We start from the raw sequence: 54,923 nt of genomic DNA, 5'->3' as shown, positions 1-54,923 counted from the left end.
TGGCTGACTACCTGCAGGGCCTGATCCAGCGACTTGGCAAGCAGCCCGGCGCCCTTGCGATCCCGCTGCAGCAGGTAGTAGGCCATGCGCAAGGCAGACTTGGGACCGACGCCAGGTAGGCAGCGCAAGGCTTCGACTAGTTGTTCCAGCGCGGGCGGGTTACGCATGATGGGGCAAGTTCAGGTGCAAATCAGAATGGCAGCTTCATTCCGGGAGGGATGGGCAGGCCGGCGGTAAGGCTGCTCATGCGTTCCTGGGAAGTGGTTTCCGCCTTGCGTGCGGCATCATTGAACGCGGTTGCGATCAGGTCTTCCAGCAGTTCCTTGTCATCGCTGAGCACGCTGTCGTCAATGCTGACGCGGCGCACTTCATGGCGGCAGGTCATGGTGATCTTGACCAGGCCCGAGGCTGCCTGGCCTTCCACTTCAACCTTGCCCAGTTCTTCCTGGGCGCGTTTCATGTTCTCTTGCATTTGCTGGGCCTGCTTCATGAGGTTGCCCAAGCCGCCTTTCATCATGTGTCTATCCTCCGGATTTATTGAAGTGGTTTGATGCTGGATGGAATGATCTGGGCGCCGAAATCCTTGATCAGCGCCTGCACAAAGCCATCGTTGTGAATCGCGTCTTCCGCGTGAGCCTGCAAGGCTGCTTTTTCCTGGCTCATCAACTGGGCCGGCGTGTTGCCGCTGCCGCCCAGGGCGAAGGTCATCTTGATCTTGCGGCCAAAGTGCTGTTCGACCGCGCTTTGCAGTTTTTCCTCATAGCCCATGCCCAGCAGGTGCTTTTGCGTTGGCGGCACTGAGAAGGCGATATGTTCTTCATCGAAACTTGCCAGCTCGCAGTTTTGTGCAAGCGCTCTGGCCAGGCCGAGCTTCAAGCGGTCAACCAATGCGCGCCAATCGCCGTCAAAGCTGCGGCTGACAGCCGAAACAGGTGCTTCTTCGATATCGGGCGCGGTTGCGGGTACGGTGGCCGGAGCCGGCTGTGGGGCTGGCCTTACTGCTGCCGGTTCAGGCGTTGCCTCCGAGCTGGCTGCGATGGTGCTCGGCGCGGCTATCTTGGTGGCTGGCTGGCTGACGACAAGGGCGGCGCTGGCGCGGGGTGCCACGTTCTCGGCGGGCGCAGATGGTGCTACAGCGGCCGGTTTAGCCTTTGCCGGGGATTTCTGTTCTCCCGGGTTGAAGGCCAACATGCGCAGCAAGGCCATGGTGAACCCGGCAAACTCGTCAGGCGCCAGGCCGAGGTCGCGCCGTGCGAGGAGCGCGATCTGGTAATAGAGCTGGATTTCTTCGGCGCTCATGCGCGCAGCGATATCAAGCATGGCCTGTCGTTCGGGATGGTCATGCGCAATACTGTCCGGTACGGCCTGCGCAATGGCAATTTCATGCAGCAGGTTGGCAAGGTCGTTCAGCGCGGCGTCAAAGGAAATCGCGCGTTGCTCCATGGCGCGGGCCTGGCTCAGCAGGGCATTGCCGTCCTGGGCCAACAGGGCATTGAGCAGGTCGAACAGGTAAGCCTGGTCAATCGCGCCCAGCATGGCACGAACCTCTTTTTCATTGACGCTGTCGCCGCCATAGGCAATCGCCTGGTCCAGCAGGGATAACGCGTCGCGCATGCTGCCATTGGCGGAGCGGCCGATCAGTTGCAGCGCGACAGGTTCGAAGGCGATATTCTCTTGGCCCAGCACATGCTGGAGATGTTCGGCAATGCCGCTGCTCGACATCTGGCGCAGGTTGAATTGCAGGCAGCGCGACAGGATGGTGACCGGCACTTTTTGCGGGTCGGTGGTGGCCAGGATGAACTTGACGTGGGCCGGCGGCTCTTCCAGCGTTTTCAGCATGGCGTTGAACGCATGCCCGGTGAGCTGGTGCACTTCGTCAAGCATGTACACTTTGTAGCGGCCCTGCGTCGGAGCGTAAATGGCTTTCTCCAGCAGCGAGGTCATGTCTTCCACCCCGCGGTTGGAGGCGGCATCCATCTCGACGTAATCGAGGAAGCTGCCTTTGTCGATCGCGACACAGGCGGCACATTGGCCGCAAGGGGTGGCGCTGATGCCGAGTTCGCAATTCAGGGATTTTGCCAGGATGCGCGAGAGGGTGGTCTTGCCGACGCCGCGGGTGCCGGTGAACAGGTAGGCATGGTGCAAACGCTGCTGCTGCAAAGCATTGGTGAGCGCACGTACCACATGCTCCTGGCCTACCAGCGCATCAAAGGATTTCGGACGCCATTTGCGGGCAAGAACCTGATAGCTCATCGGCGTATAAACTCGTTGGGTGTCATGCGTTACAGGTGCCTGCCGCTCGGTTGAATGCGCTACCTTGTTGCAGCCAGGCTTGTCTGGTTCTCTAAGAGGCGAGCCCAACCCCCGGCACTTGCTTCAATAGTTGTGGCTGCTTCCTTCCGGACCTGACCAGGTTGGCTACTTTGCAATGCGGGGAGGCCCGCCAGGTGCCATTCTAACCCAAACCCGCGGCAATCAGCCAGTGCTTTGATTGGCGTTGGCGGGGATAGATTAACTGCCGGCCTTGCGATATATTGCTCAAATCAATTGAATTACAACAAAAAAGAGAACGCAATCATGCATCAGGCTGACCGTTATTTCATGCGGCTTATCCAGCCTTTCCTGGGGAACAAGCCTTCTGAAATAGCCAAGACGGTCGTGCTTGGCGTCGTGATCCTATCCATCCTGGTGCTGGCGGAAAGCCTGGCTTGCGTATTCTGGATATTCACCCTTTCCAGCCTGGGGGAGGGGTATGCGGTGATGGCAGCTGTGCCGTACATCTACATCATCATTTCATACAGCAGCTTGCTGGTGTTTTACCATTTCAAGCGCTTCGACGCCTTTACGTTTACCCAGTTGGTCATGCTGCTGGTGATGCCGTTCTTCATGCAATGGATCATTGGCGGGTTTCAGGCTTCCAGCGGCGTCGCTTTCTGGGCAATCCTGTCGCCGGTGGGGGCCTTGATGATTCTTGGTACGAAGCAGTCCACGCCATGGTTCGTGTTGTTCGGGCTGCTCGCGATACTGTCATGGCACTTGAACCCCTTGTTTTCCGTTCATGCCTTGCCTATCCCCAGCGATATCCGGGACGCGTTCTTTGCGATCAATATGGCGGGAGTGTCGGCCATTCTCTATATCGTCATGCGCTATTTCCAATCGCAAAAAGCCAAGGTGCTGGAGGCATTGGCGGTTGAAAAGTCGCGTTCTGAGCAATTGTTGCGGAGCATATTGCCGGAATCGGTAGCGCAACGCCTGCATGAGTCGCAAGGAGCGCGAATTGCGGATAGCCATGATGAAGTGACTATCCTGTTCGCGGATATCGTGGACTTCACCCAGATTTCCGCCGATATGACGCCTACTGAAGTGGTGGATATGCTCAACCATGTTTTTTCCCGCTTCGACCAGCTCGCAGCCCAGTATGGCGTCGAGAAAATCAAGACCATCGGCGATGCCTACATGGTGATAGCGGGGGCACCCAACGCCCGTGCCGACCATGCCAGCGTCATCGCTGATATGGCCTTGGCAATGCCGGCCTTGCTTCAAGAGGTTTCGGCGGAAATCGGCCGGCCGTTGGCGATGCGCATTGGGATCAACAGCGGCGCAGTCGTGGCCGGCATTATCGGCAACACCCGGTTTAGCTACGATTTGTGGGGGGATGCGGTCAATATCGCCAGCCGCATGGAACATACCGGCTTGCCCAATGAAATCCAGATATCCGCTGCTACTTATGAGTTGCTGAAGCAGGATTACCTCCTTGAGCCCCGCCACGGGGTCGATGTCAAAGGCAAGGGTAGGGTCAGCACTTATTTGCTTAAAGGCAGGCTGGAAAAAATTCGGGTTTAGATTCAGCCAAGTAGCCTGTAAATCAGCAAATTTTGTAAATATATGAAATTTGCAATTTGCATATTTCCTTAAATTTTTTACTTTTCCTTCCGTTATTTCAATCATCAGTGCCGTCAGCTGGGCTTCATGCCAAGCGCCGCATTGGATTCATTGACGAAGGAATAATATGAAACAGTTTCTTAGGGATATTACAGTTCACCGCATGGTGATTATTGTGCTGATCTTCATCAGCATCTTGATCCTGACGCTTTCTGCCATCGGGCTACAGGGACTCAATAATGCCGGGAAAGAACTTGAGGCCAGCCATGCTATGCTGCAGTAAACCCGCGCCTTGTCCCAGGTAAATGAACAATTGCTCAGGGCCAGGCTAAGGCTGGTCAGGCAGGGTGACTACCTTGAGGCGGGAGACCAGAACGCAAGCCAGGCGGAATCCCAGGCTGCACGGGCTGCGATCGAGCAGGCCGACGCCAGTTTCAATACTTTCCTGCAGAACACGTCATTGGCAAACCCTGCCCTGCTTCAGCAGCTCAAGGACCACTACACCGCATTCGCGCACGAAGGGGTCAATAGCCTGGTACAGCTGCTTGAGCAAGGCGATGTCGCTCAGTACAAGCAGCACAATATCAAGGTCGTCGTCAGCGCCAGCCGTGATTTCGGCAATACGATCCAGGAAGTGAACGAGTTGCTGGATCAACAGCAGTTGTCCGTACTGGACAATGCGCATAAAAACCGCAAGCTGGTTATTGTCTCGGTAGCGGCCGTTCTGCTGGTCTGCCTGATGCTGTTGATATTGGCGGATCGCTATATTGTCCATTTCGTACGTACTCCCCTGGACCAGGTGAAAGAGTATTTCCAGAAAATTGCCGATGGAGACTTGACCTTCCATATCGAGCCATTCGGCAAGAACTGCCCAGGGCAGATCTATCCTTACCTGATTGATATGAAGAACAGCCTTGCCCAGATGGTGCGCCAAGTGCGGGAGGGCGTTGAGCAGATCAACGGTGGCACGAGCGAGATCGCATTAGGCAACAACGACCTTTCCCACCGTACCGAGGAGCAGGCCAGCTCGATCGAAGAAACAGCGGGCAGTATGGAGGAGCTGGCGGAAACCGTCGCGCACAACGCGGACAACGCCAGGACCGCCACCGGCATGGTGCATAATGCCGCCACTGTTGCAAGGCAGGGCGAGACTGCCATGGACGAGGTCGTGCAGATCATGCAGGAAATCAGCAGCAAGTCCGGGCAGATCGAGGAGATTACCGGCCTGATCGACGGCATTGCATTCCAGACCAATATTCTTGCCTTGAATGCTGCCGTGGAAGCAGCTCGCGCTGGCGAACAGGGTAAGGGATTCGCCGTGGTGGCCAGCGAAGTGCGCTCCCTGGCGCAGCGTAGTGCCAGCGCCGCCAAGGAAATCAAGACATTGATCGCGTCTTCTGGCGAGGTGGTGGAGACAGGCACCCGCAAAGTGACTGCGGCCGGCAATACTATCCACGATGTCGCGAACTCGGTCAACCAGATAGCGACCTTGATCGAGGAGATTGCCGCCGCTTCCAGCGAACAGGCAAACGGAATTGCACAGGTGAAGCTCGCCATCACGCAGATGGACGATGCAACGCAGCAGAATTCCGCACTGGTCGAGCAATCAGCGGCTACTGCGAGCGCCTTGGATGACCAGGCGGGCCGCTTGAAGAAAGCGGTAGAGATATTCAAGATAGCTTGAGGACTGAGGATAAGGGTAAAGCACGGCTAAGATCAAACTGTTGCATTATCCGCACATCTCCATCCATCTGCTGATATTGGAGCAAAATTGCTGTATTGGTGCTGGATATTCAGCACTTCACCCTAAAGTGAATAGAGGTTTTTATTGTTCCCAATTGATTTATAATCACATTTTGCCCTGGCACTTTTATTGCTGAATTTATTCAATGCATGCCTTGGCATGAGTTGAATTAATTAATGGAAGTAGGAGTTGGTATGGCAAAAATAGTAGGCATCTCAGGCAGTTTGTCGCAACCGTCCAGGACAAGGGCGCTTGTGGAAGAGATTGCTGCCAGCGCATCGCATCAATTGCACGCGCCTGCTGAGGTGATCGATATTGCTGAATTTGCAGCAGTCTTGGGTAGCACGGTGTCTTATGGGAATTTCCCTCCCGAATTGACCGAAATATACAAGAAAGTACAAGAGGCGGATTTGCTCGTGATTGCGAGCCCCGTATATAAAGCCTCCTATACCGGCTTGTTGAAGCATTTTTTTGATTTGCTCGACCCCAAGGCCTTGGTCGGCAAGGTCGCCATCCTCGCGGCAACCGGCGGCAGCGACCAGCATGCCATGGTGGTGGACTACCAACTGCGAACCCTGGCGAGCTTTTTCAATGTGTATACCACGCCCACGGCCATCTATGCCAAGGATACCGAGTTCGCCCATTACCAGCTGACTAGCGATGCCATCCGCCAGCGTATAGCGGTGGCTGTGGAGCAGGCAGCATTCCTGCTGAAGCAGGAAGCGCCGCAGACCTTGGTAGCCTAAGGGCCATTGGCCGGGATAAATAAAAGGGAGTCCTCTGGCTCCCTTTTTTCGTGCCTGAGCATGCTGCATTGGAGCGATTGGCTAAAGGATGACTTCATTTTCTCCGCTTTCTGCCGATATGGATGAATACCATCTCAGAACCAGTATAGGAGAGCACCATGGTTGCATCCAGCAATGGCGTTATCACTGGCACGACGGCTCCCGCCGCCTCTGCGCCTGCCAACGAAGCATTGAACGAGGCTAGGAAAGCTGCCGAGGCCAGGCCCGAGTCCCAGAAAGCGGTGCTGAACGGACAAATCCTGCAAGCCTCCTTGCAGGTTTCGATCCAATCGGGCAATGATGGCTTGGCCTTGCTGTATCGTTCGGCCGTAGAGCAACTCAATGCCGTGCTGGAGCCCGAGTTGGGCGCGAATGCAATCGAAGGCGCGATGGGGCAGGACAATAGCCCTGAAGCCACGGCTGGACGCATTTTGTCGATGTCCACGGGTTTTTTTGTTTCACGATGACTCCAGTACCGCAATTCGCTGGACTACGCCACGGTTTGATACAGCAGGTTTTTCAATCACTTAGGCGAGTTCAACATATGCCGGTGCTTTCCGAAACTTGACCCGGCTTCCCCTCGCGTGGCTCCCATGCGGCTCTTGGAAACCGGGCTTTCCGAGGAGTCATCATGGCGAAAATCAAGCTCACCAAGTCCGCAGTCGATGCGGCGCAACCCCAGGCCAAGGCCATCGAACTGCGGGATACCGTGGTGCCCGGCTTCCTGTGCAAGATCACCCCAGCGGGCCGCAAGGTGTTCATGCTCCAGTACCGCACGAACGCGGGCGAGCGCCGCAAGCCCGCCTTGGGCCAGTACGGGGAACTGACCGTCGATCAGGCGCGCACAATGGCACAGGAGTGGCTGGCCGAGGTGCGCAAAGGTGGAGATCCCAGCGCGGCCAAGAACGCCGCCCGCAAGGCGCCGACCATGAAGGAGTTCTGCCACACCTTCATGGAGGACTACTCCAAGCAGCGCAACAAGCCCAGCACGCAGCGCGGCTATCAGGGCGTGATTGACCGTTGCATCATCCCGATCATGGGCCGGATGAAGGTGCAGGATGTGAAGCGCCCCGACGTGGCGGCACTGATGAAGAAGCTGGCCTACAAGCAGGCCGAGGCCAACCGCACCTTCGGCGTATTGCGCAAGATGTTCAACCTGGCCGAAGTGTGGGGGCTACGCCCTGATGGAACGAATCCATGCCGCCATGTCCCGATGTACCCGCCCGGCAAGGAAACCCGGCTCATCGTGGATGATGAACTGGTGCGGATATTCCGCCAGTTGGAAACACTGGAAGCCGAAGGACTGGAGAACTACGTCATCCCGCTGGCGATCCGCCTGCAATTCGAGTTTGCCGCCCGCCGCTCCGAAATCTGCCCGTTGGAATGGGACTGGGTTGATCTGGAAAAGCGCCGCGTCGTCTGGCCTGACAGCAAGACCGGCGGCATCTCCAAGCCCATGAGCGAGGAAGCCTATCGGCTGCTGTCCACAGCGCCGCGCCGGGAAGGTTGCCCCTACGTCCTTCCATCGCCCAACGATCCGACCCGGCACCTGACCCATGGCGAACACTACGGTGGCTGGACGCGCGTACTCAAGGCCGCTGGTGTACCGCACGTCGGCACGCATGGCATCCGTCACCGAGCGACGACCGATATTGCCAACTCGGGCGTGCCAACCAAGGTGGGCATGAAGCTCACAGGCCATAAGACCGTGGCGATGTTTATGCACTATGTTCATACCGAGGACAAGCCGGTGCGGGATGCGGCCGAACTGGTGGCAAATCGGCGGCTGGCGATTACCGGGGCATCCCGTTCTGTGGAGGTGACAGCATGACAAGGAAGACGCCTGAGGCAACGCGGAAACCCGCTGCCGTACCGGCTGGCTATGTCGGCATCCACGGCGGCATCGTGGAGCTACTGGATGCGGCGCGCCAGGCGGCGGCGCGCAGTGTCAATGCGCTGATGACGGCCAGCTATTGGGAGATTGGCCGCAGGATCGTCGAAGCCGAGCAGAAAGGCAGGCGGCGGGCTGGTTACGGCGAGCAGTTGATGGAGCGCTTGTCCGCCGATCTGACGGCGCGATTTGGTCGCGGCTTTGGCGTCAACAACCTGGAGAGCATGCGGCGTTTCTTCCTCGCATACCCCCAGCCGGAGATTTCCCAGACAGTGTCTGGGAAATTGGGAAATGAGTCGTCTGCCGAGAAATCCCAGACAGTGTCTCGGAAATTTGACCTCTCCGAACTGGCCCAAGCCTTCACCTTGCCGTGGTCGGCCTACGTTCGGCTACTGTCGGTCAAGGATGACCATGCACGCCAGTTCTACGAGGCCGAGGCGTTGCGTGGAGGCTGGAGCGTGCGCCAGCTCGACCGGCAGATCGGAAGCCAGTTCTACGAGCGCACGGCCTTGTCCAAGGACAAGGCGGCGATGCTGATAAAGGGGTCGATGGCCAAGCCCGAGGATGCCGTCACGCCCAACGACGCCATCAAAGACCCGTATGTGCTGGAGTTCCTCGACCTCAGGGACGAGTATTCGGAATCTGATCTGGAAGCGGCCTTGATCCAGCGGCTGGAAGACTTCCTGCTGGAGTTGGGCGAAGGCTTCACCTTTGTCGGGCGGCAGCGGCGCTTACGCATCGACCAGACCTGGTATCGGGTGGATCTACTGTTCTTCCATCGCAAGCTGCGCTGCCTGGTCATCATTGACTTGAAGCTGGGCAGCCTGACCCATGCCGATGTCGGACAGATGCATATGTACTGCAACTATGCCAAGGAGCATTGGGCCTACCCGGACGAGAATCCGCCAGTGGGGCTGATCCTGTGCGCTGACAAGGGCCATGCCCTGGCGCGGTATGCGCTGGATGGTCTGCCGAACAAGGTAATGGCGGCGAACTACCGCACCGTGCTGCCGGATGCGGAACTGCTACAAAAGGAGCTGGAGAACACGCGGCGTCTGCTCGAATCACGTAGACCGGCATCCCACAATACGCCCAGCGAAAACTAGGGCAGTTGCAGCGTGATGCTGCCAGGCTTAGCTAGCGACGCTTGCTGCGCCCTGGCCACGGCAACTCACCAGTTAATTCTGGTAGGCCGCCATCGTCTTCCACTCGCACGCCGAAGCGGTTCACTTCGATCTCCGGCAGGTCTTCGCCGTCAAACCATAGCAACGAAATAGTGGTGTCAGTGCGTGCGTAGTGCCTTGAAAGTTCCCAGAGATCCAGGCCCTTTTCCCAGTTGTCGAACCATACGTCCTGGGAGACTTCCCCCGTATCAGTTGTATTGTTCCCAGAGGATCTGACTCGATGAGCCACTGAGCCAGTCGGGATTACCGACCTAGGTGATATCCAGGCCCCAGCTTGTCTCAAAGACGTGGAGCGTGCTGCATACCGTACTGCGCCACGCTCCATGGTGACGAAGGCACACGGCACATCGCTGAGACTGGCGAATCTTGACGCAGCCGCGGGAAATGAAGTGCCAAACAAATCGGCCATGCGCTGGATAAGGTCCAAGGAAGGCTCTTCCTTGGGAACGACAGAAAGCCATCGCTGATAAGGCATCAGAAGTTCAGCGGCGAATGTGTCGCAGGCGATCTCGTTGGGATGCCGTTTGGCATAAGACCAGGACGGGACTTCCTCGTGACTCGATTCTAGGTCGAGCACGATATGCGCTATCTCGTGGCAAATAGTGAAACGCTGGCGTTCCTCCGTCTCCAGGGAGTTCACTGTGATGATGTGCTTCCCGTTCGGCTTGGTAATGGTATAGCCAGACTCTCCTTCGCCAAGCTCATCTTTCTTGACCTTGGCATTGGCAGCGGTCACATAGGGAGACAGGTCTTCTCGGATGTTAGAAACATCGACTTTCGCAATGAACGCGCGTGCTTTCTGTCTGACATCCGATTCGTCCATGTTCAATCGTCCTCGTCGTCGTCCTCAAGGGCCTTTTTGATCCGGGTAATCAATGTGGCGGGATCAGGCCTTGCGTTACCCCGATGCCTGACGCCGGCCGCCATCGTAAATACGTCGATACCAATAGACGAATCTTGTAGCACAAATTCGACGAGGTTCGGGTCGGCGTCCGCGTGGTCAACCAGCCAAGTTACGAGTGCAGCATCTCTCTCCGTCGGCTTAAGAACCTTCAATAGCTTTTCAATCAGGTCTTGGGAGGGGTTTGTTTTTTCGCCAGTTTCGAGGCGGTAGACGTATGCATGGTCCACTGACGATAGCTGCCCAATTTCACGCAGGGAAAGGGTTCTGCGTTCGCGTAGCGTCTTGATAGCGACGCCCAAACCTGTTTGTGGCATGAGTTCTGATCCTTGCGTTGCGGGGGAAGGCCGTAGCCCTCTGTTGCATCAACCCCACATTCAGTCGAGTCTAAAGGCGCATGTTGCGCAGGTGTTGCGCCAGCGCACATGCTCTGATACATTGTTGTCTAGCCAGACAACAGAGGCAGATTTTACGCCTGCTACGGGTTGGATTGGCTTGGTCTTCCTGTTGTCTGCATAAGCAACGTATTGTGCTACAGCGGGCGACCATTGACAACCCAGCCGGCTGGCTGGGACTTCCATAGTTCCATTGTAGGAGTGCCATCATGGCCGGAAAAAATCAGCATGTTGTTCCTCATCAAGACGGTTGGGCCGTTAAAGGCGCCGGCAACGAGCGGGCGACCTCTGTGCATGACACGCAGCAGCAAGCAATAGATGCAGCGCGGGATATTGCACGCAACCAGAAGTCCGAACTCGTCATCCATCGTCCAGATGGCCGTATCCGTGACAAGGATAGCCACGGCAACGACTCCTTTCCCCCGAAAGGTTGAGACGTCATGACTGACATCCCTACCTACCATGTGCTCGCCCTGTCAGGGGGAGGCTATCGCGGCCTTTATACGGCCACGGTTCTTGCCGAGCTTGAAGCCGTGCTGGGCCGGCCTATCGCTTCCCACTTTGATCTGATTTGTGGCACATCGGCAGGAGGGATGTTGGCTTTGGGACTGGCAGCGGAAATCCCTGCCAGCGAACTCAAAGCACTGTTCGAAGAGGAAGGCAGCCGCATCTTTGGTTGCCGCAGTCTTTCAAGACGGCTTCTGGGATTCTGGCTGACTGCAAAACATGATTCGGCAGGGTTGCGGGAAGTGCTGACCGAACGCTTCCAGGGAACCACCGTAGGCGACCTGAAGCATCGTGTTCTTGTACCAGCAGTCAACTACTCGACAGGTCGCGGACAGTTTTTCAAGACACCTCACCACCCTTCCTTTGAATTTGATCACCGCATGAAGATCGTCGATGTTGCGTTGGCGACCGCTGCCGCACCCGTCTACTTTCCGCTGGCGCGCAATGACCGCGGTGTCTTCGCGGATGGCGGACTGGTAGGTAATGCCCCCGGCCTGTTCGGGTTGCATGAAGTCAACACGTTCTTGGCGCCGAAACAGGATGCGCTGATTCGGGTTCTCTCCATCGGCACGATGACGATTGGTGCGACCGTCCGTGGCGGCGCTAGCCTTGACCGTGGATTCGGCAAGTGGCGTGGAGGACTCTTCGATCTGGTGATCTCCGCCCAGGAATCGTCCGTGGACTATATGCTGAGGCAGTTGTTGGGGAACAACTACTTCCAGATCGACGACAAGGCAACGCCGGATCAGAGCAAGGACGTGAAGGCGCTGGATCGGGTTTCCATTGGTGCCACGAATACGCTCAAGGATCGCGGTAGTCACGCGGCCCAGCGCGCGCTTGGCGATCCTCTTTTTCAACCGTTTCGAGCGCACCAGGCCGGCGCCCCCATCTTCTATCACGGCCCCAACAAGAATGTCCCGGAGGCCGCATGCTGAACCTGAGCCCGCTTTTCTTTACCACTGTTAACGACGAGTCTTGCATGCATGGCGAGCTGGATCTGACGCCCGAGCAACGCGCCTGGATCGCAAGCGCGCGCACGGACGTCAGGGACTGTTTGCGCACAGGGATCCCTCGTGTGTTGAGAGCGAGCGGATACACAGACGGCGTGCCGCAGCCGCGCTTCTTCACGCAAGGGTCGTGGGCATACAAGACGCTGAATTCTCCCGCCCAACGCCCGCAGCAGGCGGATGTTGATGATGGGTGCTATCTGCCGTTGAGCTTCGTCTCGCAGACGAAACGCCCCAGTACAGCAACGACGGTGTTCTTTGCCGCTGCGGAAGAAGCTTTGAGGCCGCTGGTAGAGGCTAAGCGGTGGAGGCTTGTCACCGACAAGCCGACGTGCATTCGCATTGTCATTGCCGATTATGCGCACATTGATATTCCTTTGTACGCGATTCCGGACGAAGAGTTTGTACTGCTAAAAGCGTCGATGGAACAGCGTGGCTTCGATTCGATATCAGAAGCTGTGCAAAGAGCGGAGCGCGACACATGGACGGCTCTTCCCTCCGACAAGGTGCTATTGGCCCATCGTGAATGCAATTGGATGCCTTCCGATCCTCGGCCTGTGAAGGAGTGGTTTTTGGGTGAAGTGGATGCCAAGGGGGAACAGTTCCGCCGCGTGGTTCGTTACTTGAAGGCATTCCGCGATTGGCGGTGGTCAAGCGGTGGCCCCTCTTCAATCTTGTTGATGGCCGCCGCAGCCCCGCTATTTGAGAAGAGAGATCGTCGTGACGACCTCGCGTTGCTGGATGTTGTCGCGGCACTGCCGGCCCAGTTGCGCGCGGGGGTGAACAACCCCGTGGATGAGTCCGAGTCGCTCACGGAGCGGCTTAGCAACGAGGGTGTCGAAGAGGCGGCAAAGGCGTTTGAAGAATTTGAAAAGGTGCTTCGCGGTGCAATTGACGCCAGCAGTTCTTCACAGGCCTGCACTTGGATGCAAGGCGAATTTGGCCCACGTTTTCCTAATGAGCCGGATCGGGTCAAGGTGGTATCTGTCGCCGCAACCATTGCCGCAGCTCCAGCCACTGCGGGTCCGAGCGAACTTATCGGTCGGACGAAGGCGGGATGAAAAGCGCTGCCGTGATTGCAGATGTTATCGAGGCCTTCGAGCAGCAAGGCTTCGTATTTGCTGGCAAGGCGGATGACGGCTGGTTTAGACTGCATGGGCTGTTGATCCCGCCTCAATTGGGCAAGGGCTATCCGTGCGAGGTTCAGCTTGATCCCACGTTCTTCGATTTGCCTCGCATCCGGCTGCTGGAGATTCCTAGTGAACTACCCGCAGCGGTTCCTCATCTTGGTGCAGATGGCGGGCTTTGCTATCTCGCCAAGGGCACTGTCGTCCTAGACATCTACGACCCTATCGGGCAGTCACTGGCATGCCTACAACACGCGGCCATGGTGTTCGGGCAGATCATGCGCGGGGAGATGGTTAAGGATCTTGCAGAAGAGTTCTTTGCCTATTGGAATGGCTGGCATTGCTTCGTGGACATGCAGGGGGCAGAACTAGGGCGACATAACTGCATAGTCGTGCAAGCCAATGGGAATCCTTTATGGTTCATCACCGACAACGAAGATCGAACAGCTGAGAAGCTGAAATCGCTCGGCTACCAAATCACCGATAGAACAGTGCTGACCTATCGGGTCAAGACGGATGCTCAACCCCGTCCTCTGACCACCCATTGGCCCCCTGAAACAGTTGGGGATATCTTGGCGTGGCAAAGCACCCTTGACCCTCGGTGCCGGCGCAAGATTCACGAGCGCATCAAAGAGGGAGAAAGGAAAAAGGCCAACGGCGTTCTGATCGTCATCGAATCCCCGTTGATGACATATGGATTTACGGTCCTCTATGACCGCCAACGTTCGGCTCCAAAGAGCAAGCTCGCAGATCGCAGGGATTCGACCTATGGATTGAAGGTGATACCCATCTCGGTAGTCAGAATCGACGATCGGTACCTTGCCCAGCGGAATATACCTGCGTCCAAGACACTCGCAGGTAAGAACCTGGTCGTCGTGGGATGCGGGACGATCGGTGGGTATCTGTCGGACATGCTGGTCAAGGCGGGGGCGGGTACGTGCGGTGGAAAACTCACGTTAGTGGACTTTGACTGCCTTCTCCCGCAAAACATCGGGCGTCATCGCTTAGGTTTTCCGGACCTGCTGTCGAACAAAGCCGAGGCCATGGCGAAGGAGCTTAAACGCTTGGCGCCAGGGGCCGAGATTCGTTCTCTTCCTGTAGATATCAGGCAGGCACAACTGGGAGAACTGGATCTTCTTATAGATGCCACCGGTGAGGAATCCCTCGGGCATTGGCTGTGCGGCCACTATTCACCAATACCTATGCTTTCGGTCTGGATAGAGGGGCCGGGTACAGCTGTCCGCGCACTTTTGAGAGCGAACGCATCTGCTGCTTGCTACCGATGTCTTTGGCATAGCGACAAAAGAGGTGAACTGCGCTCCACCGTTGATCCTCTTCCTGCCATATTGGCAGGGCATGGATGTGAAGGCTTATACGTGCCGTTTCCTGCCTCGGTATCGGTGCATGCTGCCAGCCTGGGCGCAGAGATGGTGCTTGACTGGGTTAACGGCGTCCATTCCCCCGCGCTACGAACGAGGGTCATTGACCGTACCCAGCAATCTGCCACGCCTGACTGTGATCCGTTGCGGAACCCGGAATGTCCTGTATGCAATTCATGAGTTCCTGGGCAACCGACGATAGGCGGACGCTGCTGCATTTCTCGGAGTCCACGTTGGAGACTTTCTGTCAGCATGTTCAGGCCAGTGATACCGACTGCGAGGCTGGCGGACTCTTACTTGGTTCGGTTCATGGAACCCATATGATTATCGAGCAGGCAACGGTTCCCACTGCATGGGATAGGCGATTCTACTACCTGTTCGAGCGGATGCCGTTTGGCCACGAAGCCATTGCTCTGGCGCGATGGATGGCGAGCCAGGGAACCATCCGCTATCTGGGTGAATGGCATAGCCACCCAGAAGATCATCCTAATCCTTCAGGTCTCGATAGATCAGAGTGGAGTCTCTTATCAGCAAAACGCCTGGACAAACGGCCAATGCTTGCGGTTATCGTGGGGCGAAAATCGCTATATGTCGAATTAGTACCACGCTCCGGCCTCGGCTCAGCACTTGTTCCTTTGGAATAGCAGCTATTAAGTCTGAGAGTTTTCGGTGCATATCAATTGCACTCGTACACTGCGTGCGCCACGCACCGAATTTCCCATGACTTTGGAAAATTCTGTCCGAACAAATGGAGCTACATCATTTCGCAAAAGTATGGCTTCTTGTTCGATGCCAGCATTCGTAACTCATGAGAGTTACTGGGCGAAATTCAATTTCGTTTCAGATCTCCGCGGGATTGTTCATTTATCAGAGACCAAGTATGCGAATTGCTTTATTTTTCTTGTTTTTCTTGCAATCTTTCTTGATACGCGTTTTTTGCAGCCACAAAGGTGTCAATGCCTTTGCATTCCCGCTGAACCAACGTGAGGTCTGCAAGTCCTTGCGTTGGTGAGTTCGTCAAATAATGCCCACGCAAGCGCTTTCCACCTTCGATCAGTTTTAGCTCTGCGGCACCAGTTGTTAGCTTGCGCTCATTAGGCTTTCGAATATAGAACTCATACATGTATCGAATGTGAGCTGTGTCGTGTTGATCGTCCACCAATAGTGACTCAATCAACGTTCGACTATCCTGATTCTCAGTGTATGAGAGAAGGGAGTAACCCAAAAATGTTTGTTTTATTACAAATGCAATAGGTATGGGTTCAGTGGGTTTGTCATCACTTGTGCCGTAGTTAGTCAAAAGGCTGCCAAACCAAACGCCGTGAATAATTGGCCGCCCAGTCCAGTTGGCGATCCATTCCGTTTTCCATGGGCGCCGGAAAGCCCAAATGGAAACAGCCACAGCCCAGGTAGCACCAGACATAAGACCCACCATCAACGCTTGTGTGCCATTAGCGCCAAATGCAAAGTGACGGATCAGCCCTGCAAGACTGCCGATTACGACGGTTGTAATAGCGACAAACAGCAGAGCTTTTCTGAAGTCTTTGATAGATAAATTGACGTTCGCCATGTTTATTTTTCTTCAGCGATGTCCGTGCCTGCATGGAATAAATGCACTTTTCCCGCCTGAGAAACAATTCCTGTGTATTTGATTCCAGTGATGAGCGAGGCCAAGTATGCGGACATTAGGCGCGAACCAGTTCCGCGAAAACGCTGTGCGGCATCGTGCGGAATGGGGGGGGAAATGAATTGTGAGACATGGGTAATCTTCCATGTTTCAATGTTGATAAAATGAAATCCATCGTGAAGAAGGTCTTTGGTTTTCGATATTTGACGTATTGCTGAGTCGATCTCGCAATCGTTAAAAATGTCGGAATTGGGTTTTATGCTTTCATTTCCCATCTGAATAAATGGCAGCTCAGATAAGTCGCTGTAAAAAATCAGACCAGTGCCAGAGAAATCGCTTTCACGCCCTTTAGAAATGGACTTTAGCAAGCCAAGAACCTGTTTGGTTTCGCTGCAATAATTCAATTTCAGGCTGGCCATATTTTTGGTTGGTGTTCGGTGTTTTCTGGGTTGCATAGCGCTATTTTTCTAGAATGAATAATAAGCGAAATACTTCCTCGCGTCTCCGTTTCACGGATCACGCTGCTCCAGGTTCGCAGTTCGCTCATCCCTGACGGGACTGGCATTGGCCAGCCTTCCACATCCCTGACGCCTACGGCCCGGCTTCCAGATCCGGGCCTGCGCGCTTGCGCTTGCGTGCGGTTTGCACATCGCGGTGGCCGTTGCCATGTCCAGCCGTCTCTCCTGACTCCATCACCTTGCTCGCGACTGTAGCCCGTGGCCGCGTGCCGTCAAGGCGCGCCAGGCCGTGTCCTCGGCTGCGCCTGCGGGCCGCACCACCCTGACGCTTTTCTCCTTGACGGTCCACGTCCGTGGGCTTCTGACCGTCGCGGGCGATGAACTCAGGAAAGACGGTGGCAACAGGTCCAAGCGGGTTCCTCGTGCCAACCGCACCGAACAGCCGAAAGGCTGGGCTTCCGAATCTAGGAATCCGGTGTGCGGTTTGAACAGCAAACCCTTTTTGTCAGGAGAAAGACCAATGCTTGCATCCCGTTTTGCTTCCCGTTCCCCGGTACTGCGCAGCGATTCCCCTCTGTCCGATGACCAGATTCACCGCGTGGCCCCGTCCATCTTTGCCGAAGCGCCGCACGAAAGCCGTTCCCAGCGTTACGCCTATATCCCCACCGCCACGGTGCTGACCGAACTGCGCAAGGAAGGGTTTCAGCCCTTCATGGTGACGCAGACCCGCACCCGCCACGAAGACCGGCGCGACTACACCAAGCACATGATCCGGCTGCGCCATGCCAGTCAGATCAACGCCCGGGGCGAAGCCAACGAAATCATCCTGCTGAACTCGCACGATGGCACCAGCAGCTACCAGATGCTGGCCGGGATGTTCCGTTTCGTGTGCAGCAATGGCCTTGTGTGCGGTGACACCGTGGCCGATGTGCGGGTGCCGCACAAGGGTGATGTGGCTGGGCAAGTGATCGAAGGTGCCTATCAGGTGCTGCACGGCTTTGACCGTGCGCTGGAATCCCGCGAATCCATGCAGGCCATTACGCTGGACGAAGGCGAGGCCGAAGTATTCGCCCGCGCCGCGCTGTCGCTCAAGTACGACGACCCGGACAAGCCCGCACCCATCACCGAATCGCAAATCCTGATGCCGCGCCGTTTCGACGACCGCCGCCCGGACTTGTGGAGCGTGTTCAACCGCACCCAAGAGAACCTGACCAAAGGCGGTTTGCATGGGCGCAGCGCCAACGGACGCCGCCAGCAGACCCGCCCGGTGCAGGGCATTGATTCCGATATTCGCCTCAATCGCGCCCTGTGGCTGCTGGCCGACGGCATGCGCCAGTTGAAAGCCTGATTCCCCTGCGCGGCAGGGGCAGGCAGCAACCCTTGCCGCGTCATTCGCTGCTGCATTCCATCATCGCAAGGAGTTATCACCATGAACGCTATCACCGACACCGAAACCCAAGCCATCGCCACTGCATTGGAAACTGCCGCCCCGGCGCAGAACCTGCTGCTGGTGCCGCTGTCGCAGCTTCGCCCCTCGCGCCGCAACGTGCGCAAGACCGCAGGCCAGTCCATCGACGCACTGGCGGCCAGCATCGCCCGCGTGGGGCTGCTGCAAAACCTCACCGTCATTCTTGCCAGCGATGGCGAGCATTACGAAGTGGTGGCCGGTGGCCGCAGGCTGACCGCATTGAAGCTGCTGGCGAAGAAGCGCCATATTCCGAAGGATTGGGAGGTGCCTTGCCTGCTGGTGCAGGATGCCAGCGCCCGCACCGTCAGCCTGACCGAGAACGTACAGCGCGAAGCCATGCACCCGGCAGACCAGTTTGAAGCCTTCGCCGCACTGGTGGCCGAAGGCCGACCCGTCGAAGACATTGCCGCTGATTTTGCAGTCACGCCGCTGGTGGTGCAGCGCCGTCTGAAACTCGCCAACGTATCGCCGCGTCTGATGGCCGACTATCGTGCCGATGCCGTGAGCCTTGACCAGTTGATGGCCCTTGCCATCACCGACGACCACGCCGCGCAGGAAGCCGCGTTCTACGACGCGCCGGAATGGCAGCGCAGCCCCCATGCCTTGCGCGACCGCCTGACCGAACGCGAGATAGATGCCCAGCATCCGCTGGTGCGCTTCGTCGGGATGGATGCCTACCAAGCCGCAGGCGGTGGCATCCGCCGTGACCTGTTTGCCGAAGGTGATGCCGGGGTGTATCTGACCGACGCTGCGCTGCTGGAAACGCTGGTGCGCAGCAAGCTGGATGAACATGCCGCCACCATTCGCGCCGAGGGTTGGGCATGGGTGGATGCCACGCCCAGCGCCACTTATGCCGACCTGCAAGCCTTCCACCGTGCGCCACGGGAACGCCGCACCCCCAACAAACGCGAAGCGCAGCGCATGGAGAAGCTGCAAGAGAAAATGCAGGCCATGGGCGAAGCCGTGGATGCTGCGATGGAGGCAGACGACGAGGACAAGGCAGACGCCTTGCAGGAGGAAGGCGACCGCCTGGGCGAACAGTTGCAGGCGCTGGAAGACGCCTTGCTGGACTACAGCCCGAACGTCAAAGCCGCAGCCGGTGCCATCGTCACGCTCGACCGGCAAGGCCAGATCATGGTACATCGCGGCTTGCTGCGCGAAGCCGAAGCCAAGGCGCTGCGCACCTTGGAACGGCTGCGGCAGGGTTTCGGAAGCGATGGCGAAGCCGGGAACGACGACACAGACGAAAACGACGAGCAGCCCAAGACCGCCGCCATGTCCGACAAGCTGGCGCAGCGGTTGAGCGCCCACCGTACCGCCGCGCTGCAAATCGAGGTGGCACGGCATCCGCAGGTGGCACTGGCTGCGCTGGTGCATGGCATGGTGCAGACCGTCTTGCAAGGAAGCTACTACAGTCACGACTTGCCGCTGGGCGTGAGCCTGAAAGTGCAAGACCGGCTGGAAGGCATCGCCCCGGACATACCGGATTCGCCCGCTGCCGTGGCGTTGCGCGAATTACAGCAGGTCGCAGGCGACGGCTTGCCGCAGGACTACGCCGAACTGTTCGCCGTGCTGCTGGCGAAGTCGCAGGATGAACTGGTGCGGCTGCTGGCGGTGTGCGTGGCGGCTACGGTGGATGTGGTGACGCCTCGCACCACGCCGCATCAACCGGGGGAAGAACTGGCGCAGGCTGTGGGGCTGGACATGGCGGCATGGTGGAAGCCCACCAGCGAAGGCTATTTCCAGCACATTCCGAAGGCTGCAATTCTGGATGCTGTGGGAGGTTTCGCGCCCGAGCAGGTTTCCCGGCTGGCGAAATTGAAGAAGGCCGACATTGCCAGCGAAGCCGAACGACTGGCGGACGGCACCGGATGGATGCCCGCCATCTTCGCAGCCGATGCGCAGCAGCCCGCGCAGGACGTGGCGACGGAAACGGAAGCCGACACCACGGAGGCCGCCACCGTGACCGATGAACCGGCCGAGGCATTGGCCGCGTGACCCTGCACCGATGAGCGCCCCGGTTCCGACCGGGGCGCATCCCCGTCGAGGATGCCGACCATGAGCCACACCCCCACGAGCCGCCCACGCATGGGCGCGACCTATGCCCCCGGCACGGTACGCGCCCGCCGCTGGCATGGCGATGGCGACGTGCGCGGCTACCGTCCGCCTCGCGGCTGGACGGCCCGCGCCGACCTGACGGACATTCACCCCATCACGGGCCATGCCTTGCCGCGTGCCGTGTGGTGGATTGTCGAAATGAAGGAATAACCCCCATTCGCGCCAGCCCCAGGCCGTCCCGCCCTGGGGCTGGTGGTCAAAAATCCGAGCGCGGCGGTGGCCGCGCCCGGTTTCAGATAGCAATAACAGTAGCGCAGCCAGAGCGCCCTCAGGCGCAGCCACGCTCAAAACAGCTTTGCCCCCAACGGCACGACCTTGTCGGGTACGCACAGGGCCACGCGGCCCTGTTCATCAGGGAAGCCAGTGACGAGGCATTCAGACATCAGCGGGCCGATTTGCTTGGGCGGGAAGTTGATGACGGCAACCACCTGTTTGCCCAGCAACTCGTCCATCGAGTAAAGGTCTGTCACTTGCGCGCTGGACTTGCGCTGTCCGATCTCCGGCCCGAAGTCCACCAGCAGCTTGTAGGCTGGTTTGCGTGCTTCGGGAAATGGCTCGACCTTGATGATGCACCCTACGCGCAATTCGACCTTTGCGAAGTCGTCCCATGAAATTGTCGTCATGATGGTTGCTGCTACTCCAATTATTGAAAGATGAAGATGCGACGCCTTGCTGTTCGGCATTGCACGGTTAGGTCGGGTTTGTCGAAGGCACCGGACAGGTTCGGCGGCGTGTCCGCACCGGCAAGGTGATGCACACCAGACAGGCGAAGATGAGTGCGACGCCTACCCACCCCATGCTGGGCAGGCGTTCGCCCACGATGACGGCGGCAAGCGCAGCCGCCACGACCGGCTCCAGCAGCGTGATGGTGGTGGCCGTGCTGGCGGCAATGCGGGCGAGCCCATAACCGAAACACACATAGCCCAGGAACATCGGCACCAGGGCCATGTAGATGCCTACGGCGGCGTTGTTCCATGAGGCCAGGAACGGCGCGCCCGTGGCGAGCAGCACCGGCATCAGCAGCAGGCCGCCGATGCCGAAGACCGCGCCCATGGCGGCCCGTGCCGGGATATGGCGCTGCATCAGGCGGCGGGCTGCCCAGGAATACAGCGCATAGGTCAGGCCCGCGAGCAGGCCCAGGGCCACGCCCGCGGTGATCGAGGGCGCGGCAGCCGCCACGCCATGGCCGCTGCTTTCGGCCACGCAGAGCAGGGCCATGCCCACCAGCCCGAGGGCAGCCCCAATGACCCATCGGATGCTGACGCGCAGGCCGTCCATGACCATCTCGATGACCGCAGACAGCAGCGGCGCGGAGCCGATGGAAACCACGGTGCCGACCGTCACCCCGGCCAGGCGCATCGAGCCATAGAACGCCAGCGGATAGATGGCCACGGCCAGGGCACCCAGCAGCAGCCAGCGCCATTGCAGCCGCAGCATGGCTGCGCTGCGTGCAATGGCCCTGGTGGCGATGGCGGCCTGAAGTAGACCCCCGACACCCATTGCCGCCGCGCCAATCGCGGCTGCGCCGACTTCCGGGGCAAAGGTGGCGGAAACCCCGGTCGTGCCCCAGAGGACAGAAGCCACCAGGACGCCCGCGACTCCAAGCAGATGGTCTTTCGATGATGCAGTCACACGGCCTCCAGCATCGAGGCAGCCATGCGTTTGGCCTGAATCACGCAATCGCTGTTGCCTTCCAGCCCGGCGCGGACGATCGCGCCTTCCAGCAGGAACGCCAGATGCCGGGCAAGCTGCGCGGCGCGCTCCGGCTCGCCCGGTATCAGCTCGGCAAGATGCTGGTTCAGGAGAGCTTCGACTTCTTCTTTGTGGGCACGGACGGCCGTGCGGCCGGCGTCGCCGGCCGGGAACTCGGCGGCCGCGTTCAGCAACCCACAACCGCGAAAGCCACGCTCATAGGCATGTTCGGCGTGGTCGGCATAGGCCTCGAACACCGACAGCACGCGCCCGGCCGGCCCTTTGGCCTGCTGCACACGGATCTCGTAGAGCGACAACCATTCGGCGTGCCGGATTTGCAGGTATTCCGCGACCAGTTCGGCCTTGGAGGCAAAGTTGTTGTAGAGGCTTTTCTTGGCCACGCCGGCCTTTTTCACGATGGCGTCGATGCCCGTCGCGGCGATGCCATCGTTGTAGAACAGGATGGCGGCGGCGTTCAGCAGCCGGTCGTGGGCGCTCTCCTTCCTGTTTGAGATAGCAAGGCTCATCTGGTTTTCCATCCAAAAGTAGGTAGCCTAGTTTACCTACTTTTGGAGAGGATTGCCAGATTGGAAGAGCATTCCACCCATATGAAAGTGCTTGTCTTATTGGCGTGTCGGCGCGATGCGCCGCCGGGCTTTCGGGCTGCGCCCCATGCCGCCAATGGCGTCATGTCCATCCGGCTTCAATCCCTCACGTCTTCGCGCCTGCGACGCTGCGCGCTTCGCTTGCGAAGTCGCGCCCCGCCGCAAAGGGCGAGACTTGTGGGGCTACGCCCCGGCTTGCTGCCGCAGGTTGTCCAAAAGCGTGCCGTCCTCGACGCTGGCGGTTCGTCGCCTGTACGTCACGAAGGACGGTTCACCCCCAATCGACAGGGTGGCCGCCCGGCCCTGCAATGGAGCTTCCACGCCACGCATCAAGCACCAGGCCGCAAGCTACGGTAGGGGCGCTTTCACCTTGTCGCTGGGCGTTGTCATTGCCCGTGTCAGGGCGCAGGCCGGTGAAGCCGTCACGCGGGGAGTCGAGTCGGCCATGTTCCTTTCGGAGCGGTTCGGCCCAAGGCGTCCTTGTCTTGTCGTGAATCCTGGCGGTGGCACGGCTGCGCCTCGGGCTTCATGGCTGCAACCGTCCGACGAAAACAATTTCCCCTGCGCTGTCACTGCGTTCGGCGCATTCCTCGCGCGGCAAATTCTTTTCGTCTCCCGGCTCTTCACTGCGTTGCGACCGCAAGCGGTGCAGCCAGCCCGTCCCCCGCCGGTCGGATCACAACAAGGACGCGATGGGCGCGAACCTTGTTCAACCGAAAGGAGAAACACCATGGCCAACATCGGCACCTTCACCGCAGACAAAGACGGCTACACCGGCACGCTTCGCACCCTGACGCTCAACGTCAAGGTCAAGCTGGCTCCCAACGACAAAGGCAGCAGCGAGAATGCCCCTGACTTCCGCCTGCAGGCCGCCAGTCACGACATCGGCGCGGCGTGGAAGAAGACCAGCGAGGCCGGGCGCGAATACCTGTCCGTGACGCTCGATGATCCTTCGTTTCCCGCTCCGATCTATGCCCGCCTGATCGAAGGCGAGAACGGCACGCACGACCTGATCTGGTCGCGCAGCAAACCGCAGGCGGCATAACCGCCGCAGCGCCCCGCCCACATCGCGGCGGGGCAGCGGTGCTGCTGATTACAGCAGCGCGCAATGGGGCAGGCGGTTGCCTCATGTCCATGCAACCCAATCCGCCGCGCCTGTGGCGTTGCGTGTTTAGCCTGTCCTGGAAGCCGTATCTGCTGTTTCGTGCTTTTACGGAAATCCGTATTGACGCCTTTCCGCAAAAGCGTGAACTCACTGAACCGCAATCGTGGTTTTACGCCAATCCGCCGATACGGCTTTACGCCTTGGCAGACGCATGTGGTGGGAAAGACTGTATCTCCGAGCGGGACGCTGGTTGCAGAAGAGCACCCGAGGTAAAGGAATCCGTTTGCGTACACCAGTACCGCGCGATCAAACCGTGCACATTGTGACTATTTCGGTCTGAGCGAAGACCGGAAAGGTCTGAATCCGCACTCTTGCGCCATAGCGGTGTCACCCTAACGTAAACAGTCCTGATCCTTGGCTCTGTTTGCGGCACGGTGCTTTGTGCTGCACGCCAATTCCCCTGGCGCAGCAGCCGTCGCATTCAGACGATTTTTGCAACGTGCCGGAGCCAATCAGTCTTGACATTATCCGTTACAGCCCAATCCGATTCTGATGTCGGTTTGCTCGTGAAACTGTAGCTCCCGCAAGCCGGATTTCGTGGCGACGTTCCTGCTGATCGACAGGAGGTTGCGCCATGGCAGACCCGAGCGATGAACACCACGAACACTGGTATCCGACCGCCGCGTATCTTTACACGCTGCATCTCGATGGCCCAGCCCTGGCCTGGGAGTACCTGCGTCGCAATCCTGATTACCGGCTCGACTGGCTGCGTCGTCGTCGCAGGCCAGATGCGGCGCAGCGCTGGGGGCTGCGCCTGCTGGAAGACCCGGCGCTGGATGCGCGGGACGCGCACCCGGCCTGGTTTCCTGATCACGACGCCGTGGTTCAGATCTACCCAGACGCCGACCCGCCGCCCGATGCGGTGGTGTTCGAGTTCTGGCGCATTCCAGGCACCAAACACCTGATCCACGACGGCAAGCGCCTGGTGCTGGTGGCGCGATGGCCGGGATGCTGCCTGCGCTTCGCGCTCGCGCCCGGCCTGGTCGATGGCACGGCTTACGCCTATGCCATCCGCGCCTGCGCGGTGCCATGCACCCGCTACCACGCGCTGATCGCCCAGTTGAACTCGCTGGCCGGATTACCGGAGGCCGCACCTGTGGTGACGACCCGAGAGCGTCCAGCAGCGGCTGCGCTGTTGGAGCTGCACACCCTGCAGGCGCTCGATGCGACCCTGGCGGGTGCATCCTTGCGCGAGGTGGCCGAAGGCTTGTTCGGCACCGACGCTGTGGCGACCGGCTGGCATGCCGATGGTGGTCTGCGCTCGCGTGTGCGTCGCCTGGTGCAGCGTGGTCAGGCATTGATGGGCGGTGGCTATCGCCGTCTGGCACAGATCAATGTCCCTGCTCAGGGTCGTTCTGCCTGCACTGCAAAACGACCCTGAGCAAGTGGCCTGTATTTCTTGAGACTGCCTCCATCCGGTCGCGCTGTGTGACCGGGCTTTCCTGACCGATGGAGGTTCACACCATGCGTCCTGCTCCCTTGCGGCCTGCCGCCACTGTTGCCGCTGCGCCTGCGCAGCCCCAACGCTATCTCACCAACGACGAGGCCGCCGACTACCTGCGCCTGTCGCCGCGCACGCTGGAAAAACAGCGCGTGATCGGCGGCGGGCCGAAGTTCCGCAAGTTTGGCCGCCGCGTCATGTATGCCGTAGCCGACCTGGATGCCTGGGCCGATGCGCGCAGCTTCGATGCCACGTCCGACCCGAAGTATGCCGAGCGCCATGCGGGTGACTACCGTGATCGCCGCTGATTGGCGCATCGCCGGTGGCCATCCCCATGTCCAGCCCATCGCTGCCATCCCGGCAGCGACCGCCGCAAGAGCGCGAACAGCTCGATCTGTTCCGCGCCTTGCCGGGCGACATGGCGCCGCGCGATGCCCAGGACTTGATGGCCTATCCGTTCTTCTCGCTGGCGAAGTCGCGGCGCACAGCGCCGATCGACTTTCGCAGCGGGAACATCACCATCCGCGTGGAAGGCACGCAGGAGCACGGCATCGCCACGATCTGGGATGCCGACATTCTGATCTGGGCTGCCAGCCAGATCGTCGAAGCCCAGGACGCGGGTTTGCCCACATCCCGGCTGATGCGTGCCACACCCTACGAGATCCTGCGCTTCATCGGGCGCGGCACCGGCTCACGCGACTACCAGCGCCTCAAAGCAGCGCTGGATCGCCTGCAATCGACCACGGTGGCCACGTCCATCCGCGAAACCACGGGAAGGCGATTGCATCGCTTCTCGTGGATCAACGAGTGGAAGGAACTGGCCGATGCCCACGGCACGCCGCTGGGCATCGAGCTGATCCTGCCGGACTGGTTCTATGCGGGCGTGGTGGATGCCGCCCTGGTGCTGACCATCGACCCGACGTACTTCCGGCTCACCGGCGGTATCGAGCGCTGGCTGTATCGCCTGGTGCGCAAGCATGGCGGCAAGCAGGAATATGGCTGGCAGTTCGATTTTCGCTATTTGCACCAGAAATCCGGCAGCACAGCCAAACCCTACGATTTCGCGTGCGATTTGCGCGCATTGGTGGCGCGGCAATCGTTGCCTGGCTATGTCCTGGGAATCGAGCGCATGCCGGACGATGGAACGGAATTGCTGACTTTCCGGCCCGTGCCGCAGACGGCACGGGGATAACTCCGGGAAAGCCTGTGAATAGTGTCGTGCTATCAGGCGTGCGGGGTATCGTGCTATCAGGCGTGTCCCTATCGTGCTATCAGGCGTGCCAATCGGCTGCAAAGCCGCGCCAGCATTGGGTTTCCCAGCCCTCTAACTTACCTAACTTAAATTCTCTAACTTTTAGTAGAGAAGCGCCGTTTCGGTGGACAACTGCCGAAAGACAAAATCAGCGGCAAATCCGACAGCAAAACCAAGGACAAAATCGAGGCCAAAAACAACCTCGTTCGGCAAGGAAAAAACAGCCCGGTCTTCCAAGCCGGAGGGCTGCGCCATGATCCTCGCCTTGCTCAACCAGAAAGGCGGCGTCGGCAAGACGACACTCGCTACTCATATCGCTGGGGAACTGGCCCTGCGAGGCCAGCAAGTGATCTTGCTCGATGCCGACCCGCAGGGTTCATCGCTGGACTGGACGCAGCGCAGAAGCCAGCAAGGCTTGCCACGGCTGTTCAGCGCCGTGGGCCTGGCCCGCGAAACGCTGCATCAGGAAGCGCCAGAACTCGCCAGGCGGGCCGGCCACGTCGTCATTGATGGCCCACCCAGGATTGCCGCCTTGGCGCGCTCCGCGCTGCTGGCGGCCGATTGTGTGCTGATTCCCGTGCAGCCCAGCCCCTATGACCTATGGGCGAGTGCAGAGATGGTGGCGTTGATCCGTGAGGCGCAGGTGTTCCGGCCAATGCTTCGCGCGGCCTTCGTCATCAACCGGCGCGTCAGCACGACGGTCATTGGGCGCGAAGCACGGCAGGCATTGGCCGAACAGCCGTTACCAGCACTGCGCAGCGAGGTGCGCCAGCGCATCGTGTTCGCCGACAGCGTCGCCGCTGGCCGGCTCGCACGCGAGACAGCGCCGCCTCCCGCGAAATCAACGCCCTGGTGGACGAACTGCTGCGGTGGCCGACATGACAGCAAAGCAGCCACCGAACAGCAAACGCGCTGCCAAGCGCGTCGGCATCGGCACGCGTCCACCCGCGAATCCGCACGCCGAGGCGTGGATTCGCCAGGGCGACGCCACTGCGCTGGGCAAAGGCGACCTCTACACCGCTCGCCTGACCCTCGACATCACGCCCGCCATGCGCGCGCGCATCAAGGTGTCGGCTTTCACGCAAGGCGTGACGGTGGCCGATCTGCTGCGCGGCCTGCTGGAGCGGGAGTTCCCGGAGAAGACGCCATGAACGCATCCGCTTTGCCTGCCAGCACTCCTATTGTGGGCGTGGCATCGGCAGCGCCGTTGCCTGCATCTTCGGTACAGGACGGACACACCGGACAGACCGACAACGTGCCTCTGACCCGTGTCTCACTGGCCTACATCGGCCAGCGTTTCAACCTCTACCTGCGCTTTGGCGAGCCGGTGCGCATGCTCCAGCTCGACCGCTGGCGGCGCTGCGCCATGTTTCTGCCTGCGTCCGTATTCTGCCGGGTGCGTTGGCAAGCCAACGACTACGGCACCGTGCGCTGGCAACTGATGGTGATGCAGGCCTGCACCTCGTTGGATGCAGCACAGCGCATCCCTGGCGTGCAGCCGGGCGCGCGCCTGCTGCTGCATGTGGAAGGCGAACGGAAAGTGCGCGCCGTGCTGGAACGCATCGACGCCATCGAAGCGCTGGGTATTGCCGCCATTGATGTGTCGCCCGCCTACTGGCGCACGCTGGGCAACCGGCTTGCTGCTCGCCTCGTGCTGCCCGACTACACCGTCGAGCGGCATGCCGCCTGGCTGGCCGGGAGAGTGTTGCAATGACGGCATCCACTTCACACAGACACGGGCCAGAACCTCGCTTCCGCTTGCGCACTCGCATGGTGCTGGCCGTCTTGTCCGCCTGCGGCCTGGCTGCGCTGGCCTGGGCATCATTCGTGCAGCCTGCGGCGCACATCATCTACAACCCGTCCGACAGTGTGCCGGTCGGCTGGTATCGCATCCGTCCTGCCGACTCGCTGCATGTTGGCAGCATCGTCCTGGCACAGCTTCCTGAGGATGTCGCTGCATTTGCCGCGCAGCGTGGCTACCTGCCGTCGCACATCCCCTTGCTCAAACGTGTGGGCGCGGTCGCGCCGCAACACGTCTGCATCCGTGACGACCAGGTGCGCATCAACGGCGTGCCGGTGGCCGCCGTGCTGCCTGCCGACAGGCTGGGCCGACCGCTACCAGCCTGGCCGCAATGCCGGGCGCTGGCCGAGGGCGAGCTGTTCCTGCTGAGCACGACCAATCCGGCGTCGTTCGACAGCCGCTACTTCGGGCCGATTCCTGCATCCGCCGTGATCGGCGTTGCGCATCCGGTCTGGCTGGAGGCACGCCCATGACGGCCGCCGATTCGCTGCACGTTGCCGTGCATCTCATCGTGCTATCGGGCTTGTCGTCTGGTCGCTCACTTCAACATGGTTTGGCGCGCTCAAAGACGGCGCTTTTCGAGGCGTATGTCACCTTCGCCGATGTCTTGTTGATTGCTCCATCCAAGGTGGCGATAGAAGCCTGCGGCGCGACTTGTTCCGGCGGTTTCGAGCCACGCGGATGCGTGTTTCGAGAACAAGGCTTCCTCAGCCGCTTGCACCAGCTTCTTGCCAATTCCTTTACCTTCGTGCGACGGAAGAACGAAAGCAGCAAACAGCGATCCTTGGTCGGAATCAATCATCGAAAAGCCGACGATCTGCATGTCCTCGCACGCTACCCAGGCGCAAGGCGCACGTTGAATCATCGCCATCACCGTAGCTTCTGTGATGCCCATCTCGGACAACTCAGCCATCGTCAATACATTTTCATTGACCGACGTTCTGACACGAAAAATTCCTCCGATATCGGATGGCTGGGCCAATCTAACTCTAATAGGCATGGCATTCTCAATAACCCTTATCGGGGTCATCATAACCGTGCAATCTGTGCAGCACTAGCGATGATCTTTGCCGATTTGCTGCACGTTGCCATGCATCTCATCGTGCCATTGAAAATGTCGTTCCGGCTGCTGCTGTCATGTCGCTGCGCCTACCGTGCAGGTGCATTCGCACCACACGTCGCGCAGCATCCTGCGCAGCCGTCCAACGTGCAGACGTCTTGCCTCGAACGCGGCCGGCCTGCGGCCATCGCGGCGTTCGCCGGCACGCTGGCTGCTCACGCAGCAGCGCCGCCGGGCCGCCGGTGCCTGGAGCGACAGCGGAAGGCAAAGGCGGAAGGCAAGACAAAAGGACGCGGCACTGGGCCGCGTCGAAAGCCAGTCTGCACGTGGGGGTGGCGCGGCACGGCGCGGCTTCGCCGCCGTGCCGCGTATGGCGCGAGGCTCGCGCCAATGCAGGCATGTCCGCGTGCTTCGCACGACAGGACACGCCAGAGCTTGCAGGGAGCGCAGCCATGAGCGACCGCCGCGACGACGATTTCCGCGTGCGCCCCAGCGCGCCGAAGAACCGGGGCAAGGGCCGGGGGCAGAGCTTCGTTTCCAAGGTGCTCAAGCAGGCGGGCAAGGCCAGCAGCGGCAAGTCCACGGTGCGCCGTCCGGCATCGGCGCGAGGCACCGGCCAGCGCCCCGGCTCGCGCCTCGGGCGCGGCCACACGGCAGCGCGCTTCGCCGGGGCGAAACTGACGCCCTTGTCGCGGCGCGTGACCATCAAGACGCTGCTGGTGAATCACCACCGGGCCAGCCCGCAGTCACTCGCCAAGCACCTTCGCTATATCGAGCGCGATGGCGTGGGGCGCGACGGCGAGCCGGGCCAAGCCTACGGGCCGCAGACCGACGCCGCCGACCTCGACGCCTTCAAGGAACGCTGCGCCGACGACCGGCACCATTTCCGCTTCATTCTCTCGCCCGAGGACGGCGCGGAGCTGGAAGGCCTGCGCACCTACACGCGGCACCTCATGGGCCGCATGGAGGCCGACCTTGGGACGGGCCTCGATTGGGTGGCCGTGAACCACTGGAACACCGACAACCCGCACACGCACATCGTCGTGCGCGGGCGCGACGACACCGGCAAAGACCTCATCATCGCGGGCGACTACATCGCCGACGGCTTCCGCCACCGGGCCGCCGAGCTGGCGACCGAATGGCTGGGGCCGCGCACCGAGCAGGAGATCCAGCAGACCTTGCAGCGCGAGGTGGAGCAAGAGCGGTGGACAAGCCTGGATCGCACCTTGAAGCGCGAGGTTGGCGACGATGGCCTGGTGCATGTCGAACGGCTCAACGAGCCGCGATTGCAACGCCAGCGCCTGCTGCTGATCGGCCGCCTACAACGCTTGCAGCGCCTGGGCTTGGCGGACGAGATGCAGCCGGGCACCTGGGCCGTGCATGCCGACGCGGAAAAGACCCTTCGCGCGCTGGGCGAGCGCGGCGACATCATCCGCACCATACAACGGGCCATGCGCGGCGAGCCGCGCGAGCTGGCGGTGTTCGAGCCGGGGGATGATGGCCGCACCATCCTCGGCCGCGTGGCCGCGAAAGGTCTGGCCGACGAGCTGCGCGACCGGGGCTATCTGGTCATCGACGGCGTGGACGGCAAGGCGCACTACGTCGCGCTCAACGCCCGCGACGAGCTGGCGAACTATCCGACCGGGGCCGTGGTGGAGGTGAAGGGATCGGCCGACGTGCGCGCGGCCGACAGGAACATCGCCGCGCTGGCGAGCGATGGCCTGTACCGCACCGACCATCACCTCGCCATCGCGCAGGGCCAGGCCATGCCCGGCCGCGACCCGCAGGAGGTTGTGGCGGCCCACGTCCGCAGGCTGGAAGCCCTGCGCCGGGCGGGCATCGTGGAGCGCGTGGCCGAAGGGCTATGGAAGGTGCCTGGCGATCTGCCCGAGCAGGGCCGCCGCCATGACGCGCAGCGCCTGGGCGGCGTGGCTGTGGAGCTGAAATCGCACTTGCCCATCGAGCGACAGGCCCGCGTGATCGGGGCCACCTGGCTCGACCAGCAGTTGATCGGCGGCGGCTCGGGCCTGGGCGACCTGGGCTTTGGTAGCGAGGCCAAGCAGGCGATGCAGCAACGTGCCGACTTCCTGGCCGAACAGGGGCTGGCCGAGCGGCGCGGGCAGCGCGTGATCCTGGCGCGCAACCTGCTGGGCACGCTGCGCAACCGGGAACTGGCGCAGGCCACGAAGGACATAGCCGCCGAAACGGGCCTGGAGCACCGGCCCGTGGCCGATGGGCAGCGCGTGGCCGGCATCTACCGGCGCAGCGTCATGCTTGCCAGCGGGCGCTACGCGATGCTGGACGACGGCATGGGTTTCTCGCTGGTACCGTGGAAACCCGTGATCGAGCAGCGGCTGGGCCAGAAGCTCGCCGCGACGGTGCGCGGTGGCGGGGTGTCGTGGGAAATCGGGCGTCAGAAAGGACCAGCCATTTGACTCCCTGAGAAGACCCATACAGCATACTTTGCGAAGCAATATCCTAAGATCGGTTTGTCACTGGGCCGACCATACGTTTAAGCCAATTAGCCTGCCGCTAGATTCAGCGATATATGCTTCTCGACTTGTTGAATAGCGTATTGAGTTCTGCGGCAGGGTATGCGTCAGCAAACCCGTCGAAACGGCCTTGCTCGGCGATTGCGCGTGCCGCTTGCATGAAGCCACCCCAGGCCGCGCGGGCCAATGCTCCACCCACACTGATACGCCTCACACCGAGGTCAGCGAGGTCCTGAACTGTCAGGTCGCTCGCCCAGCCGATCAGCACGTTGACGGGCTTGGGCGCAACTGCTGAAACCACCGCGCTGATCTGCTCGCGTGTCTTGATGCCTGGGGCATACAAGCAATCCGCTCCGGCGTCCGCATAGGCTCTCAGGCGCAGGATGGTGTCATCGAGGTCAGGCCGGCCCGCGATAAAATTCTCCGCACGCCCGACCAACAAGGTATCGCCACCAGCAGCATCGATCGCAGTACGTGCTGCACGTATCCGTTGAGCCGACTCCGCTATGGTTCGCAGGGGAGCCTGCTGATCACCCGTCGAATCTTCGATGGAAATACCCGCCACGCCAGTTTCCACCGCCATACGCACACTCTCGGCCACCCCGTCCGTAGTATCTGCAAACCCACTCTCGAAATCGGCGTTGACGGGCAAATCGGTGGCCTCGACCATGAAGCGCATATGCGCCAAGGTAGCATCACGAGAAAGTTGCCCATCCGCATGCGCGTGCGACCATGCGCAACCGGAGCTAGTCGTCGCCAGTGCCTTAAAGCCAAGTCCTGCCAGCATGTGGGCACTGCCAGCGTCCCACGGATTGGGCAGAACAAAGCAGCCCGATTGGTGCAATTCGCGAAAGAGCGCACGCTTTTGAGAAACACTGCGGTCGGTCATGAAATCTCCGTCAAGCAAGTTCCAACTCGCCGAGAAGCACGGCGAGCCGCTCTCGATCAGTTCCTTGCAGGGCCAGCAAGGGAGTCGGAAGACAAGGGGAGGCCGCATGCCCGAGCAGTTCCGCTGCGGCCGCCACCACGCGCAGGCTGCCATGCTGGCGGAACAGCGCCCAAAGTGGCTCCAGTCGCTGCGACAACTGATTCGCCTGCGAGGTATCGCCCGACAGCGCGGCGCGGGTGATCGCCAATGCGACCTCGGGAAACAGTCCACCGACCACCGAGTACCAGACGTTACAACCCGCGAGCAGGCCGGTTGCAGCAGCAGCATCGCCACTGATTCCGATGCTGACATGGGACGGGATCAGTACACGCAGGCGCTCAACCCGCGCCGTGGCAGCATCAGGGTCCGCAGGCACCGCTGGAATTTTGATCGAACCAATATTCGGAAGTTCGGCGATACGACCATGCAGTTCATCGCTGAACTCGAAGTGCGTGGTGCCGGGGTTGTCATACACCGCCAGCGGTATGGACAAGGCATGGGTCACCGTTTCATAGAGGCCAAAAACCTCCTGGACCGATAGTTTCTGATAGGACATCGGTGCCAGAAGAACCGCCTTCGCGCCCGCCTTTTGAGCATCCTCCGCCAACTCAAGCACATCCCGCGTACGTAGTGCGCTAATGCCGATGATCACAGGCGCGCTGCCCGCATGCTGCACGGCGAGTCGAGCAACCCGCTTGCGCTCTGCACTATCGAGGTATGCATAGTTCCCGGTCGAACCCAGAGCACAGATGGAATCAACGCCTGCCGTGGCGAGTCGTTCGGTCAGTTGCGCGAATGCGGCTTCATCGACACGACCATCACGCAATGGGGACAAGGGAAATGCACTAAGGCCAGTAAACATGGAATGCTCCAAACGGTATTTCAAAGTGACGTTAGAAATCTCGCTATCTGGTAACTAGCCAAGCTGCCATCTAGCCGTGCTGATGAGCGGGCATATGCGTCAAACGCTGGTGCTTTTCCTGAAGCAGGACAACAACCGTGGTAGCCACCATGAAGCCAACTGCCGCCCACAGAACGCCGCCGGGCAGTCCACGGTCCAGTAGAAATCCAAACAGGAGCGGACCGATAATGCCTCCCACATTGAAACCGGTAGAAACGATGCCGAAAGTTCGGCCCTCGGCACCTACTGGGGAAGCAGCCCGGACCAGCATGTCACGCGAGGGAGCTACTACGCCGGTCAGGAAACCTGTTATACCCGACGCAACGGCTAGCAGAACCGGCGGCAGTGGTGTCTTGATTACCAGCACGACCATCAGTGCGGCCAAGCCGAAGGCCACTGCCGCTACATACCCGTGTTTATCGGTTCGGTCTGCAAGCACGCCACCTGCCAGAACCCCGAAAGCACTGGCAAACAGAAAGGCAGTCAGTGCCACGTTCGCCGTCGGCAGCGTCACGTCAAAGCCTTGAACCAGCGCCGACACTGAAAACTTTTCAATGGCCCCGGTGCTCAGACTGAGCAGGGTAAAGAGCAGCGTCAGCACTACCAGGGCCATGACTGGTGTGGTGAGCGGACGATGTTCAGTCGGGCTAGCTTTTCCCGTGCTGGTAGCAGGTTGCCTGGCCGGTAGCGGCGAACTGATGAGCATCGCACACCATGCCAATCCTCCTGCCAGGGCCGATGCGGCAAAGGACCAGCGCGGTGACGCGGCGAGGGCCACGCTTACCATGATTACAGGCGCAAGGGCCGCTCCGAAAAATCCAGCGAAAGTATGAATGGAGAATGCACGGCCCATGACCTCAGACGGAATGCCGTGTGATAGCAGGGAGTAATCGGCGGGGTGGTAAACACCATTCGCCACGCCAGCCAAAACCATGACCGCGAGCAGGCATGGATAGTTGGGGAACACCGCAAGCAAGCCGAAGCTGGCCGACCCTAACAAAAGTGCCGCCATCAGCATTTTCCTGGCACCGACTCGATCCACCAGAAACCCGAACGGCGCCTGGACAAGCCCGGTCACGATGCCGAACACGCCTATCGCGATACCCAGTTCGACAAAGCTCACCTGCATATGATCAGGCAGCAAGGGCAACAAGGCGGGCACCGTCATGATATGGAGGTGACTCACCAGATGGGCTATGGATACTTGGGCCAGCAGCCCTCTATACGAGGATTTCATTCTTTGGGTCTCGCTGAATGTTTCATGGATTCAGTTGGAAAGCGCACGCAGCACGTTCGCCAATTTCTTGATGGAGACCTCCAGCTCGTGCGGCGCATGGGCGGCAAATCCCATGAGGAATCCGGCTTTGTGGCGGCTTGACGCATGCAGGGCCGTCAAGCCCAACAGGTCAATACCTGCGCGACGTGCTGACTCCACGGCCTCGTGCTCGGGAATGTCCCGGATGAACACGCAAGGCATCTGCATGCCCCCCGCAGGTATCCGCGGCTCCACAAACTCGGCCAGGTGCTCGCGGACCAGCCGGACCAGCACGTCGCGCCGTTCGGCATACACGGCCCGCATCGTGCGGACATGAGCCCCGTAGTGGCCGCCCTCGATGAAGCGCGCCAGAGTGAGTTGTGGAATCGGTGCGCTGTGGCCGTCTAACAGGGTACGAGCCACGGTCATAGGAGCTACAAGTGATGACGGCAGCACCATGTAGCCGATACGGAGGCCCGGAAAGAGCGATTTCGTGAAAGTGCCGATATAGATCGTCCGCTCATGCGGGTCGAGTCCTTGGACGCAAGCCGTAGGCTTGCCCGCGTAGTGGAACTCGCTGTCGTAGTCGTCCTCGATGATCCAGCTCTGGTGTTGCCTCGCCCACTCAATGGCGGCCAGTCGTCTGTCCAACGCCAGTGTCGCCCCTGTTGGAAACTGGTGTGATGGCGTCAGAAACACCGCTTTGGGCTGGTCACCCGGAGCGGTCGCCGCCTGGGTCAGGTATTCCACTCGCAAGCCGTCGGCATCAAGCGGTACAGGCACGCATTGCAGCCCTGCGGCATCGAATGCCTTGCGTGCGCCGTGGTACACGGGGTCTTCAATGAATATCCGGTCACCGGCATCGAGCAGCACGGTGGCGCACAGGGTCAGGGCCTGCTGCGAACTGGTCAGCACCAACACGCGCTCCGGCGTTGCTCGCGCACCGCGTTCGAGATTGACGTAGTCGGCGATGGCACGCCGCAACGGCTCCATGCCCTGCGGTGGGCTATGTAACAGCGCCAAGGTGCCGTACTCCTTCAACACCTGTCGCTCCAGCCGCTCCCAGGTTGGGAGTGGAAAGCTGCGCGTTTCTGGCACACCGGGGGCGAACGGGCGGGGAACGAGGAAGTCTCGAACACCGCCGTTTCTGAACATCGCGCTCCCACGCTGGCTAAGTCTTGCGACGGACTTGCGCTCCCCCACGGGCCGAGGCTTGCTTCGCCCAGGCAAACGCTGTGTCCGCTCCGACACGAAGCTGCCACTGCCCACACGTCGCTCGATGAAGCCCTCGGCATGCAACTGGGTGTAAGCCGACTCGACCGTATCGCGGGAGACCTCCAACGACTTGGCCAAGGCACGTGACGCAGGCAATGGCCTGCCCACGTCTAGCGCACCGTCGAGGATCAGTTGGCGGATACCCCGCTGGATGCGCGCATGCAGAGGCAAGGCCCCATGCGCCGGGTCGCTGATCCATGCCTTGACGGATTCAAGCTGGGCATGTTTGAACAATTGGCCGGTATCTCTCGGTAAAAGTGGCGGGGAACATCCATCCATTTTAGGGCTATAAATCAATCTCGTAAACCTGCCCAACCACCTATTTGAGAAGCCATCGTCAGCCATGTCATCCGCCCCCTCACGCTCGCCCGTTCGTTGGAACGACCTCACCCATCCTGTCGTAGCTGGCCTGATCTCGGTCATCGTCAACTACGGCGGCACATTCATCCTGGTGTTCCAGGCCGCCAAGGTGGCCGGCCTGAGCCCGGAGCTGACAGCTTCGTGGGTGTGGTCGATTTCGATTGGCGTGGGTGTGACGGGGATCTTCCTGAGCTGGATCTCCCGCGAGCCGATCATCACCGCTTGGTCAACGCCAGCGGCGGCCTTCCTCGTCACGGCGCTGGCGACCACACCCTACGCGGAAGCTGTCGGTGCCTACCTGATTTCGGCCGCCGCGTTCGTGGTGCTCGGGTTGTCCGGCTGGTTCGAGCGTGTCATCCGCATGATCCCGCCGGGCGTGGCCGCCGGGCTGCTGGCCGGCATCCTGCTCCAGTTCGGCATCGGCGCCTTTGGCGGCATGACCGTCGATCCACTGCTCGCAGGGTTGCTGATCGTGGCCTACCTGGTGTTCAAGCGTTTCAGCGCGCGCTATGCGGTGGTGGGCATCCTGGTGCTGGGGCTGGCCTTCTTGCTGGTCCAGGAGCGCGTCGATCTGTCCGGGTTGAGGCTGGAGCTGGCTACGCCGGTCTTCACCATGCCCGCGTTCTCGCTCAATGCCCTGCTGAGCGTAGCCCTGCCGCTGTTCCTGATCACCCTGACCGGGCAGTACATGCCCGGCATGCTGGTGCTGCGCAACGACGGCTTCAAGACCAGCGCCAACCCCATCGTGACGGTCACAGGGCTGGGATCGCTGCTGATGGCGCCGTTCGGCTCACACGCCTTCAACATCGCCGCCATCACGGCCGCCATCGCTACGGGGAGAGAAGCTCACGAAGACCCGTCCAAGCGCTGGATCGCCGGCATCGCCGCAGGCATCTTCTACGTGCTGGTCGGGGTGTTCGGGGTCACGCTCGCCGCCGTGTTCATGGCCTTCCCGGCGACCTTCATCACCACGCTGGCCGGCCTGGCGCTGCTGGGCACGATCGGCGGGAGCCTCGCCAGTGCGCTGGTCGATCCCAAGGCCCGCGAAGCATCGCTCATCACCTTCCTGGCCGCTGCTGCCAACATCAACATGCTTGGCATTGGTGGCGCCTTCTGGGGACTGGTGATCGGTCTGGTGGCCTACGCCGTGCTCAACGGGCGATTGCCCCAACCGGCGCCCAAGCCTGCCGTCACCCCGAAGCCCGCCAGCGAGAGGGCAAACTGATGATCGAGCCTTCCGACACCCAAACCCGGCACGACCAGCACGGCCGCTATCCCGAGGCCACCACGGTCGAGGACTTCCGCCACAACCTGGCTGCGGTGCAGGCGCGTATCGACCTGGCCTGCCACCGCGCCGGCCGCGAGCTGGCAACCGTACGCCTGCTGCCAGTCAGCAAGACCAAGCCAGAAACCAGCCTGCGCCTGGCCTACGCGGCAGGTTGCCGGACGCTGGGCGAGAACAAGGTGCAGGAAGCCCATCAGAAGTGGGAGGCAATGCAGGACCTGACCGACCTGCAATGGTCGGTCATCGGCCACCTGCAAACCAACAAGGCCAAGCTGGTGGCGCGCTTCGCCAGCGAGTTCCAGGCGCTGGACAGCCTGCGGGTTGCCGAGGCGCTCGACCGCCGCTTGCAGATCGAAGGGCGCTCGCTGGATGTGTTCGTGCAGGTCAACACCTCTGGCGAAGCCAGCAAGTACGGCTTGAGTCCGGAGGACGTACCCGCCTTTCTCCAGGCGCTGCCTGCGTTCTCGGCCCTGCGTGTGCGCGGGCTGATGACACTGGCGTTGTTCTCCAGCGAAGCCGAGCGGGTACGCCAGTGCTTCATCCTGCTGCGCAACCTGCGCGATCGACTGCGACAGAGCGCATCCGCCAGCATCGGACTGGATGAACTGTCGATGGGCATGTCCGGGGACTTCGAGATCGCCATCGAGGAAGGCGCCACGGTCGTGCGCGTCGGGCAGGCGATTTTCGGCGCCCGCCACACGCCAGACGACTACTACTGGCCTAACGACAACCATTCAAAGGAAACGCTCTTATGAGTGTCGAGACAGCCTCCTCCTTAGTTCGCGACGTGCGGCCCGACGACGAACTCGCCTGGCGACGGCTTTGGGCGGGCTACAACGCCTTCTATGAAACCAGCGTCTCCCCGGAAATCACTTCCCTAACCTGGCAGCGGATTCTGAACCCCGCTGCGCCAGTGCTTGGGCGTCTCTTGGAGGTTGAAGGCCGGCTCGCCGGATTCAGCGTCAGCGTCCTTCATGAAGGCACATGGGTGTCGGGTGCCGTCTGCTACCTGGAGGACTTATTCGTCGATCCCGCCTACCGGGGCCGGGGCCTTGGCCGGATGTTGATCCAGGACCTGGTTGATTGCGGCAAGGCGCGCAACTGGTCCACGTTGTATTGGATGACGCGGCGCGACAACCCGGCACGCCACCTCTACGACGAATTCGTGCAAGCCGACGATTTCGTTCGGTATCGGCTGCCTCTGTAGGCCGTCGATCAACGCTACCGAAGGAATCTCGCCATGAATAAGGCCAGCATAACCAAAGCTCAACCCGCACTAATTCGTCCCCTTCCTGTGAATGTCGTCTCTGTACAGTCACAGGTGGTCTATGGCCGGGTGGGAAACAACGCGGCCATTCCGACACTGGAGGCGCTGGGACTGTCAGTGGCGGCGGTGCCCACCGTGGTATTGAGCAATATCCCGCACTACCCGACGATGCACGGTGGGGCATTGCCCATAGAGTGGTTCGACGGCTACTTGCAGGATCTGTCGGCACGCGGCGCCCTGCACGCCCTGCGCGCAATCCTGGTGGGCTACCTGGGCAATCCGGCACAGGCCCTGGCGAACTGGATGCAGGCGCTGCTGCCACAACAAGCTGGCCTGCGCATCGTCATCGACCCGGTGATCGGGGACCACGACCACGGCATCTATGTCGATCCCCAACTGGCAGATTCCTACCGCAAAGACCTGCTGCCGCTGGCCGATGGACTGACCCCCAACGGGTTCGAGCTGGCACACCTGACGGGAATGGTGACCAACGATCTGGAAGGCGTGGTGGCCGCTGCTCGGACCTTACTGACCGGTCGTACCCAATGGGTTGCGGTGACCAGCGCCGCCCCCGAGACCTGGGCGGCAGGAGAGATGCAGGTCGCCTTGGTGACCCGCGCGCATGCCTATCTCCTCACGCACCCGCGCATCGACGCTGCGCCTAAAGGCACCGGCGATCTGTTCTGCGCAACCCTGACCGCGCACTGGCTCAAGGGTGACTGTCTGGAGGCTGCCGCCAGCAAGGCATGCCACCGGGTCGTGCAGGCTGTTCACCACACCGAACGGGCGCAATGCGCCGAACTGCTACTTCCTCCAATGGGCGGTAGCCATGACAACGACGGAAGGATTCGCATCCGCGAAATGACCTTCTCACCCAATGACCTCCACACTGAATCATCCTTGAGGACTCCCACATGCAACCTATCGCTTCCCACTTGATGCGGGCCTATGCCCGCCAGCCTGTGTCCTTCGTGCGTGGCAGCGGCGTGCGACTTTGGGACGAACAAGGCGTGGAGTACCTGGACGCCATTGCCGGTGTCGCAGTGGCGAGCCTGGGGCATGCGCACCCGGAGATAGCCGCCGTCATCGCGGAACAGGCCGGGATGCTGCTGCATACGTCCAATGTCTTTCGCATCGATTGGCAGGAGCGGTTGGGAGAGCGTCTGTGTGCGCTGACGGGCATGCAGAGGGCTTTCTTCTGCAACTCAGGCGCCGAGGCCAACGAAGCGGCGCTTAAGCTGGCAAGGCTACACGGCCATCGCAAGCAGGTTGCCGAGCCGAAGATTTTGGTGATGGAGAACGGCTTTCATGGCCGTACCATCGCAACGCTGTCCGCCACTGGCAACCCCGCGAAACAGCAGGGCTTCGAGCCGCTGTTGCCCGGCTTTCTGCGCGTGCCTTACGACGACATCGAAGCGGTACGCCAAATGGCGGCCAATGCGCCCGGCATCGTGGCGGTGCTCATCGAGCCGGTGCAGGGCGAAGGCGGTATCCGCGTTGCCAGCGCCGACTACCTGCGTGATCTGCGCGCGCTGTGCGATCAGCAGGACTGGCTGTTGATGCTTGATGAAATTCAGGCGGGGATGGGCCGCACGGGTGCCTGGTTCGGTCACCAGCATGCGGGCATCACGCCAGACGTGATGACGGTGGCGAAGGCGCTGGGCAACGGCTTTCCCATCGGTGCCTGCCTGGCGCGCGGCGCGGCAGCCGATCTGTTTTCTCCAGGGCAGCACGGCTCGACCTTCGGCGGCAACCCGCTGGCCTGCCGGGTGGGCTGCACCGTGCTCGACCTCATGACCCGCGACAAGCTGCCCGAGCGCGCCGGTGTGCTCGGCACGCGCCTGCTCACGGGATTGCGCAGGGCATTGAGTGGCCACCCGAACGTCACTGCGATCCGAGGCCAAGGGCTGATGATCGGTATCGAGATGAATCAGCCCTGCAAAGAGCTAGTCGGCCGCGCACTGGCCGAGCAACGCCTTCTCATCACCGTGACCCGCGACACCACCATCCGGCTCCTGCCGCCGCTGATTTGCGACGAAACCCAGATCGACGACATCGTGGTCCGCGTATCCCGGCTCCTGTCGGTGAGTGCCCTGGATGGGGCAGCGCCGACGCCCATTACCACGCAGCAGGAACTGACGTCGTGACCGCACCCCCGACCTACAAGCAACCCGACGCGGAAGGCTTCTTCGGCCGCTTCGGCGGGAGCTTCATCAGCGAGACCCTGGCGCAAGCAGTCGAGGAGCTGGTGGCCGCTTGGCAGCGCCACCGCGACGATCCGGCGTTCATCGCCGAATACGAGGAAGAACTGGCCGATTATGTCGGCCGCCCCTCGCCGATCTACTACGCCCGGCGTCTCAGCGAGGAAACGGGCGGTGCCCGCATCTTCCTCAAGCGCGAAGACCTCAACCATACCGGCGCCCACAAGATCAACAACGTGATCGGGCAGGCCATGCTGGCGCGGCGCATGGGCAAGCGGCGCATCATCGCCGAGACCGGCGCGGGCCAGCATGGCGTGGCCACCGCGACGATCTGCGCGCGCTACGGCCTGGAATGCGTGATCTACATGGGCAGCGAGGACATCGAGCGGCAGCGCCCCAATGTCCAGCGCATGGCGCTGCTCGGCGCAACCGTGATTCCTGTCGCCTCCGGCAGCCGCACGCTCAAGGACGCGATGAACGACGCGATCCGAGATTGGGTCGGCAACGTCGATGACACCTTCTACCTGATCGGATCGGTCGCGGGCATGCACCCGTATCCGACGATGGTGCGCGACTTCCAGACCGTGATCGGCAAGGAGTGCCTGACCCAGATGCTGGCACTGTTCCAGCGCCTGGGCATGGCGAAGGAGCACCCCGATGCAGTGATTGCTTGCGTGGGCGGCGGCAGCAACGCCATCGGCATCTTCCATCCGTACATCGAACACGAGAGCGTGCGCCTGATCGGTGTCGAGACGGCGGGCCTGGGACTGGACACGGGCCGGCATGCTGCATCGCTTCAGTGCGGCAGTCCCGGTGTCCTGCACGGTAGCCGCTCGCTCATCCTCCAGGACGACAACGGACAAGTGCAGGAAACCCACAGCATCAGCGCCGGGCTGGACTACCCCGGCGTCGGACCGGAACACGCCTGGCTCAAGGAGATTGGCCGCGCCGAGTACGTCGGTGCGACTGACGACGAGGCGCTGCACGCCTTCCATCAACTGAGCCGCACGGAAGGCATCATTCCCGCGCTCGAAGCCAGTCACGCCGTAGCCCATGCCATCAAGCTGGCGGCCACCTTGCCCAAGGAGCAGGCCCTGCTGGTCAACCTGTCCGGCCGGGGCGACAAGGACATGGAGACGGTCATGGCGCAGGCCAACGCGCCTGGAGGAAAGCCATGACCCGGCTCGATCCCACCTTCCGGCATCTGCGGCGAGAGGGGCGCAAGGCGTTGATCCCCTATGTCACTGCGGGCTACCCCGGCGTGGACATCACCCCGGCGCTGATGCACGTGCTGGTCGAGGCCGGTGCCGACGTCATCGAACTGGGCGTGCCGTTCTCTGATCCATCGGCAGACGGTCCCACGATCCAGGCGGCCAGTGAGCACGCTCTGCGCCAGGGCATCGGGCTGCCGCAGGTGCTCGACCAGGTGCGGCGCTTCCGCGAATCGGACACCGAGACCCCGGTGGTGCTGATGGGCTATGCCAACCCCATCGAACGCTATGACCTGCTGCGCCAGCCGGGCACGTTCGCCACGGACGCAGCCAAAGCCGGAGTGGATGGCGTGCTGGTGGTCGATTACCCGCCCGAAGTATCTGCGGACCTCGCGGCGCAGTTACGTCAGCACGGCCTCGATCTGATCTTCCTGCTTGCGCAGACCTCCACCGAGCAGCGTATCCGCCAGGTCGCCAAGCGGGCCGGTGGCTACGTCTATTGCGTGTCCATCAAGGGCGTTACCGGCGCCACCACACTCGACATGGCAAGCGTGCGCAACACGCTGACCCGCATCCGCCGTCTTGTGCGCATCCCTGTCGGGGTCGGGTTCGGTATCCGCGATGCCAGCACCGCCCGGGAGGTTGCCCAGGTCGCCGACGCCGTGGTGATCGGCTCCTGGCTGATCGAGAGCCTGGCCGGCAAACCGGCGGCCCAAGCGCTGGCTGCGGCCAGCGACCTGATCCGCGATGTGCGCCGGGAACTGGACAAAGACGTGCCGGAACAAGACCCAATCCCAAACCCCAAGCATTCCAACACCTAGGACGAATTTCATGTACGACACTTCGCTGACCCTCACCGATTTCGACCCCGAGCTGGCTCAGGCCGTTCAGCACGAAGAACGCCGCCAGGAAGACCATGTGGAGTTGATCGCTTCGGAGAACTACGCCAGCCCGCTGGTGATGGCGATCCAGAACTCGGTATTCACCAACAAGTATGCAGAAGGCTATCCCGGCAAGCGCTACTACAGTGGCTGCGAGCATGTGGACGTGGCCGAGCGCCTGGCGATCGAACGGGTCAAGGCGCTGTTCGATTGCGACTACGCCAACGTCCAGCCCCATGCCGGCGCCCAAGCCAACGCCGCCGTGTACTTGGCCCTGACCAATCCCGGCGACACGGTGATGGGCATGAACCTGGCGCAGGGCGGCCACCTGACCCATGGCAATCCATCGAACTTCTCGGGCCGACACTACAAGATCGTGCCCTATGGGCTTGACCCCGAGACCGGCCTGATCGACTACGAGGAGATGGAGCGCATCGCGCTGGAAACCCGGCCCAAGATGCTGATTGGCGGGTTTTCCGCGTATTCGCGCCACAAGGACTGGGCGCGCATGCGTGCCATCGCCGACAAGGTGGGCGCGATCTTCTGGGTCGACATGGCCCACGTCGCCGGCCTGGTGGCCGCTGGCGAATATCCGAACCCGCTGCCCCATGCCCATGTCGTGACCAGCACCACCCACAAGACCCTGCGTGGCCCGCGCGGCGGCATCATCCTGTCCAAGGGGCAGGACGAGGACTTCTACAAGAAGCTCAATTCTGCCGTGTTCCCTGGCATCCAAGGCGGCCCGCTGATGCACGTGATCGCCGCCAAGGCGGTGGCCTTCAAGGAAGCCTTGACGCCCGAGTTCAAGAGCTACCAGAAGCAGGTCGTGACCAATGCGCGCGCGATGGCTGCGGTCATCCAGCAGCGTGGTCACCGAATCGTCTCCGGCGGCACCGACAACCACTTGATGCTGATCGACCTGTCCGCCAAGCCGTACACAGGCAAGGAGGCGGATGCCGCACTGGCCGATGCCTACATCACGGCAAACAAGAACTCGGTGCCCAATGATCCGCGCTCGCCATTCGTGACGTCGGGGCTGCGTATCGGCACGCCGGCCGTCACCACACGCGGCTTTGGCGTGGCCGAGTGCGAGCTACTGGCAGGTTGGTTGTGTGACGTGCTGGATGCGCTGGAAGCCGGTGGGGATGCACCGACGAAGATTCGTGATCGGGTTCGCGAACAGGTAGTGGACCTGTGCCGCCGCTACCCGGTGTATCTATAACCGCCACAACCATAGGGATGTGCCGTGTAGAAACTGGATTTGTGTGATGGGGCCGGAGGCGTTATGGAGATAAGGCATCTTCGATACTTCCTTGCTGTAGCAGAGGAGCTGCACTTCGCTCGCGCCGCCGAACGCCTGCATATTGAACAATCCCCCGTTTCCCGGGCCATCAAGGAGCTTGAAGAAGAACTTGGCGTTACCCTGTTCGCACGCACAACACGCAGCACGCGGCTGACTCATGCTGGCAAGCTATTTTTGGAGCATGTGCGCCGAGTGTTCTCCGCCTTGGAACAAGCACGCGACAGCGTAAAGGCAGCGGCAAACGGTTTTCATGGGCAGTTGCGCGTTGCTTTGTCTGATGGCATTACACCGTCACGCCTTCCTGCTTTGCTCGCTCTTTGCCGACAGGAAGAACCCGAGGTCGAAATTCGCTTCTTCGAGGTGCCGCTATCGCAGCAGATAAAGGGCCTCCATGATGATATGTACGACCTTGGCTTTGCGCAGTCCGACGAAGTGGGCGATGGCATCGTCACTACGCCTGTTTGGAGCGATGCACTCATGGTAGCGGTGCCGGCTCGGCATCCGCTACTGGCTCACAAGCGTATTCCACTGAACGAACTGCTGCGCTATCCCTTGGTTCTGTGCGACCCGCAAGTTTGCGAAGGTCATGCAAAGCATGTTGAGCGCATTCTGCGACGAGCGGACATGGAGCCATTGATCGCGGAACGAGTTGCTACGTGTGACCTGATGATGGCGCTGGTATCGGCAGGCTTCGCGCTCGGGCTTGCCGGTGCCGCACATATCGCTGCCAGTCGTGAATCGGGTGTGGTCGCACGGCCGCTGGCATCGCATGTGCCACCGCTAACGACCTATCTTCTGCGCCTCGAAGGTAATCCTTCTGATGTGCTGGTGCGCTTTATTGAGCGCGTACAGACCATCGAATCACTAGAGTCGCCTCGGCCCGTGCGGAGCCGTTATCCTGATGTATCGGAGGAGCCAACGCCATGAAGAAAGCTATCCCGTTTCTGCTGGTCGCCGTCTTGACCGCCTGCGGCCAATCCGAAGCGCCACAGAAGGCCGCCGGCCCGGAGGCAAATATCCCTACGGTGGAAGAACTGGCGGCCAACCCCGAACGGCTCAAGGAACTGCGGCAGCAATGCAAAACCGACCGTGCCAAGCTGGGTGATGTGTTGTGCAACAGGGTCGCCGAAGCCACGCGCAAGCGGTTCTATGGCGACGGCGAAACCCCCTACACACCGCCGAAGGAACCGTCCAAGTTCTGACTGTCGGCAGCTCGCCGCATCACCTTCATTTTTTTGTTCGACACGCCGCAATGCGCCCGCGCTTGCGGCGTTTTTCTTTGTCGCGCCATCACACTAATTCTTTCTGTTTTCTCGACATTTCTGCCCCAAACGGTCTTTGACCGGCACTGACCCGGCACCGATCCTGACGCCTGCGGCACGTCCTTGTGCCGCTTTTTCCATGAGGAATCAGCGCAGGAGAAATCGGAGGCGAGGTCATGCAAGGAACGAACGTGCTGTTCGGTCAGATCGCCGTGGTATTCGGCATCGTGATCGCCGGAGTGTGGTGTGCCACACAATGGACAGCAGCAGCCCTTGGCTATCAACTACGCCTTGGTTCGCCCTGGTTCGATGTTTTTGGCACGCCGATCTACTACCCGTGGAAGCTGTTCGAGTGGTGGTTCTTCTTCGATGCCTACGCGCCCCGCATCTTCGACACAGGCGGCGCCATCGCGGGCGCCAGCGGCTTGCTGGCTGTGGTGGTTGCCATCGGCATGTCGATCTGGCGCTCGCGTCAATCGCGCCTGGTCACGACCTATGGCTCGGCCCGCTGGGCCAACGCAGAGGACATTCGCAAGGCGGGCCTCACGCAGCCGGCCGGTGTGTTTCTCGGCAAGCACGACCGCCAGTACCTGCGTCATGAAGGGCCAGAGCATGTCCTGACCTTCGCGCCCACGCGCTCGGGTAAGGGCGTCGGCCTTGTGGTGCCGACGCTGCTGTCGTGGCCCGCGTCTGCCGTCATCCACGACATCAAAGGCGAGAACTGGCAGATCACCGCAGGCTGGCGCAGCCGTTTCAACCACTGCCTTCTGTTCAACCCGACCGATGCGAAGTCGGCAGCCTACAACCCTCTGCTGGAGGTGCGACGCGGCGCGCATGAAGTGCGCGACGTGCAGAACATCGCAGACATTCTGGTCGATCCTGAAGGCGCGCTGGAGAAGCGGAACCATTGGGAAAAGACCTCGCACGCGCTGCTGGTCGGCGCCATCCTGCATGTGCTCTATGCGGGCGAGGACAAGACACTGCGCGGTGTCGCCAATTTCCTCAGCGACCCGGCCAGCCCGTTCGAGCTGACCTTGCACCGGATGATGACCACGCCGCACCTCGGCGATGGCCCGCATCCGGTCGTCGCTTCGGCGGCGCGCGAAGTGCTCAACAAGTCGGACAACGAGCGTTCCGGCGTGTTGAGCACGGCCATGTCGTTCTTGGGCCTCTACCGTGATCCCACGGTGGCCGAAGTCACGTCGCGCTGCGACTGGCGCATCGCCGACCTCATTTCAGCCGCGCATCCGGTGTCGCTGTACCTGGTGGTGCCGCCTTCGGACATTAGCCGCACGAAGCCCTTGATCCGGTTGATCCTCAACCAAATCGGACGGCGGCTTACCGAATCGCTGGACGGCAGCGACGGCATCGAGCGCCGCCACAAGCTGCTGCTGATGCTCGATGAGTTTCCGGCCTTGGGCCGGCTCGACTTCTTCGAGACGGCCTTGGCCTTCATGGCGGGCTATGGCATCCGCAGCTTCCTCATCGCGCAGTCGCTCAACCAGATCGACAAGGCGTATGGGCAGAACCACTCGATTCTCGACAACTGCCATGTGCGCGTGACGTTCGCCACGAACGACGAGCGCACGGCCAAACGCATCTCCGAGACGCTAGGCACCGCGACCGAGCTGCGCGCACAGCGCAACTACGCGGGCCACCGGCTCGCGCCGTGGCTGGGGCACCTCATGGTGTCGCGCCAGGAGACGGCCCGCCCGCTGCTGACGCCGGGCGAAGTCATACAGCTTCCGACCGACGAGGCCGTGGTGATGGTGTCCAGCGTGGCGCCGATCAAGGCCAAGAAGCTGCGCTACTACGCCGACGCCAATTTCAAGCGGCGTGTGCTGCCGCCGCCTGCGCCGGCAGGCGGCCAGTACGCAGATGCGCCGCCGATGCGCCCGGACGACTGGAGCGGGCTGGCAATCCCTGCCGCGCCCGCTGCGCCTGCGGCTGATGCCGTCGACGGCTTGGGCGCTTCGGCCGACGACGGCGGCCCGCGCCGTCAGCCCGAGCTTTCTGAAGCCGTCGCCTACGACCCCGAGCAGGCCGCGCCCACGGCCGACCTCGGCCTGCTCGATGACGACGACGACCTGCCGCTTCCCCTTCCTCGCCAGCTTGATCCGGCCATGCAGCGCACGGCCCGGCTGGCTTCCCTCGACCCCAACGACGGAATCGAGCTATGAGCCATTACCGCCTGAACCTCTTTATCCAGCCCGAGCACGCCCAGCGGCTCGATGAACTGGCCGCCAAGAAAGGCGTGTCCAAGTCCAGCATCGTCGCTGCCGCTTTGGCATCCTGGCTGTCGCCGGACGCGGCCGACCAGCGCGAGGCGGCCATCGCCAAGCGGCTGGATCGGCTGTCGCGCCAGGCCGAGCGCATGGAGCGCGACCAGAACATCGCCATCGAAACGCTGGCGCTGTTCATCCGCTACTACCTGACCGTCAGCACGTCGGTTCCCGAGGCGCACCAAGAGGCAGCCCGCGCCTTGGGCAAGGCGCGCTTCGAGCAGTTCACCGAACAGCTTGGCCGCCACCTGATGCGCGGGCGCAGCCTGGTGCGCGACGTGGTGGAGGAACTGCACCCCGACCCGGTGCGGATGGAAGACGCGGCGGCGGCAGCGCAGGCGCGGGAGCGTGCGTCATGAGTGCCGTTCCGCAACTCCCGCCCGAGCCACGCTCGTCCGCAGCGGCCTCGCTCGACCGGCGCATCCAGATGCTGCGCACGGCGATGGGGCCGCTGATCGCCACCGCGCTCGAAGACCCCGACGTGGTGGAAATCATGCTCAACCCGGATCGCACCCTTTGGGTGGATCGCCTGTCGTCGGGTCGCGCGCCGATGGGCGTGGAGATGCCCGAGGCCGATGGCGAGCGAATCATCCGCCTGGTCGCCGCCCACGTCGGCGCGGAAGCGCATCGCGGTCAGCCGCTGCTATCGGCCGAACTGCCCGAAACCGGCGAACGCTTCGAGGGCATTTTGCCGCCCGCCGCGCCGGGGCCGGCCTTCGCGCTGCGCAAGCGCGCCATCGGCGTGATTCCGCTGGAGCGGTACGTCGTGGACGGCATGATGACCGCCGCCCAGGCGGGCTTTCTGGTGCGCGCTGTGCGCGAGCGCCAGAACGTCCTGATCGCCGGGGCCACCAGCAGCGGCAAGACCACGCTCGCCAATGCCTTGCTCGCCGAAATCGCCGCCACCGGCGACCGCGTGCTGGTGCTCGAAGACACGGTGGAGCTGCAATGCGCAGCCCGCGACCACGTGCCGCTGCGCACGCGGCAAGGCGTCGTGTCGATGACCGAGCTGGTGCGCTCGTCCATGCGCCTGCGGCCTGATCGCGTCGTCGTCGGCGAGGTACGTGGCGCCGAGGCGCTGGATCTCATCAAGGTGTGGGGCACGGGCCACCCCGGCGGCATCGCCACGATCCACGCGGGTTCCGCGCTGGGCGCACTGCTGCGCATGGAGCAACTGATTCTCGAAGTGGCGGTGAACCCGCCGCGTGCGCTGATCGCCGAGGCGGTCAACGTGGTGATCCACATCGCCGGACGCGGGCGCAAGCGCCGCATCGAGAGCATCGCCCGCGTCGTCGGCTTCGACGGCGTGGGCTACCAACTGGCGGACGCGCTGGAGACGCCGTTTCCCGAGTTGCCGCCACTTCCCGATGCCGCGCCTGCTGCGGCGACTTCCCCGTCCCTCGACCTTTCTGGAGAACTTCCATGACAACGCACGCCCATGCTTTCCGTGTTTCCGTAAATCCTCATTTCAACCTGTCCGGCCTCGCACGGCTGCAAAGCCTGGCCCGCCCTGCGGCGCAAGGGCTGATGCTGGCCGCGCTGCTGCTGTTCCTGACCGGAACCGCGCAGGCCGCCGGTTCCTCGATGCCGTGGGAAGGCCCGCTGCAATCCATCCTCGAATCCATCCAGGGGCCGGTGGCGCGCATCGTGGCCGTCATCATCATCATCGCCACGGGCCTCGCGCTGGCCTTTGGCGACACGTCGGGCGGCTTCCGCAAGCTGATCCAGATCGTGTTCGGCTTGAGCATCGCCTTCGCTGCGTCCTCGTTCTTCCTGTCGTTCTTCAGCTTCTCCGGCGGGGCTGTCGTATGAGCGGCCCGGACAGCTTCGCGGCCGGGTTCGAGGTGCCTTTGCATCGCTCGCTCACCGAGCCGATCTTGCTAGGCGGCGCACCGCGCACCGTGGCGATTGCCAACGGCACGCTGGCCGCCGCTATCGGGCTGGGCCTGCAACTGTGGATTCCTGGCGTGGTGCTCTGGATCGTCGGCCATTCGCTGGCGGTATGGGGTGCGCGCGTCGATCCGCAATTCATGGCCGTGTTCGCCCGGCACATCAAACACCGCCCGCTACTGGACGTGTGAGGAGACGCCGCCATGCTGAACCTCGCCGAATACCGCCAGCGGCCCGCGCTGCTCGCCGACTGGCTGCCCTGGGCCGGACTGGTCGCGCCGGGTGTCGTCTTGAACAAAGACGGCAGTTTCCAGCGCACGGCCCGGTTTCGCGGGCCTGACCTCGACAGCGCCACGCAAGGCGAGCTGATCGCCACGTCGGCGCGCTTGAACAACGCGCTGCGCCGGCTGGGTTCGGGCTGGGCGCTGTTCATCGAGGCCGAGCGACGCGCCGCTGCCGACTACCCGCACTCGGAGTTTCCCGAGCCGCTGTCTTGGCTGGTGGACGAAGAACGCCGCTCGGCCTTCGAGGATACCGGCCACCACTTCGAGAGCGGCTATCACCTGACGCTGTTGTACCTGCCGCCCGAGGAATCGCGCGCCCGCGCCGCCAAGATGCTCTATGAGAACACGCCGACGAATGGCGTGGACTGGCGCGAGCGGCTGCAAGCCTTCGTCGCGGAAACGGATCGGGTCTTTGACCTGCTCGATGGCGTCATGCCGGAAATCGCCTGGCTCGATGACAGCCAGACGCTGACCTATCTGCACTCGACCATCTCGACGCGGCGCTACCGCGTGGGCGTACCCGAAGTGCCGTTCCACATCGACGCGCTGCTGACGGACTCGCCGCTCGTGGGTGGCCTGGCCCCCATGCTGGGCGACCGGCACCTGCGCGTGGTGTCGGTGCGCGGATTCCCGACCTCGACCTGGCCGGGGATTCTGGACGACCTCAACCGCCTGGGATTTGGGTATCGCTGGAGTACGCGCTTTCTGTGCCTCGACAAATCCGAGGCGGAACGGGAATTGGGGCGCTTGCGCCGCCAGTGGTTCGCCAAGCGCAAGAACGTCATCGCGCTGCTGCGTGAAACGATCTTCCAGCAGGAAAGCCCGCTGGTCGATACCGACGCCAACAACAAGGCCGCCGATGCGGATGCGGCCTTGCAGGAGCTGGGCAGCGATCAAGTCGCCTTCGGCTATCTGACGGCGACCGTCACCGTCATGGACGCGGACGCCGGCGCAGCCGACGAGAAGCTGCGCATGGTGGAGCGCGTCGTTCAGGGGCGCGGCTTCGTCACCATCCCCGAAACGCTCAATGCCGTGGATGCGTGGCTTTCCTCGCTCCCCGGCAACGCCTATGCGAATGTCCGGCAGCCGATCATCTCGACCCTCAATCTGGCGCACATGATGCCGGTGTCCGCCGTGTGGGCTGGCCCCGAGCGCAATGCCCACCTCGACGGCCCGCCGCTGATCGTCACCCGCACCGATGGCGCGACGCCGTTCCGGCTGGTGACGCACATCGGCGACGTGGGCCACACGCTGGTCGCCGGCCCGACCGGCATGGGCAAATCGGTCTTGCTCGCCACACTGGCGATGCAGTTCCGCCGCTACCCCGGCTCGCGCATCTTCGCCTTCGACATGGGGCGTTCCATGCGCGCCACGATCCTCGGGCTGGGCGGCGAGCACTACGACCTGGGCACGGATGGAGAAATCGCCTTCCAGCCGCTCGCCCGCATTGACCGCGAAGGCTATCGCACCTGGGCCGCCGAATGGATCGAAGGCCGCTTGTTGCACGAAGGCGTGGCAGTCGGCCCGGACGAGAAGGCGGCCATCTGGTCGGCGCTGCAAAGCCTTGCCGGTGCGCCGGTGGAGCAGCGCACGATGACCGGGCTGTCCGTGCTGTTGCAGAGCAATGCGCTGCGCCAGGCGCTCGCGCCCTATGTGCTGGGCGGCGCGCACGGCAAGCTGCTGGATGCCGACCACGACCGGCTCGGCAGCGCCGACGTGCAGTGCTTCGAGATGGAGGAGCTGATGCACAGCAAGGCCGCCGTCATGGCCGTGCTGCATTACCTCTTTGCGCGTTTCGACGAACGCTTTGACGGTGCGCCCACGCTTCTGATCCTCGATGAAGCGTGGCTGTTCTTGGATGACCCGGTGTTTGCCGCGCGCATCCGCCAGTGGCTCAAGACGCTGCGCAAGAAAAACGTGTCGGTGATCTTCGCCACGCAGTCGCTCGCGGACATCAAGGATTCGAGCATCGCGCCCGCGATCATCGAAAGCTGCGCAAGCCGCATCTTCCTGCCGAACCCGCAGGCGACCGAGCCGCAGATTCGCACGATCTACGAGGGCTTCGGGTTGAACTCGCGCCAGATCGAGATCGTCGCCACCGCGCAGCCCAAGCGCGACTACTACTACCAATCCCGCCTAGGCAACCGCCTGTTCGACCTCGACCTGGGGCCGGCAACGCTGGCCTTTGCGGGCGCTTCCACGCCGCAAGACCAGCGCGCCATTGACGAGGTTCTTGGCCGCATGCCGCCGGACGCCGGCCCGCCCGGCTTCGCCGGTGCGTGGCTGCGCCATCGCGGCCTCGATTGGGCGGCTGACCTGCTGCCCTCGTTCCCCGGCCTCGCGCCGGGTTCCTTCGCTGACCAACCTCTGGAGAACCTGCCATGAAGAAGCGCCTTGTCGCCGCTGCCATCGCGGCCATGCTTTGCACCGCCACTGCCCATGCGCAATGGGTCGTGATCGACCCCACCAACCTCGTGCAGAACACGATGACCGCGATCCGCACGCTGGAGCAGATCAACAACCAGATTCGCCAGCTCCAGAACGAAGCGCAAATGCTGATGAACCAGGCGCGCAACCTCGCCAGCCTTCCATCCAGCGTGGTCGGCCAGTTGCGCGCCAACCTGGCAACGACCGAGCGGCTGATCGCCCAGGCCCGAGGCTTGGCCTACGACGTGACGAACCTCGATCGGGAGTTCGCGCGCCTGTACCCGGAGCAGTACGCCGCCACCGTCAGCGGCGACCAGATGTACCGCGACGCCCAGGAGCGGTGGAAGAACACGCTCAACGGCTTGCAGACCACCATGCAGATGCAGGCGCAGGTGTCGCAGAACCTCGGCGAAGACGAAAGCGTGCTGGCCGATCTGGTCGGCAAGAGCCAGTCGGCGCAAGGCGCGTTGCAGGCGATGCAGGCCATGAACCAGTTGCTCGCCTTGCAGGCCAAGCAGTCGATCCAGTCGCAGCGGCTCCAGATCACGCAAGACCGGGCCGCCTCGCTGGAACTGGCGCGGCAGGCGGCGGCCACCGAGCGCGCCCGCGAAGTGCGGCGGCGCTTCCTTGGGGAAGGCACGCCGTACACGCCGCAGTCCGTCAACTTCTACCGCGACTGATAGGAGGCCGCCATGCGATGCGTCCTCGTCCTTGGTGCCGTGCTGCTGGCCGCCTGCGGCGAGCAGCCGGCCGACAACCTTGCCGATGCCCTGACCGCCGATCCCGTGCGGCTCAAGGCGTTGCGCGCGCAATGCGCGGCCGACCGGCAGGCCACGGGCGAGGATGCTTGCCGCGCCGCCGCCGAAGCCTTCCGACGGCGCTTCTTTTCCGGCGAGGCCGGGTCGGATGAATACCGGACGCTGGCCGACCTGCCGCCGATCCCGCCCAGCTTCGAGGAACCGGCCGATGGCATCACGCCGGACTTGCCCGCCGCCCCGGAGGACACGCCATGAATGACGTGACCATCATCGACCAGTTCCTCAACACCTTCGCCACCTACATCGACTCGGGTTTCGGGCTGCTGCGCGGCGAAGTGGCGTTCCTCACGGCCACGCTGATCGTCATCGACATGACGATCGCCGGGCTGTATTGGGCCATGAGCCACGCCACCGGCCAGGGCGATGACGTGATCGCCAAGCTGCTGCGCAAGGTGCTCTACGTCGGTGCCTTCGCCTACATCCTCAACAACTTCAACTGGCTGGCCAGCATCGTGTTCCGCTCGTTCGCCGGGCTGGGCATCACCGCCACCGGCTCGGCCATCACGATGGAGAACTTCTTGCAGCCGGGCCGTCTCGCCAAGACCGGCATCGACGCTGGGGCGCCGATTCTGGAGCAAATCGGCGAGATGGCCGGCTTCCCCGAAGTGTTCGTGAACCTCGATCCCATCGTGGTGATGTTCCTTGCGTGGCTGGTCGTGGTGCTGTGCTTCTTCGTGCTGGCGATCCAGCTTTTCATCACGCTGATCGAGTTCAAGCTGACCACGCTCGCAGGGTTCGTGCTGGTGCCGTTCGCGCTGTGGAACAAGACCAGCTTTCTCGCCGAGAAGGTGCTGGGCAACGTCGTCTCCTCTGGCGTCAAGGTGCTGGTGCTGGCCGTGATCGTCGGTATCGGTTCGGGCCTGTTCTCGCAGTTCCAAGTCCATCCCGCCGAACCGAACATCGACCACGCGCTGGTCATCATGCTGGCCTCGCTCACCTTGCTGGCGCTCGGGATCTTCGGCCCCGGCATCGCCACGGGCCTCGTGTCCGGTGCGCCCCAGCTCGGCGCGGGCGCGATGGCGGGGCCGAAGATCCCGAGCGCCAGCAAGGTGAGCGAGGCCAGCATGATGACCAGCGCGTGGTCGATGTTCGGTTCGGCGGGATGGACTTGG

Annotated in this window: 59 protein-coding genes, 1 other RNA gene and 2 pseudogenes (1 of these 62 running past the window's edge); 44 read left to right on the top strand and 18 right to left on the bottom strand. The window is 61.8% G+C overall.

Annotation, left to right across the window (positions count from 1 at the left end; translation table 11 throughout):
- From recR to ffs, 4 genes are all read right to left on the bottom strand, one after another.
- On the bottom strand, positions 1–167 hold the 5' portion of the coding sequence (recR, locus tag ACW4YW_RS14655; protein WP_457138223.1) for a recombination mediator RecR. 433 nt of this gene lie to the left of the window's left edge; only the first 167 of its 600 coding nucleotides appear in the window; the start codon lies at positions 165–167; its stop codon lies beyond the left edge, outside the window.
- A gap of 23 nt (positions 168–190) precedes the next feature.
- On the bottom strand, positions 191–517 hold the full coding sequence (locus ACW4YW_RS14650; RefSeq protein ID WP_457138222.1) for a YbaB/EbfC family nucleoid-associated protein: 327 nt from the start codon (positions 515–517) through the stop codon (positions 191–193).
- Positions 518–534: 17 nt separating this feature from the next.
- Positions 535–2,253, bottom strand: a complete 1,719-nt coding sequence (dnaX, locus tag ACW4YW_RS14645; RefSeq protein ID WP_457138221.1) for a DNA polymerase III subunit gamma/tau — start codon at positions 2,251–2,253, stop codon at positions 535–537.
- A 94-nt stretch (positions 2,254–2,347) separates the two neighbouring features.
- An RNA gene (gene ffs, locus ACW4YW_RS14640) (signal recognition particle sRNA small type) lies at positions 2,348–2,445 on the bottom strand.
- 129 nt (positions 2,446–2,574) lie between these two features.
- Between ffs and ACW4YW_RS14635 the strand changes: the two genes are divergently transcribed.
- From ACW4YW_RS14635 to ACW4YW_RS14605, 7 genes are all read left to right on the top strand, one after another.
- The gene (locus ACW4YW_RS14635; RefSeq protein ID WP_457138376.1) at positions 2,575–3,843 is read left to right on the top strand and encodes an adenylate/guanylate cyclase domain-containing protein; all 1,269 of its coding nucleotides are present in this window, start codon (positions 2,575–2,577) and stop codon (positions 3,841–3,843) included.
- Between the two features lie 166 nt (positions 3,844–4,009).
- Positions 4,010–4,165 carry a hypothetical protein gene (locus ACW4YW_RS14630; protein WP_457138220.1) on the top strand — a complete coding sequence of 52 codons (156 nt, stop codon included), beginning with the start codon at positions 4,010–4,012 and terminating at the stop codon, positions 4,163–4,165.
- A gap of 9 nt (positions 4,166–4,174) precedes the next feature.
- The gene (locus ACW4YW_RS14625; protein WP_457138219.1) at positions 4,175–5,566 is read left to right on the top strand and encodes a methyl-accepting chemotaxis protein; all 1,392 of its coding nucleotides are present in this window, start codon (positions 4,175–4,177) and stop codon (positions 5,564–5,566) included.
- 254 nt (positions 5,567–5,820) lie between these two features.
- A complete protein-coding gene (locus tag ACW4YW_RS14620; protein WP_457138218.1) occupies positions 5,821–6,372 on the top strand; it encodes an NADPH-dependent FMN reductase in 552 nt (183 codons plus the stop codon).
- A gap of 158 nt (positions 6,373–6,530) precedes the next feature.
- Positions 6,531–6,878, top strand: a complete 348-nt coding sequence (locus ACW4YW_RS14615; protein ID WP_457138217.1) for a DUF5610 domain-containing protein — start codon at positions 6,531–6,533, stop codon at positions 6,876–6,878.
- Between the two features lie 164 nt (positions 6,879–7,042).
- On the top strand, positions 7,043–8,242 hold the full coding sequence (locus tag ACW4YW_RS14610; RefSeq protein WP_457138216.1) for a tyrosine-type recombinase/integrase: 1,200 nt from the start codon (positions 7,043–7,045) through the stop codon (positions 8,240–8,242).
- Entirely contained in the window at positions 8,239–9,408 is a 1,170-nt protein-coding gene (locus ACW4YW_RS14605) for a PDDEXK nuclease domain-containing protein (protein ID WP_457138215.1), read from the top strand. The genes ACW4YW_RS14610 and ACW4YW_RS14605 overlap by 4 nt, the downstream gene beginning before the upstream one ends.
- A 31-nt stretch (positions 9,409–9,439) precedes the next feature.
- Here ACW4YW_RS14605 and ACW4YW_RS14600 read toward each other — a convergent pair whose 3' ends face one another.
- The gene (locus ACW4YW_RS14600) at positions 9,440–10,309 is read right to left on the bottom strand and encodes an ImmA/IrrE family metallo-endopeptidase (protein ID WP_007182526.1); all 870 of its coding nucleotides are present in this window, start codon (positions 10,307–10,309) and stop codon (positions 9,440–9,442) included.
- A 2-nt stretch (positions 10,310–10,311) separates the two neighbouring features.
- Positions 10,312–10,704: a helix-turn-helix domain-containing protein gene (locus ACW4YW_RS14595; protein ID WP_007182527.1), complete on the bottom strand. Its 393-nt coding sequence runs from the start codon at positions 10,702–10,704 to the stop codon at positions 10,312–10,314.
- Positions 10,705–10,991: 287 nt separating this feature from the next.
- Between ACW4YW_RS14595 and ACW4YW_RS14590 the strand changes: the two genes are divergently transcribed.
- The 5 genes from ACW4YW_RS14590 to ACW4YW_RS14570 are packed head-to-tail and all read left to right on the top strand — an operon-like array spanning position 10,992 to position 15,446.
- Complete coding sequence (locus tag ACW4YW_RS14590; protein ID WP_074046854.1) at positions 10,992–11,216, top strand: DUF2188 domain-containing protein; 225 nt, start codon at positions 10,992–10,994, stop codon at positions 11,214–11,216.
- 6 nt (positions 11,217–11,222) lie between these two features.
- Positions 11,223–12,224 (top strand): CBASS cGAMP-activated phospholipase, encoded by a 1,002-nt coding sequence (locus ACW4YW_RS14585; protein ID WP_457138214.1) that lies wholly within the window; start codon positions 11,223–11,225, stop codon positions 12,222–12,224.
- Positions 12,218–13,357 (top strand): CBASS cGAMP synthase, encoded by a 1,140-nt coding sequence (locus ACW4YW_RS14580; RefSeq protein ID WP_457138213.1) that lies wholly within the window; start codon positions 12,218–12,220, stop codon positions 13,355–13,357. The genes ACW4YW_RS14585 and ACW4YW_RS14580 overlap by 7 nt, the downstream gene beginning before the upstream one ends.
- Entirely contained in the window at positions 13,354–14,982 is a 1,629-nt protein-coding gene (locus tag ACW4YW_RS14575; protein WP_457138212.1) for a ThiF family adenylyltransferase, read from the top strand. The genes ACW4YW_RS14580 and ACW4YW_RS14575 overlap by 4 nt, the downstream gene beginning before the upstream one ends.
- Entirely contained in the window at positions 14,961–15,446 is a 486-nt protein-coding gene (locus tag ACW4YW_RS14570) for a Mov34/MPN/PAD-1 family protein (protein WP_457138211.1), read from the top strand. Before ACW4YW_RS14575 ends, ACW4YW_RS14570 begins: the two co-directional genes overlap by 22 nt.
- A 248-nt stretch (positions 15,447–15,694) precedes the next feature.
- Here the strand turns inward: ACW4YW_RS14570 and ACW4YW_RS14565 are convergent, their stop codons facing one another.
- The 3 genes from ACW4YW_RS14565 to ACW4YW_RS14555 all read right to left on the bottom strand — a co-directional run bounded on the left by ACW4YW_RS14565 (position 15,695) and on the right by ACW4YW_RS14555 (position 17,236).
- Entirely contained in the window at positions 15,695–16,372 is a 678-nt protein-coding gene (locus ACW4YW_RS14565) for a hypothetical protein (protein WP_457138210.1), read from the bottom strand.
- 2 nt (positions 16,373–16,374) lie between these two features.
- Positions 16,375–16,848 (bottom strand): hypothetical protein, encoded by a 474-nt coding sequence (locus ACW4YW_RS14560; protein WP_457138209.1) that lies wholly within the window; start codon positions 16,846–16,848, stop codon positions 16,375–16,377.
- 172 nt (positions 16,849–17,020) lie between these two features.
- Positions 17,021–17,236: a hypothetical protein gene (locus tag ACW4YW_RS14555; protein ID WP_457138208.1), complete on the bottom strand. Its 216-nt coding sequence runs from the start codon at positions 17,234–17,236 to the stop codon at positions 17,021–17,023.
- 171 nt (positions 17,237–17,407) lie between these two features.
- Here ACW4YW_RS14555 and ACW4YW_RS14550 point away from each other — a divergent pair, with 171 nt between their 5' ends.
- The 3 genes from ACW4YW_RS14550 (at position 17,408) to ACW4YW_RS14540 (ending at position 20,623) form a co-directional block, all read left to right on the top strand.
- A complete protein-coding gene (locus tag ACW4YW_RS14550; RefSeq protein WP_210938202.1) occupies positions 17,408–18,235 on the top strand; it encodes a DUF932 domain-containing protein in 828 nt (275 codons plus the stop codon).
- 81 nt (positions 18,236–18,316) lie between these two features.
- A complete protein-coding gene (locus tag ACW4YW_RS14545) occupies positions 18,317–20,353 on the top strand; it encodes a ParB N-terminal domain-containing protein (RefSeq protein WP_457138207.1) in 2,037 nt (678 codons plus the stop codon).
- Between the two features lie 60 nt (positions 20,354–20,413).
- Positions 20,414–20,623, top strand: a complete 210-nt coding sequence (locus ACW4YW_RS14540; RefSeq protein WP_457138206.1) for a hypothetical protein — start codon at positions 20,414–20,416, stop codon at positions 20,621–20,623.
- A 134-nt stretch (positions 20,624–20,757) separates the two neighbouring features.
- Here the strand turns inward: ACW4YW_RS14540 and ACW4YW_RS14535 are convergent, their stop codons facing one another.
- The 3 genes from ACW4YW_RS14535 to ACW4YW_RS14525 form a co-directional block, all read right to left on the bottom strand.
- On the bottom strand, positions 20,758–21,096 hold the full coding sequence (locus ACW4YW_RS14535; protein ID WP_457138205.1) for a tRNA-binding protein: 339 nt from the start codon (positions 21,094–21,096) through the stop codon (positions 20,758–20,760).
- 67 nt (positions 21,097–21,163) lie between these two features.
- Positions 21,164–22,105, bottom strand: coding sequence for a DMT family transporter (locus ACW4YW_RS14530; RefSeq protein ID WP_457138204.1), 942 nt, complete (start codon positions 22,103–22,105; stop codon positions 21,164–21,166).
- Positions 22,102–22,692 carry a TetR/AcrR family transcriptional regulator gene (locus ACW4YW_RS14525; RefSeq protein ID WP_457138203.1) on the bottom strand — a complete coding sequence of 197 codons (591 nt, stop codon included), beginning with the start codon at positions 22,690–22,692 and terminating at the stop codon, positions 22,102–22,104. The genes ACW4YW_RS14530 and ACW4YW_RS14525 overlap by 4 nt, the downstream gene beginning before the upstream one ends.
- A gap of 808 nt (positions 22,693–23,500) precedes the next feature.
- Here ACW4YW_RS14525 and ACW4YW_RS14520 point away from each other — a divergent pair.
- From ACW4YW_RS14520 to ACW4YW_RS14500, 5 genes and pseudogenes are all read left to right on the top strand, one after another.
- Positions 23,501–23,815, top strand: a complete 315-nt coding sequence (locus ACW4YW_RS14520) for a DUF736 domain-containing protein (RefSeq protein ID WP_181828831.1) — start codon at positions 23,501–23,503, stop codon at positions 23,813–23,815.
- A 694-nt stretch (positions 23,816–24,509) separates the two neighbouring features.
- Positions 24,510–24,677, top strand: a pseudogene (locus ACW4YW_RS14515) (transcriptional regulator domain-containing protein); the annotation flags it as partial.
- 78 nt (positions 24,678–24,755) lie between these two features.
- Complete coding sequence (locus tag ACW4YW_RS14510; protein WP_457138375.1) at positions 24,756–25,316, top strand: DUF2285 domain-containing protein; 561 nt, start codon at positions 24,756–24,758, stop codon at positions 25,314–25,316.
- 83 nt (positions 25,317–25,399) lie between these two features.
- Positions 25,400–25,684, top strand: coding sequence for a helix-turn-helix transcriptional regulator (locus tag ACW4YW_RS14505; RefSeq protein ID WP_457138202.1), 285 nt, complete (start codon positions 25,400–25,402; stop codon positions 25,682–25,684).
- A gap of 26 nt (positions 25,685–25,710) precedes the next feature.
- Positions 25,711–26,568 (top strand): replication initiator protein A, encoded by an 858-nt coding sequence (locus ACW4YW_RS14500; RefSeq protein ID WP_457138201.1) that lies wholly within the window; start codon positions 25,711–25,713, stop codon positions 26,566–26,568.
- Between the two features lie 162 nt (positions 26,569–26,730).
- On the opposite strand, the gene ACW4YW_RS14495 is transcribed toward ACW4YW_RS14500, so the two are convergent.
- Positions 26,731–26,883 carry a hypothetical protein gene (locus ACW4YW_RS14495; protein ID WP_457138200.1) on the bottom strand — a complete coding sequence of 51 codons (153 nt, stop codon included), beginning with the start codon at positions 26,881–26,883 and terminating at the stop codon, positions 26,731–26,733.
- On the opposite strand from ACW4YW_RS14495, the pseudogene parA reads away from it, so the two are divergent.
- The 4 genes and pseudogenes from parA to traF form a co-directional block, all read left to right on the top strand.
- Positions 26,882–27,397: pseudogene (gene parA, locus ACW4YW_RS14490) on the top strand (ParA family partition ATPase); the annotation flags it as partial. The gene ACW4YW_RS14495 and the pseudogene parA overlap by 2 nt on opposite strands.
- A 109-nt stretch (positions 27,398–27,506) precedes the next feature.
- Positions 27,507–27,779: a chromosome partitioning protein ParB gene (locus tag ACW4YW_RS14485; RefSeq protein ID WP_457138374.1), complete on the top strand. Its 273-nt coding sequence runs from the start codon at positions 27,507–27,509 to the stop codon at positions 27,777–27,779.
- Positions 27,776–28,342, top strand: coding sequence for a DUF2840 domain-containing protein (locus ACW4YW_RS14480; RefSeq protein WP_457138373.1), 567 nt, complete (start codon positions 27,776–27,778; stop codon positions 28,340–28,342). The genes ACW4YW_RS14485 and ACW4YW_RS14480 overlap by 4 nt, the downstream gene beginning before the upstream one ends.
- Positions 28,339–28,902: a conjugative transfer signal peptidase TraF gene (traF, locus tag ACW4YW_RS14475; protein ID WP_457138199.1), complete on the top strand. Its 564-nt coding sequence runs from the start codon at positions 28,339–28,341 to the stop codon at positions 28,900–28,902. The genes ACW4YW_RS14480 and traF overlap by 4 nt, the downstream gene beginning before the upstream one ends.
- An 89-nt stretch (positions 28,903–28,991) precedes the next feature.
- Here traF and ACW4YW_RS14470 read toward each other — a convergent pair whose 3' ends face one another.
- Positions 28,992–29,462, bottom strand: a complete 471-nt coding sequence (locus ACW4YW_RS14470) for a GNAT family N-acetyltransferase (protein ID WP_457138198.1) — start codon at positions 29,460–29,462, stop codon at positions 28,992–28,994.
- 479 nt (positions 29,463–29,941) lie between these two features.
- On the opposite strand from ACW4YW_RS14470, the gene ACW4YW_RS14465 reads away from it, so the two are divergent.
- The gene (locus ACW4YW_RS14465; RefSeq protein ID WP_457138197.1) at positions 29,942–31,924 is read left to right on the top strand and encodes a relaxase/mobilization nuclease domain-containing protein; all 1,983 of its coding nucleotides are present in this window, start codon (positions 29,942–29,944) and stop codon (positions 31,922–31,924) included.
- A 103-nt stretch (positions 31,925–32,027) separates the two neighbouring features.
- On the opposite strand, the gene ACW4YW_RS14460 is transcribed toward ACW4YW_RS14465, so the two are convergent.
- The 4 genes from ACW4YW_RS14460 to pdxR all read right to left on the bottom strand — a co-directional run bounded on the left by ACW4YW_RS14460 (position 32,028) and on the right by pdxR (position 36,685).
- Positions 32,028–32,870 carry an isocitrate lyase/PEP mutase family protein gene (locus ACW4YW_RS14460; protein WP_457138196.1) on the bottom strand — a complete coding sequence of 281 codons (843 nt, stop codon included), beginning with the start codon at positions 32,868–32,870 and terminating at the stop codon, positions 32,028–32,030.
- Between the two features lie 10 nt (positions 32,871–32,880).
- Positions 32,881–33,771, bottom strand: coding sequence for a dihydrodipicolinate synthase family protein (locus ACW4YW_RS14455; protein WP_457138195.1), 891 nt, complete (start codon positions 33,769–33,771; stop codon positions 32,881–32,883).
- A 70-nt stretch (positions 33,772–33,841) separates the two neighbouring features.
- Positions 33,842–35,047, bottom strand: a complete 1,206-nt coding sequence (locus ACW4YW_RS14450; protein ID WP_457138194.1) for an MFS transporter — start codon at positions 35,045–35,047, stop codon at positions 33,842–33,844.
- A 30-nt stretch (positions 35,048–35,077) separates the two neighbouring features.
- Positions 35,078–36,685, bottom strand: a complete 1,608-nt coding sequence (gene pdxR / locus ACW4YW_RS14445) for a MocR-like pyridoxine biosynthesis transcription factor PdxR (RefSeq protein WP_457138193.1) — start codon at positions 36,683–36,685, stop codon at positions 35,078–35,080.
- On the opposite strand from pdxR, the gene ACW4YW_RS14440 reads away from it, so the two are divergent.
- The 19 genes from ACW4YW_RS14440 to trbL form a co-directional block, all read left to right on the top strand.
- Complete coding sequence (locus ACW4YW_RS14440) at positions 36,684–37,925, top strand: benzoate/H(+) symporter BenE family transporter (RefSeq protein ID WP_457138192.1); 1,242 nt, start codon at positions 36,684–36,686, stop codon at positions 37,923–37,925. The genes pdxR and ACW4YW_RS14440 overlap by 2 nt on opposite strands.
- Positions 37,925–38,740 (top strand): YggS family pyridoxal phosphate-dependent enzyme, encoded by an 816-nt coding sequence (locus tag ACW4YW_RS14435; RefSeq protein WP_457138191.1) that lies wholly within the window; start codon positions 37,925–37,927, stop codon positions 38,738–38,740. Before ACW4YW_RS14440 ends, ACW4YW_RS14435 begins: the two co-directional genes overlap by 1 nt.
- On the top strand, positions 38,737–39,192 hold the full coding sequence (locus ACW4YW_RS14430; RefSeq protein WP_457138190.1) for an N-acetyltransferase family protein: 456 nt from the start codon (positions 38,737–38,739) through the stop codon (positions 39,190–39,192). The genes ACW4YW_RS14435 and ACW4YW_RS14430 overlap by 4 nt, the downstream gene beginning before the upstream one ends.
- A 33-nt stretch (positions 39,193–39,225) precedes the next feature.
- Positions 39,226–40,191, top strand: coding sequence for a pyridoxine/pyridoxal/pyridoxamine kinase (pdxK, locus tag ACW4YW_RS14425; RefSeq protein WP_457138189.1), 966 nt, complete (start codon positions 39,226–39,228; stop codon positions 40,189–40,191).
- Entirely contained in the window at positions 40,167–41,399 is a 1,233-nt protein-coding gene (locus ACW4YW_RS14420; RefSeq protein WP_457138188.1) for an acetylornithine/succinylornithine family transaminase, read from the top strand. The genes pdxK and ACW4YW_RS14420 overlap by 25 nt, the downstream gene beginning before the upstream one ends.
- Entirely contained in the window at positions 41,396–42,631 is a 1,236-nt protein-coding gene (gene trpB / locus ACW4YW_RS14415; protein ID WP_457138187.1) for a tryptophan synthase subunit beta, read from the top strand. Before ACW4YW_RS14420 ends, trpB begins: the two co-directional genes overlap by 4 nt.
- Entirely contained in the window at positions 42,628–43,485 is an 858-nt protein-coding gene (trpA, locus tag ACW4YW_RS14410; protein ID WP_457138186.1) for a tryptophan synthase subunit alpha, read from the top strand. The genes trpB and trpA overlap by 4 nt, the downstream gene beginning before the upstream one ends.
- A 10-nt stretch (positions 43,486–43,495) precedes the next feature.
- Positions 43,496–44,767, top strand: a complete 1,272-nt coding sequence (glyA, locus tag ACW4YW_RS14405) for a serine hydroxymethyltransferase (protein WP_457138372.1) — start codon at positions 43,496–43,498, stop codon at positions 44,765–44,767.
- Positions 44,768–44,830: 63 nt separating this feature from the next.
- Complete coding sequence (locus ACW4YW_RS14400; RefSeq protein WP_457138185.1) at positions 44,831–45,775, top strand: LysR family transcriptional regulator; 945 nt, start codon at positions 44,831–44,833, stop codon at positions 45,773–45,775.
- Entirely contained in the window at positions 45,772–46,050 is a 279-nt protein-coding gene (locus ACW4YW_RS14395; RefSeq protein ID WP_457138184.1) for an EexN family lipoprotein, read from the top strand. Before ACW4YW_RS14400 ends, ACW4YW_RS14395 begins: the two co-directional genes overlap by 4 nt.
- Before the next feature lie 236 nt (positions 46,051–46,286).
- The gene (locus ACW4YW_RS14390; RefSeq protein ID WP_457138183.1) at positions 46,287–48,290 is read left to right on the top strand and encodes a conjugal transfer protein TraG; all 2,004 of its coding nucleotides are present in this window, start codon (positions 46,287–46,289) and stop codon (positions 48,288–48,290) included.
- Entirely contained in the window at positions 48,287–48,751 is a 465-nt protein-coding gene (locus ACW4YW_RS14385; RefSeq protein ID WP_457138182.1) for a CopG family transcriptional regulator, read from the top strand. Before ACW4YW_RS14390 ends, ACW4YW_RS14385 begins: the two co-directional genes overlap by 4 nt.
- On the top strand, positions 48,748–49,818 hold the full coding sequence (gene trbB, locus ACW4YW_RS14380) for a P-type conjugative transfer ATPase TrbB (RefSeq protein ID WP_457138181.1): 1,071 nt from the start codon (positions 48,748–48,750) through the stop codon (positions 49,816–49,818). The genes ACW4YW_RS14385 and trbB overlap by 4 nt, the downstream gene beginning before the upstream one ends.
- A complete protein-coding gene (locus ACW4YW_RS14375) occupies positions 49,815–50,204 on the top strand; it encodes a TrbC/VirB2 family protein (RefSeq protein WP_457138180.1) in 390 nt (129 codons plus the stop codon). The genes trbB and ACW4YW_RS14375 overlap by 4 nt, the downstream gene beginning before the upstream one ends.
- Positions 50,205–50,236: 32 nt before the next feature.
- Positions 50,237–50,473, top strand: coding sequence for a VirB3 family type IV secretion system protein (locus tag ACW4YW_RS14370; protein ID WP_457138179.1), 237 nt, complete (start codon positions 50,237–50,239; stop codon positions 50,471–50,473).
- Between the two features lie 12 nt (positions 50,474–50,485).
- On the top strand, positions 50,486–52,951 hold the full coding sequence (gene trbE, locus ACW4YW_RS14365) for a conjugal transfer protein TrbE (RefSeq protein ID WP_457138178.1): 2,466 nt from the start codon (positions 50,486–50,488) through the stop codon (positions 52,949–52,951).
- Complete coding sequence (gene trbJ / locus ACW4YW_RS14360) at positions 52,948–53,673, top strand: P-type conjugative transfer protein TrbJ (RefSeq protein ID WP_033476331.1); 726 nt, start codon at positions 52,948–52,950, stop codon at positions 53,671–53,673. The genes trbE and trbJ overlap by 4 nt, the downstream gene beginning before the upstream one ends.
- A gap of 12 nt (positions 53,674–53,685) precedes the next feature.
- A complete protein-coding gene (locus tag ACW4YW_RS14355; protein WP_457138177.1) occupies positions 53,686–54,006 on the top strand; it encodes a hypothetical protein in 321 nt (106 codons plus the stop codon).
- The coding region (gene trbL / locus ACW4YW_RS14350) for a P-type conjugative transfer protein TrbL (protein ID WP_457138176.1) at positions 54,003–54,923 on the top strand (921 nt) is incomplete at its 3' end. The genes ACW4YW_RS14355 and trbL, both read left to right, overlap by 4 nt.

This window comes from Methylobacillus pratensis (assembly GCF_054072455.1).
This window is presented reverse-complemented; position numbering and strand designations above follow the sequence as displayed.

Bases quoted from the DNA above. Each gene is read 5' to 3' on its own strand.
- ACW4YW_RS14650 (WP_457138222.1), bottom strand. From the start codon at position 517: ATGATGAAAGGCGGCTTGGGCAACCTCATGAAGCAGGCCCAGCAAATG.
- dnaX (WP_457138221.1), bottom strand. From the start codon at position 2,253: ATGAGCTATCAGGTTCTTGCCCGCAAATGGCGTCCGAAATCCTTTGAT.
- ACW4YW_RS14630 (WP_457138220.1), top strand. From the start codon at position 4,010: ATGAAACAGTTTCTTAGGGATATTACAGTTCACCGCATGGTGATTATT.
- ACW4YW_RS14620 (WP_457138218.1), top strand. From the start codon at position 5,821: ATGGCAAAAATAGTAGGCATCTCAGGCAGTTTGTCGCAACCGTCCAGG.
- ACW4YW_RS14615 (WP_457138217.1), top strand. From the start codon at position 6,531: ATGGTTGCATCCAGCAATGGCGTTATCACTGGCACGACGGCTCCCGCC.
- ACW4YW_RS14610 (WP_457138216.1), top strand. From the start codon at position 7,043: ATGGCGAAAATCAAGCTCACCAAGTCCGCAGTCGATGCGGCGCAACCC.
- ACW4YW_RS14605 (WP_457138215.1), top strand. From the start codon at position 8,239: ATGACAAGGAAGACGCCTGAGGCAACGCGGAAACCCGCTGCCGTACCG.
- ACW4YW_RS14600 (WP_007182526.1), bottom strand. From the start codon at position 10,309: ATGGACGAATCGGATGTCAGACAGAAAGCACGCGCGTTCATTGCGAAA.
- ACW4YW_RS14595 (WP_007182527.1), bottom strand. From the start codon at position 10,704: ATGCCACAAACAGGTTTGGGCGTCGCTATCAAGACGCTACGCGAACGC.
- ACW4YW_RS14590 (WP_074046854.1), top strand. From the start codon at position 10,992: ATGGCCGGAAAAAATCAGCATGTTGTTCCTCATCAAGACGGTTGGGCC.
- ACW4YW_RS14585 (WP_457138214.1), top strand. From the start codon at position 11,223: ATGACTGACATCCCTACCTACCATGTGCTCGCCCTGTCAGGGGGAGGC.
- ACW4YW_RS14580 (WP_457138213.1), top strand. From the start codon at position 12,218: ATGCTGAACCTGAGCCCGCTTTTCTTTACCACTGTTAACGACGAGTCT.
- ACW4YW_RS14575 (WP_457138212.1), top strand. From the start codon at position 13,354: ATGAAAAGCGCTGCCGTGATTGCAGATGTTATCGAGGCCTTCGAGCAG.
- ACW4YW_RS14570 (WP_457138211.1), top strand. From the start codon at position 14,961: ATGTCCTGTATGCAATTCATGAGTTCCTGGGCAACCGACGATAGGCGG.
- ACW4YW_RS14565 (WP_457138210.1), bottom strand. From the start codon at position 16,372: ATGGCGAACGTCAATTTATCTATCAAAGACTTCAGAAAAGCTCTGCTG.
- ACW4YW_RS14560 (WP_457138209.1), bottom strand. From the start codon at position 16,848: ATGGCCAGCCTGAAATTGAATTATTGCAGCGAAACCAAACAGGTTCTT.
- ACW4YW_RS14550 (WP_210938202.1), top strand. From the start codon at position 17,408: ATGCTTGCATCCCGTTTTGCTTCCCGTTCCCCGGTACTGCGCAGCGAT.
- ACW4YW_RS14545 (WP_457138207.1), top strand. From the start codon at position 18,317: ATGAACGCTATCACCGACACCGAAACCCAAGCCATCGCCACTGCATTG.
- ACW4YW_RS14540 (WP_457138206.1), top strand. From the start codon at position 20,414: ATGAGCCACACCCCCACGAGCCGCCCACGCATGGGCGCGACCTATGCC.
- ACW4YW_RS14535 (WP_457138205.1), bottom strand. From the start codon at position 21,096: ATGACGACAATTTCATGGGACGACTTCGCAAAGGTCGAATTGCGCGTA.
- ACW4YW_RS14525 (WP_457138203.1), bottom strand. From the start codon at position 22,692: ATGAGCCTTGCTATCTCAAACAGGAAGGAGAGCGCCCACGACCGGCTG.
- ACW4YW_RS14520 (WP_181828831.1), top strand. From the start codon at position 23,501: ATGGCCAACATCGGCACCTTCACCGCAGACAAAGACGGCTACACCGGC.
- ACW4YW_RS14505 (WP_457138202.1), top strand. From the start codon at position 25,400: ATGCGTCCTGCTCCCTTGCGGCCTGCCGCCACTGTTGCCGCTGCGCCT.
- ACW4YW_RS14500 (WP_457138201.1), top strand. From the start codon at position 25,711: ATGTCCAGCCCATCGCTGCCATCCCGGCAGCGACCGCCGCAAGAGCGC.
- ACW4YW_RS14495 (WP_457138200.1), bottom strand. From the start codon at position 26,883: ATGGCGCAGCCCTCCGGCTTGGAAGACCGGGCTGTTTTTTCCTTGCCG.
- ACW4YW_RS14485 (WP_457138374.1), top strand. From the start codon at position 27,507: ATGACAGCAAAGCAGCCACCGAACAGCAAACGCGCTGCCAAGCGCGTC.
- ACW4YW_RS14480 (WP_457138373.1), top strand. From the start codon at position 27,776: ATGAACGCATCCGCTTTGCCTGCCAGCACTCCTATTGTGGGCGTGGCA.
- traF (WP_457138199.1), top strand. From the start codon at position 28,339: ATGACGGCATCCACTTCACACAGACACGGGCCAGAACCTCGCTTCCGC.
- ACW4YW_RS14470 (WP_457138198.1), bottom strand. From the start codon at position 29,462: ATGATGACCCCGATAAGGGTTATTGAGAATGCCATGCCTATTAGAGTT.
- ACW4YW_RS14465 (WP_457138197.1), top strand. From the start codon at position 29,942: ATGAGCGACCGCCGCGACGACGATTTCCGCGTGCGCCCCAGCGCGCCG.
- ACW4YW_RS14460 (WP_457138196.1), bottom strand. From the start codon at position 32,870: ATGACCGACCGCAGTGTTTCTCAAAAGCGTGCGCTCTTTCGCGAATTG.
- ACW4YW_RS14455 (WP_457138195.1), bottom strand. From the start codon at position 33,771: ATGTTTACTGGCCTTAGTGCATTTCCCTTGTCCCCATTGCGTGATGGT.
- ACW4YW_RS14450 (WP_457138194.1), bottom strand. From the start codon at position 35,047: ATGAAATCCTCGTATAGAGGGCTGCTGGCCCAAGTATCCATAGCCCAT.
- ACW4YW_RS14440 (WP_457138192.1), top strand. From the start codon at position 36,684: ATGTCATCCGCCCCCTCACGCTCGCCCGTTCGTTGGAACGACCTCACC.
- pdxR (WP_457138193.1), bottom strand. From the start codon at position 36,685: ATGGCTGACGATGGCTTCTCAAATAGGTGGTTGGGCAGGTTTACGAGA.
- ACW4YW_RS14435 (WP_457138191.1), top strand. From the start codon at position 37,925: ATGATCGAGCCTTCCGACACCCAAACCCGGCACGACCAGCACGGCCGC.
- ACW4YW_RS14430 (WP_457138190.1), top strand. From the start codon at position 38,737: ATGAGTGTCGAGACAGCCTCCTCCTTAGTTCGCGACGTGCGGCCCGAC.
- pdxK (WP_457138189.1), top strand. From the start codon at position 39,226: ATGAATAAGGCCAGCATAACCAAAGCTCAACCCGCACTAATTCGTCCC.
- ACW4YW_RS14420 (WP_457138188.1), top strand. From the start codon at position 40,167: ATGCAACCTATCGCTTCCCACTTGATGCGGGCCTATGCCCGCCAGCCT.
- trpA (WP_457138186.1), top strand. From the start codon at position 42,628: ATGACCCGGCTCGATCCCACCTTCCGGCATCTGCGGCGAGAGGGGCGC.
- glyA (WP_457138372.1), top strand. From the start codon at position 43,496: ATGTACGACACTTCGCTGACCCTCACCGATTTCGACCCCGAGCTGGCT.
- ACW4YW_RS14400 (WP_457138185.1), top strand. From the start codon at position 44,831: ATGGAGATAAGGCATCTTCGATACTTCCTTGCTGTAGCAGAGGAGCTG.
- ACW4YW_RS14395 (WP_457138184.1), top strand. From the start codon at position 45,772: ATGAAGAAAGCTATCCCGTTTCTGCTGGTCGCCGTCTTGACCGCCTGC.
- ACW4YW_RS14390 (WP_457138183.1), top strand. From the start codon at position 46,287: ATGCAAGGAACGAACGTGCTGTTCGGTCAGATCGCCGTGGTATTCGGC.
- ACW4YW_RS14385 (WP_457138182.1), top strand. From the start codon at position 48,287: ATGAGCCATTACCGCCTGAACCTCTTTATCCAGCCCGAGCACGCCCAG.
- trbB (WP_457138181.1), top strand. From the start codon at position 48,748: ATGAGTGCCGTTCCGCAACTCCCGCCCGAGCCACGCTCGTCCGCAGCG.
- ACW4YW_RS14375 (WP_457138180.1), top strand. From the start codon at position 49,815: ATGACAACGCACGCCCATGCTTTCCGTGTTTCCGTAAATCCTCATTTC.
- trbE (WP_457138178.1), top strand. From the start codon at position 50,486: ATGCTGAACCTCGCCGAATACCGCCAGCGGCCCGCGCTGCTCGCCGAC.
- trbJ (WP_033476331.1), top strand. From the start codon at position 52,948: ATGAAGAAGCGCCTTGTCGCCGCTGCCATCGCGGCCATGCTTTGCACC.
- ACW4YW_RS14355 (WP_457138177.1), top strand. From the start codon at position 53,686: ATGCGATGCGTCCTCGTCCTTGGTGCCGTGCTGCTGGCCGCCTGCGGC.